Below are 57671 nucleotides of genomic sequence, written 5' to 3' on the forward strand. Positions count from 1 at the left end.
GACTAAATCAATTTTTAGTGTTCCACCTTCTGGCCCCATAAATGATGGGTCTATCACTTTTCTTGTACTATAAAACCAATGTTGACGGTTTGTAGGGTAAAGAGTATACCAATCTTGCATCCCATTTTTAAAATCATCTACTTTATTTTGTCTGTACTCTGTTGCTTTCACTTTTGCTTCTGCCAACATTTCAGGGTATGCTGCTTGGTATTCAGAAGTTACAGTAATAGAATTTGTTGCATTTCTTCCTGGTCGTGAAGGAATTTCATATCCCACATTGTAAGTGATATTTGCAAAAGCAAACAAAGGCTCTTTTGCGTCGAATACAGGACATTCTGCTTCATAAGAATTTCCTTTTTTAGTAACAATTGCACTTCTGAAGAAACGTACTCTTGGATCTCTAGAATAGCCATAGTATACCTCCACTTTTTCAATAGGCAAACCTGATGTTTCATCGGGTTTAACCTTGAAAACAGGAATTCCGCTTTTAGTCTTTAGCTTTAATTCAGTAGCAGATGTTTTAGGGAATTTTACTTTACCTTGTAAATGAGACTGCATCCATACAAAGCGAGCGGCATCAGTATTGTCGGTAAATCTATGATTTAAATGTGGTGCCAAAACCAAAATATTCTCTGTTTTTTTCGGTAGTGTACTCATTCCTTTGATCACTAATTCAAGAGGAGAATTAAAATCATCTGTTGACCCTAAAAATAAAATTGGCGTATTGATTTCTGGCCAATACGACTGACAGTCGACAACTTGTTTGTAATATTCTAAGTCCTTCTGCATTCCTCTCTTACTATGAGGCAAACCCCATAAATCTTCATGTAAATAACCAGTACCACCTACTGAAGGAGCAGCAGCTTTTACACGAGAATCAATAGCAACTTGAACTGTTAACTTACCTCCCATTGAATGCCCTTCAACACCTAATTTTGTTGCATCCACTTCCGGTCTTTCTTCCAAAAATGTCAATGCACGACGCCCTGCCATTGCAACTAAAGTCCAGCTACTGTTCATTGGATGAGGTTCACTATATAAAGTGTTAGGTCCTGCAGTAACATCATTCCAATGCATTAAACCTTCTTCTCTACCCAAGAATCCAGCTGCGATACCATCCCAATCTGTATTTGGCAAACCTTCTTCCACTTCTTTTTCTCCCCAATTGATACTGATACATGCAAAACCTAATTTCACCCAAAATTCCACTCTTGACTTTTCGGCTCTTTGCCCACCACCATGAAGGTGTAGTACTGCAGGAACGTTTTCAGCCTCTTTTGGATAACCATAGTAAGCACTAATTTTAGGAGAAGCTGATTTATTCGTTCCTTCCAATTGACCAAGATCAAAGCGAATATATTCAAAGTTTCCATTTTCCTTTTCCCATTTCTTCAACACTTCTACATTTAAAGGTTCTGATTTAGGGTTATAGTTTCTCCAGAGTTCTTCCACTGATTGTGGTGCTTTGTTCTGAGCATAGGTCAATTGAATACAGCCAAAGATCAAGGTTGTCCATAATAATTTTAAAGTAATCTTCATCGTTCTTTTCAATACTTTAATTCAAAAAAATAAGTACACATCTAACTTTGTTATAGGAGGTACATTTCACTTTCATAGCAAATATAGAATAGCATGTAATAGGTTTTGTGGGTTAATATATCAATTCTTTGTGCAAATCTAACAAGTAATAAAACTATCATTCCTAGTCAAGAAAACAAAAAAGAGGTAATGTTTTACTACCTCTTTTCATTTTATGGTTTACTACTAACCTTTCATCCCTTGTTTCTTGTTTTTGGGTTTATCCTTCTTCCAAATCCCTTCAAAAATTTTCTTATCCTCTTTATCGAAAATTACGCCAAAACCTTCTCTTAGATTATCACTCCAAAAACCTTCATACCTTTCTCCCGAATTAAAATAATAAACACCAAAACCTTCCCTCGTTCCGTTCTTGAAATTTCCTTCAAAACGATCTCCATTTTCCCAAGTATAGAGGCCATGACCATTTCGTCTGTTGTTTTCCCAATACCCTTCGTAGAAACCTGTTTTTTCAAAAACAGCATAACCAAATCCATTGGCTTTACCGTCTAACACTTCACCGATATACTTTATTTCAGCACCATCATGATTGACAATTTCCAAACGGTTAATCTCCTTATCCTTGAGTACTAATTCTTTTTTAAGACTCTTGATTTCTTTTTGATTATGCTCAATATTTTCCTCAAGAGCACCTTTACGCTTGGCGAGTACTTGGTTATTCTTTTTATAGAATTTAATACTATCGTATAAGTGCCTCTGGTTTCTCTTTAAATTTTTAATATAGATTTCCTTATGATAATACCTCTTTTCTAATTCATTGATTTTATCAAATGGCAGTTTTTGTTCATTAATATACGACCATGCTTTTTCGGTATAATCAGTGGTATTACTGATACTATCCATTATGCTGTAATAATGTAAAGCTGTATCATAATGATGCAACAAAAGTAGCGAATCGGCCTTACTCTTGATTGACAAGATTTCTAGCTCAACCTCTTTCTGTTCTAACGATTGAATCTTCTTCGATAAATCTCGGATATGTGTACTGTAATAATAAATAGTACCGCACAATAACGAGAATATAATAAGTATTAGTACTTTTTTCATGTTAATAGCCAAGGTTTATTTTTGGAATAGAATTTCCTTTTTTACGTGTATCTAAACCGATAAATACATTGAATCGGAAGATGTGACTGGTTTTATATTGATATCCACTTGATTTCTGTCCTAAAGTCCACATGTGACCTGCGAAAAGTGTAATATTATTATTCACGACATAACCAAAACCATTGTACGTTCTGAAATCCTCGAAAGGGTTGAAGCCAACTGATCCACCAGAATGCATAAAAATTTCCATACTGGGTGAAAAATAGAGTGTGTTCTTTTCAATTTTCCTCTTATTGATTGGAATGTACATGAACATTTTGTAGCGGTATCTGTTGGTATAATCATACTCGGCACCTATATCATTGTCTTTTTTCCATCTATGTTCAAAACGGAATTGATGGTACATTTTCACCCTACCCATAGTAGGCATTCTGAAAAGCCATTGGTGCCAAATACGATGTTCTAATGTATAACTTTCATATAAATCACTTCCTGGGTCTGGAGAGAAGTTGACCACCATTGTGGGACCCACTACAAACTCGAAATAATCATTGATGTAAACATTTAACCCCGCACGGTTATAAACTTGTCTTGGTCGGCCTACAAATGAAGTTACATCATCTATAGCGTTTCTTGATCTATAATGATGTTCTCCATAATAGCCGAATCGATCTGAAAAACGGACTTTTAAGTACACTCCGTTCCAGATACCTGTTTCTTCTAAATTTACTTCAGGACCTTCCTGAGCATTAATTTGAGTACAAAAAGCGAGCAAAATAATTGCAAGCGTAGTAATGATTGGTAGTTTTAGCATATATCAATTAAGTGAAGTTAGACCTTTTCAAAATGCGATCTGAGTGTTGTGAAGAGTGTTGGTTTTAGTGAAAGTTATGGACTTTTCTTAGTAGAAATCCACAAAACAGTACTAAACAAATGTAGGAGGGTAAAGGGTCTTTTCTTAATTTATTAAAGTCTATTATTATTTTTTTAGATATTTTTCACCTAAAAAGCTAAGTTGGTTAATATTTGTAATTCAATTTTTATAACATACCAGATAAGTTTCAACAAAATATTCCATTTTTCTATTACTTGTTTATAAAATAAAATTTGGATCGTATTCACAATTAACCGAAGCAAATCAAACGTAATAGTAAATCTTCATTTTTTTTAATAAATGTATTGTCAAAACGTCTTAAGAGCATCATTATTGAAGCTAATAGATAGAAATATGGGAAATTGATAATAAACAACTACACCATAAACTAAATTTTCGTTATTTATATTGTTTAGAAATCAGGAGATTTCTGATGATCTTAAGGACACGAATGATGCTAACGCTTAACATTCGCGCCATTGAGTTTTCTACCATTTTAGTTGGGTAGTACTCCTCCTGGCATTGAAGTATAAGTTATACGAAAACTTAGCTTACAATGTGATAACACTTCAATATGAAGCTCCAAACATAAAAAATCTACCCTGCTGTATTTTCAACAACAGGGTAGAATTAGGTCAGTCTCTTAAATCAATTTTATTGTTTGATCACTTTTATCTTTTTATAAGATTGAGTGCCTTCAATTTCTAGAACATAAACACCTGACTGAAGTTGTCCTAAATTCATTTTATATACTCTTTGACTCGTAGACTCTTCAATTAATAATCTACCATTCAAATCATAAAGCTTCACAACCTGTTTGGTTTCTAGAAATTCTAAAGTAAGAACATCCTTAACAGGGTTTGGATAATGAAGAATTGAAATTGATTCATCCTCAATTGATGTCACATTACCTTCCACGATTTCTACTTCTAAAACTTCTGAAGTCACTGAAGCAGATTCATTGTCAGTGGCAATAGCAGTGATAGCGAAAGTGCCAAGACTTACTGGTCTCCAATCCAATGTATACGGAGCTTCAGTGACAACACCTAAAGAAGTCGTTCCTTCAAAGAACTCCACTTGTGTTACTGATCCGTCTGTATCCGCTGCATTTGCGGTCAATGTAATCGTGGTATTTAATTCATACTCTACAAGGTCATCTGATGTTCCTACCGTAACCGTTGGTGGCACATTTTCTACCACTGTATTAATCATGATTGAAATGGCAGCAGAAGTAGCAGACGCTCCTTTATCGTCTGTCGCTACAGCTGTAATACTGTAAGAATTAGCAGTTGAAGGTTTCCAGTCCAATGTATACGGAGCTGTAGATACAACACCTAAAGAAGTTGTTCCTTCAAAAAACTCTACCTGAGCAATTGTTCCATCTGTATCATCGGCTGTTGCATTGAAAGTAATGGTAGCCCCTAAATCGTAGTCAGTATTACCATCTGCTGTTACTAAACTAATTGTTGGTAATTCATTTTTCGATTCTAGTGTAAAGTTCATCTTACCAAGGTTAAACTCACCACCAACAAAATTCACTTTCAACACATGCTTACCTTCTGAAAGTTGAACTCCAGAAACAGAAGCCGTTACCCAATCACCCCAACCTTGAGTAGCATCTACATCAATATTCGTTGAAACTTTCTGTCCATCCAATTCAAAGAAGAATGGTCCTCTACTTTCATTATTTCCTGAAGCGTATCTAAAATCACATTTATAAAGGCCAGAATCTCCTATTTGAACAGTATAAGTCAACCATTCACCAGCTTGCACCCATCCAACAGTATTTCCTTCTTCACCTTCAGCAACAACGTCTACCAATTCCTCTGGTCTAGTGCCACCTTGGTTGATGTTAGAATGATCTAAATATGTAATCCCTTGACCTGAACCGAACTCAAATTTATCAAAATTACCCGCTTCAATTGTACCCGGAATTACATATGGCGTATCACCAAATGGTAGAATTTGACCAACAGCCACCATTTCTTCTGATGACATTAATGTACTTTGGTCATCAAAAGTAACTACCGCTTTTAATTTTAATTCACCACTAACATTAGATGTCCAGTTATAAGAATAAGGTGCTGTAGTACTTGAACCTAATGCTGTTTCACCTGCAAAATATTCTACATTTGTAATCGCTTTTGTTGCATTTAGAACCTCTACTTCTAATAAAATTGAAGATCCTAATACGTATTTACTATTTGGAGTAATTCCTTTTAGTTTTACAATTGGCTCAGTTGGAGAATTTGTATCACAATCTCCTACTACAAAAGTTTGACGATCGTCTGCTGTATTACGTTCTCCACCTTCAGGGTGGTTATAAGTATAATAGAATTCGATTGTACTTCCTGCTGATGCATTGATTGGGAAAGGTTCATTGGGCTTAGCATTGTGTCCTCCGATTCCTCCACCATCTACAGAGTAATAGAAAATTAAGACGGTGTTGCCAACGCCCTCAACAATAGGAATAAAAGTAACTGATGATTGATCACTTCCTTCAGTGATTTCATAAGAGAAGTGTCCGTTTGCTGCTGTACCTTGGCCACAAACATCTCCAGATTTACCAGTGATTTTTACAAGATCTGAGATTTTTGTTTTTCCGTCATTGTCGGTCGCTACCGCTTTGATATTATTTTGGTTTAATGCAACTGTATAATCTGTTTCAAATGGAGCTTGAGTATCTGTTTCAATCAATTGATCATTGGCATAAAACGCTACACTTACTACCGTACCATCTGAATCCGATGCATCAGCAGTCAACTTAATCGTAGTTCCTTCTTTAAATGAATCTCCATCCATTGGAGATGTAATTGAAACCATTGGTAAAGTTTCATCTACAGGAGCTGAAACACAAGTTCCGATTACATAAAAATGTGGATTGTCTAATGTATTTCTTTCACCACCATCTGGATGAGAATACGTATAATAGAACTCTATTGGTGTACCTTCAGGAGCATTAATAGTGTAAGGCTCATTTGGCTTAACATTATAACCTGCAAGACCTCCTCCATTGATATTTAAGAATAAAATACAAACTGAAGAACCCATTCCTACTTCATTAGGAACAAAAGTTACGGTAGGATTATTTTTATCGTCAGAAAGTACATAATCATAATGACCATTTTCAGCTGTACCAGAACAAGATGGCGGTGCTTTAGTAGTGATTGAAACAGGGGTTGTAGAGGTTACATTGCCATCATTATCTGTCGCAGATGCATAAACACTATATGTATTTAACATCTCCGTACTCCAATCAAAAGTATAAGGAGCTTCGGTCAGCATTGCCACACTTTCATTATTGACAAAGAATTCTACTTTTTGAACTGTACCGTCTAAATCAGAAGCTTCTGCTGCTAATGGAATGGTTGCTCCAGTAAAGAACGATCCTCCTTCTTTTGGAGATGTTAACGTCACGATAGGTGCTAAAATACCATTTGATGAAGCAAAAATCTTCACTAAATCAGAATTTGTATAAGAACCATTTGATACCGTAAGTTTGATTAGGTATTCACCAGCAATCATTTCCGACAATTGTGGAGCTACAGCTTTATCATCAGAGAAAACTAATACGCTAGGACCATACACTTGCTCCCATTGATAAGTTAAGCTAGCATTACCTGGATCAGAACTACCTGAAGCATCTAAACTTGGAGCTGTACCTGATAAATCAACTACTAAATCTTCTCCAGCATCTGCTGATGGTAAATCATATCCTAAATCGCCAGTTCTCTCAAAAGTTAATTTTCCTAAGTTAAACTCTCCTCCATTAAATGAAACTCTTAAAATATGAGATCCTTTTGGCAACTCTAAATTGCTCACCGTGTTACTATTCCAATTCGACCAGCCGCCTGTACCAGATACACTGATATCACTTGAGATTTTTGTATCATTTAATGATAAATAGAAAGGTCCACCACCTGCTCCATTTCCACTTGCATAGCGGAAAGTCATATCATAAACACCTGAAGTAGTCACATCTACAGTATATTCTAACCACTCACCAGCTGCGGTCCAACCAACAGTTGCACCTTCATCATTTTCTAATACGTTATCAACTCCTTCTTCTTTTCTATAATTCCCATTATTTGATGGATCTTGATCATTATAAGTAATTCCTTGACCAAGTCCTCCTTGGAATTCATCAAAATTTCCCGCTTCAATTGTACCAGGTATCACATTTGCATTACCACCAAAAGGCACTTGGAAGCCTGCAGTCACACTAACAATATTAGTTACTGTAAAGTTTTCGCCATCATATACTTTTGCGTAGAATTGGTGTAAACCTGCTTGTAAACCTGTCGCTTTCACAGCATACGGTGCAGAAGTTACAGTTCCTACTACCTCACTTCCACTGAAAATCTCCACTTTAGAAGGTGTTACTCCACTAACATCAACCATCAAATCAACTGCTCCATTAACAGCTGCTTGTTCAAAACTACTTGTAATTGTGCCTGAGAAATTAACATCTTTATTTGTCACTAATTGTCCAGCAGGAACTTCCAATTGATATCCATCAGAGAACGTCACCGTTTTATCTGTAGTACCGTAGTTTTGAGCAACATACGTGATATTACCATCTTTGTTGAAAGCCACTGCCATTGGTGAGTCCGCCGTTTTAGACATATCCAATTGACCTAGTGCATTCATAGCATGAAGCCAATGGTAAGTATGAGCATCAGAAACACCAAACTTCATCGTACGATCAGGGTGATCATTGTACAATTCAATTGCTTTTGCTGGATCTGAGAACGATAAGTATTTCCACATTACATCATACCAAAGGTTTGGATTATCTACTTTATCCAAAACTTGAGTATTTTGAGTCATTTCAGCCCAAAGTTTATCTACATATGCGGTATTATGCCCTAAGTATAATGATCCACCATGAATAGGATATAACTCAATATTGTAGGATGCTGCGATATCTGCAGTCCAAAACGTACCATTATCATAACTATTACCCCAAACTCTTGAAACCAAGCTATAAGGTTGGTCATCTTTGAAATTTCTTTCATTCATATCGAACCAATATTCTTCTACAGCCGCTTGTTCTGTAGTATAAAGATAGATCCCCAAATCTCTGATTTCTTTGTTACCTGTCACCTCTCCCCAATGGATCAATGAAGTGTTGAATTGCATACTTTCAGAAGTTGATTCTTGATCATTTCCTTGAGGGAAAGAAGCAAATCCATTGGCCCAACAATGACCAGCATAAGGGCTAAAGTTTCTTAAGTAAGGGAATGTATCATCATTTCTGTTTGAAGAAGCTGCATCTCTTACTAAAAGGTTGATCATGTCTCCATATTGAGCCGCCCAACCTGGCTGATACTGCTCTAAAAAGGCTGCTGCATGAATGAAATATCCCCAATGAAAATGATGGTCATTTAAGTTGGAGTCTTGACCATGACCTGCTGGGTAACCAATCATTGCAGACCAACTTGTATTGTAGTAGAATAAGAAAGCTACTTCACCTAACTCTGCTGTCAGCCAATCTTCCAATCTTTCCTGTACAGTGGCTAACATTTTATCTCTTGCTATATCATTACCCGTTAAATCTGCTATTCTTGCAGTTTGGATCAAACGGTTCATTACTTGTCCTTCGTTATACGAATCTGTCCAAGTCGATAAGCTTTCGTTTTGTAGTGCTTCTACCTTTTGGTTCAATGTTGAAACATCAAACCCATTACTATAATTATTGACATAAGGTAAAGTTGGTAATACACCATAGAAAGTATTTTCAGTCGTAAACGTGTTACCATCTAACATTTTTAATTCACCTCTTACTGACGAATAAGACAATTCAATCGGTTGTGGAGAATTAGATGATAAATTTGACCATTGGTGAGGTAAAAGTCCCATTAATACATTAGAGTTACTTCCCTCTTTTACATCTACTTCTACATTATACACAGTTGCTAAAGTTGAAGTTGCTTCATCATAAGTCCAATCAGCTGTTGTATTGGTTGGAAAAACATAGGCATATTTTTGAAGGTTTAAAGCTTCTTGAGCAACATCTGTTGTATTTAGAGAAAGTTTAGCAAGTGACCAATAGTTTTTACCATTTAAAGTCGAAGTATAAACTTCTCCATTTTGTTCCCATGTACTACCTGTTGGAGCATAAATCACAAAACTTGCACCATGACGGGCATTCTCCACCGTTATCATTTCATTTGATACCGTTACAGTACCTTGGCTAATTGTTACACTTGCTACATCTGCATCCATTTTGTTGAAATAGACGAATGGCATACCGATACCAGATGTTGCTTGGAAATGTTGTGATCCATCATTCCAATCCATCGTTACAGTCCAGTCAGAATGATCTGCAATCGTAGTCTTTGATGCATTTAAATTTTGTACACCAACTAAAATAGGTGAAATATCATCCAATACTCCCCATGGAATATAAGTCACAACTAAACCCTCGTTCGTGGTCTTCATGGCTAATGGATAGTTGAATAAGTTGTCAGCATGATCACTTTGAATAAGTGTTGACCACCAATCATTTGTGGGTACTGGTTTGTTGATAGCCGCCTCACTTAATTGAGGACTTCCAGCCGGTTCTCCGTTACGACCTGCTTGATCTACTCCAGGGTGCTGTGTGGTATAACTACCACTCCCCACTGGTGTTATTTGAGCAATGCAGTTGAGTTGAAGAGTAAAAGACATTATCGCCCAAAAAAGGACCGAGAATGTCAGCGTAAACTTTCTCATAAATAAAATAAGTAATAATTTTTTCAGTTGTAAAAATTTTAAATTGAAGGTCGAATTTGGTCAGTTTACATACAATTGTTTGTGCACAGATGATAGATTGTAAGCATTCTTTTCTAATTCATAAATAGACGATAGGTACAGATAAAATTCTTTGGTAAGAACTTTACCCAAATCAAACTTAGGAGAACTTTTAGAAAGTAAAAAATTGATAGTTTGGGGAATTATCACTTAAATAAAAAACCATAATCAATTGTATACGTGTATTTTAAATCATTTACATTTATTAAACGTATCAATTACATTTCACTTAAAAAATATATTTTTAACACTCAAAATCATGTAATGTAAGAGAATAAAAATAGAAAACAGCTAAAAAATTGCCTTACACCAACGAATTAAACCCATGTCAAACTTCTCAAAACCACACTCATTTTTAATTTAAGATAAGCCAATATTAGATAATAGTTTAGTCTTAGTACTTCTATATTTCAAAATATAGAATCTGAAAGCGGGAAATACCCTTAATAAATAACTAGTCTTATATATAATTCACGTTAATCTATTCTCAATCACCTTATATATAGTGTCCCAATTTTTCAATTAAGAGTCTAACGGCTGAGGAAATAGGATTTAAAAAGGATTTGTTACAATAAAAAGAATTTTGATGATATGAAAGTGTCTTTCTTATTTATATAAAATTCTTCATTACTAGTGTTCTACATTATTATCATTTACCAATGATGACAATGACACTATAATACCCTAAATTCAACTTAAAAAACCCTTATTCTTAACAAGTTTGAATTTTGTATTATCAAATATTAATATTTTCTTTCTTTTTTCTTGCATAATATAAATCAATTTCCAATATTTGGGTATGAATCGTTAAGCAGTGCACCCCCTGAGGGGGGTGTTCTATTAGAATTTCACAATTTTTTTGTGAAATTCTTTTTTTTTGTACTTACTTTAAAATGATCCTATTACTAAACGCAATAAAATGAAAAACTCAATTGCTCTTAAAACAATCTATTTTAAAGCTTTTATACTCTGCTTTATCTTTATCCAAAACAATGCATATGGTCAGAAACTTCAAAAAATTGAGAAAGAATTAAAGAAAAATGAAGACATGCCCAACGCTTATGAACAGCCAAATAAAGGAAGTGACAAAAGTACAGGCAATGTTTTATCTGAAATTGTAGGGACAATCTTGTTCAATTTCCCCAAAGAATCCGATTTGCAACAACTCTATGGCAGTCCAATAAAATTATCAAAGTATACCTATTCAGGTCAATCAGATGCTCGTTATACAAGAGTTACTGAAGAACAAAAAATGCTCAATTTTGATCTACAAGCAAATTACTTTATCGAGAATAAAGAATTGCAAGGTGTACAAATCTTCTCAAGGTTTCAATTTATGCCCAAAGTAAGTATTGATCTACAATATTCCGGATTGAAAGAAGAAATAGAGAATGAAAGTCCTTCTTACCTTGACTTTTTACATGTCAATGTTAGCTATCACCGTCTTGCACTTACTCGTTTTGATTTATGGGTGGGTATGGGTTATACCAGTTTATGGCTAGAAGATAATTATACAGGATTAAACTTAAATCTTGGTACTGAGATCTATTTTGTAAAACCTTTTAGTATTTCTACTAACTGGTACTTTGGTAGCTTAGAAGATATAAATTTTACAGAGGGTAGTACTGATTTTAAAGTATACCTCCAAAGGTTTCAACTATTTGCAGGTTATCAATATTATCAATTAGGTGAAACTAAAATACAAGGACCAAGAGGTGGGGTCGGTTTTTCATTATAAAGCATTCTATCTTAAAAACTAAATAATAACTACACTAATAATAAGATAGCTTTTCTTAGAATATTATAATATTTTTGTGTGAAGATGTGCAAGTACTTTTAATATTAAGAGGCAACTATTCAACATTCTAAAACTTCACATTCATCATAACATACTGGAATTCAATATCAACTTTACAAATCATGTTATGAATGAATTGCTTTCAATCTTATAGTATTTTAATTTATGAAACTTATTCGAAGCATATTATTGGTCGTATTTACTACAATTTGTTCAACAGCTTTTGCCCAATCTCCCGTTAAGGCTGGACTTTCTATTGGTCCACAATTTATGAGTTTTTCTAATGATGTAAGTTCAACAGGTTTCGGTTTTACCGCTTTTGGAGATTATATCTTAAATGACATTATGAGTGTTGGTTTAGAAGTAGGTTATGGAGCAGTCTCCATTGAAGGATCTAAACTTTCGTTTATTCCAGTGATGGGTAGCTTTAAATATCATTTTAAGTTAAACAATAAACAATTACATCCTTATGCTAAAGGTAATTTTGGATTTATATCTGTGCAGTATGATGAAGGAATACATGATGGTACAAGTGTACAAAATTCGGTAACCCGCATAGGTATTGGTCTAGGTGGAGGTATCATCTATGATATTGATGAGCGTTTAGGCTTATTCAGTGAACTAAGTTATAAGACTGTCTCTGGCTTTAATGATTTTGGAGTCAACTTTGGTATCATCTACTCTTTTGAATAAAAATTCTCTTATTAGGATTTAATCTAATAAGGTTAGATGAGTTTTCCATTTATCTCTATTTTGAGTAGTTATTGTAATGATTGATATTCGGTTAGAAATTTATCTATAAAAATAAGAGTCATCCACTTTGAAACTGGATGACTCTTATTTTATTTGTTAAATCTAAAGCGATCGAATGATAAATGTAATCCTACCGGTAGTAATACTTTGAATGTTCGTATCGGCATCAGTAGGTTCAAAAGTTAATTCAGATACGGCCTCTCTATATTGATCAACGACCTGTTTAGTCACCGACCTGTAGATCGTTTTTACAGAAATGACTTCACCGAAATCATCAATCTGAATTTCAAAAATAATCTTTCCTGTCTCCCTTGAACTGTCTTCTACTTCAGGAGGATCAATCCAGTTCCACCCTGGCATATCAAGTGCTGTTCCTCCAGCACCTCCGGCAGATTCAAGTAGAGCATCGGCATTTAAGGTTCCTTTTTTACTACCTTGATCACCTTTGGCGCCCTCAACATCTCCGTTGTTATTTTGTTTAGGTGTTGAAGAATTACCTTCACCTCCTTCTGGTTTCTTCAATAAAGTACCTGTTACGGGTGTATTTATTTTTGGAACGGTGGTTTTCTCTGGTGTTACCTTCTTTTCCTCTTCTGGCGCTTTTTCTTCAACTTTCTCTTCTTTCGGTTGTATCGTTTCTTTCGTTGTTTCTACGCTCTCTTCAACAGGTGCATCCGTCACTGCTGCCGGCATGGGATCAACTTCTTCTACGGGAGTGGGTTCCGGAGTAGTTTCCGAAGGAGTTGGTTCTTCAATTACCTCCTCTACCACTTCTTCTGTTGGTTGTTCTACCGTTTCAGTTTCAGGAGTTGGCTTTGGTTCTTCTACAGATTCTGATTCTTCCGTTGATGGTGCTTTTGACTGTACATCACCACTTCCTGCATCATCTAAACCAAAATTCACCTCGATACCATATTGTGGTATTGGCGGATCAGGTGGAGACCATACGACTGTAAACCAAGCAAAAACACCTAGAATTACTACGGATAAAAATGTAATTAATATCGATAGATTTCTATTTTTTCGTTCTTGCTTTTTTTCTTGTTCCGTTTTCTTCATCGTCAAATTATTTTCCTACCGAAGAGGTTGGTGTTGTTGCGATTGAAACTTTTGCTTTTAAAGCTGTGGCAATTCCTGCCACATTTACAAGGTGTTGTACTGGAACATCCTTATCAACAGTCAATACAACCACACCTTCTTGTTTTGCAGGTAAAACTGCTTTCAGTTCATCTTCTAGAAATGACAAAGGAACTTCTACTTCATTGACATAATAATGAAGATCTTTCGTGATACTCACATAGACCTTGGGCATTACTTTTTTTGAAGCTTTACTACTAGGAACGGCAATTGGCAATCCTGAAGGTGTCACAAAATTTGATGTCAACATAAAGAAAACCAACAATAAGAAAATCATGTCGGTCATTGAAGACATATTGAACGTTGGATCGATTTTATTTTCAGGTTTTAATCCCATAATTTTCTAGTTCGGTGATTGTAAAAGCTCAATAAAATCAATAGTCACTACTTCCATTTTGTGAACGACATCTTCAATTTGACGAACTAAATAGTTGTAAGAAATGTAGGCAAAAATACCAACGGCTAATCCTCCTGCCGTTGTAATCATAGCTTCGTAAATACCTGATGAAAGAAGTTTAGGACTTACTGACCCTTCCTCTTGAGAGATAGCAATAAAAGCGTTGATCATACCGATTACGGTACCAAAGAAACCGATCATTGGTGCCGCCCCAGATATCATACCCACAGTACCTACATTCTTTTCTAATTTATAAAGTTCAATCTTCGCTACATTTTCAATACTTTTCTCGATGGTATTCAAATTCGAAGAAATATGTTTCAGACCTGTTTCTAGCATTTTGCCCATTGGAGTTGTATCTCTAGCACAATATTTTTTTGCTGTCTCAATATCGCCTTTCAACACTTGTGCTTTTACTTTATCTAAAAGAACGGATGGGTCTTTTTTAGCCTTACGAATAGTAAGTACTCTGTTCGCTAAGATGTACATGGCAATGATAAACAAAACGCCTAGAATAGCCATCGTGATTCCTCCTTTCTCTAAAAGTTGAATTAATGATACGCTTTCTTCAAACGTTCCTTGCATGCCTTGTTCTGGCATCTCAGTGCCTTGTAAAATGGATAATAAATTCATGATTTATTGTTAGTGTTTTATTTCTTTTTAATGTATTGATCACCAAGTAAAAGAAGTTATTTTAGCTATTTGATATGATTACTAATGAAAAAATGAAGTAGAACTCTACTACTGGAATATTAAAGTAAATCACATCGTTTAAATGAAGTCTTTTGCTTGACACTGTAATGAAAAATGAATTTGGAGATTAGTTTCTCCAAATCCATGCACCTTTAAATTTAGATTGTGCTGTAGGTAATGCTTCTTTTGCTTCTTGATGAGAGTTATAACCTTTCAAAGCCACTCTATATTTACCTTTCGAAACAATAATCCCTACATGGTCAAAACCTTTCTTTTCGGCTTGTTTCACTGCTACTTCAGCTTTTCCTTCATCACCAAATGAAGAAATTACAATGTGATAATTACCATTGCGTGGTGCGTCAGGTGTTGTTTCTTCAGTAACTACTACTTCCGCTTCTTCCACTTTTGTTTCTTCAATTGTGGTAGGTGTCTCTTCTACTGTTTCTTGAGTAATTGTTGTTTCTTCAACTTCTTCCACTTGCTCTTCTTCCTCTGCCTCAATTACGTTTTCTTGTGTAATTACTTCTTCGGGGTTTTCATCTGTAGAAGGTTTCAAAAGATAATATCCCACTATTGTCAAGAGAATAATGACAGGGATCGATACCATCAACCAAACAGGTCTTTTAGAAGGAGCTTCCTCTTCATACTCTCCATATTCCTCTTCCTCTTCTTCAATCTCGTCATGTAAAAGCGGAGTGGCTGTTATTTTTGGAAGGCCAAAACTTTCTGGTGAAATGTTGCTTTCATTCCTCTGACGGAAGATAATCTCTTCATCATCATCTTGAATAAAATAACCTAAATCGCCAATGGGAGCCGTTTCACCGTCTTCTAACCTTTGTTGAAGATTGGCTACAAACATACTCACTTGTATGGCCACCTCATCTTCGTCTAAATCTTCAGTTTTTGAGATATAAACGACCAAGGAATACATCTCAACATCATCCTCAGATTTTGAGAAGGAGATGGTAACATGTGGTGGTTTTATGATATTTCCTGAAGGGGAAACTTCCGCACCACTTTCCTCAGACCAAAAAGTACCTAGATCTGGAATAACTACAACACCCCAATCAAGGAGAGCATTTTTTATAGCATCTGCAATCATGCAACAATTCTCTTTACAACGCTATTACTCAGGTAAAAGGATCACTTATAAGCGTAAGTAATAGTGTTTATTGTATTAATTTTGTAATTCGATTGATAATTTAGCCATTTAGGGAATAAAAACCATAAAAAATGGCTGAAACCTTTATATGGCTAAAAACGATAGCCTACGCCAGCCATCAATTGGAAACCTTTTACATTGTATCGGTAATAATTTTCATAGGTTTGAGCAAAAAGATTATTCACCAAAATAAAGGCATCCAAATTCTCATTTATTTTATATTGAGCGGATAGATTTAAATCAAAAATCATTGGTAAATCCTCCGTTTCTTGTGCCGCAGTTTCTGCATCTACCCTCAATGCTTTTAAACCAATTTTGTTGTAAATATTCGCATTAAAAGTCCAATTTGACAAGTATTTATAGGTCACGGCCACATTGTTAACAGCCAATGGTTTGTGGTAAGGTTCTGCAATTCTATCATCACCAACGGAATAAAAATCCCAATTTGTTGAGGCCGTTACCATCCATTCTCTTTGAGTCCATGAACCTGCAACGTTCAAATTAAAAACACCCGTATTTCCTTCTGTAGCATAAGCCATCAAAAAACGAGAAACATCAGTGGGGTCATTTACAAAGAAGCCCATATTTTGGACAATAGCATAACCTAAACTTCCTCTTATCCCAATATTATCACCTACAATGGCATCAGCTCCCAAACGGATATCTACTAATTTACTTTCATGTAATAAAGAAATATCATTACTCACCCACGGATTCTCCCCTGTCAAGGCCTTATAATCTACGATGTTGAGATCTCCTTTAATCTCTAAAAAGGCCGCCAGTTCGTCTTCTGCAATTGTATATTCTACAAAAACATCTGGATAGAAATAAAAGTTATTATCAAAAGAAGAAGAATCAGCACTGTAGGCAATTTTAGCTCCTGCCTTAATGTACCATTCATCAAACGTTGCTTCGTAAGCACCGCCCAACTTCATCCAACTTCTATTAAGGTCTAAGTCCAACCCTTCAGTAGTGGTATTCTTGTACTGATTAAAAGCCCCAATAAGATTGACATGGACTTTTGCATCATTCAATAATTCATAAACGCCATGCAAGTCTACACCAATTTCCACCTCACTTGCATTATATCTATCTCCTGTATAATCAAAAAATAAATCTCCTTTTAAAGAATAATCATTACCTGTTAAATAAGATGGCATTTCATGACCAACTTTAAGGCTGAAATTATTGATGATTTGCTTTATGCTATCTTGACTGATTTGTGTTTCATCACCTTCGCCTCCATAAAAATGAGTTCCGATACGATCATATCCTAATGAAAAGGAAGATGTACCGTACTCCGAGAAGTATTTTCCAAAACCATCAATGGCGTTATGACTTCCTGCAGACAATTTTCTTGATACACTACCTTCTTGTGATGATCTATGCAAGAAATTAATTCCATAATCAAAATCAGGGTTGACATTACTGTTTAGTCCACCTTCAATGTAAGGAGTAATAAAATTACCATACCCTACTCTAATGTATTTGCTATAATATTTTTTCTCCTCATGATCATCAATGACAGCTGCCAATTGTTTTGGAAGAGAATCGTTTAGTTCCATTCCAATCAACTCCAATTCATAGTTTTGAGGTGAAGGCTTTACTTTTTTCTCTATTCTTTGAATTTTATCATACTCTCGCCCCATCGTTTGTAACTCATAACTAGAGTTTTTTTCGATGACAACCTCAGCATTATCCAAATTAGAGTTATCATTAGTTTGAGCCATCAATGGAGAAACAATGACAAGGCCAAAAACTAGAAGTATATATCGTTTAAAGTGCTTCATTTTCTTAGTTGGTAGGTTGTTGGTTACTTGCATTCTCTTTTAATTCTTCTAAATCAGCAATTCTCTTTTTGGCAATTGCTTTGTCCTGAGGGGAAGATGTAAAATTATAAACAGATTCTAAGGTCGCTTTTGCCTGATAGAAATCTTCAACGCTGATATAATTTTCTGCAATCAATAAATAAGCCTTACTTGTCCAATCAGTATAACTTGCATATCGTTTTTGAACATCAATTAATGCCGTAGTACTTTGATCAAGTCCTTTTTTCAAAACTTCCTTACTTGGCTCATTCTTTATGGCCATTGCTCTGAGTGTATACCCTACAAAATATTGTGCTTCTGCCCCAATTTTTGAGCTTGCTTTCTGTGCCACCTCATCAAATAGTGTCAGGGCCTCGCTCAATTTATCTTCTTGTAAATGTACTTTTGCAATGTAAAGTTCTGCTTCTAAAAGGCTTCGCTTTACATTATTCTCAATGATTTTATTTGCATAAGCCATTGTTGCACCGTAATCTTTCACTTCATAGTTCGCTTTCATTAAACCAACATATACAGCCCATGAAGTCGATTTTCTTGTGGCAATTTTTTCCAATTCAACAAATGAAATAATGGCGTCTTCAAACTTCTCCGTTTGCAATTGTAATTCACCGATATATCGTAATGCTTTTTCTTTGGTAGGCATTTTCTGAACAATCTGAAAAGCAGCAATCGCCTTTTCTTTATCATTCTTAAATTTATAAGCTACCCCTAAAGCAAAGGCTGCATCATCAGTATACTGAGAATAAGGAGAATTGTCGATAAATTGTTGTAGAGTAACGATCGCTTTATCGTATTCTTTATTTTGATAAGGTTGAATGGCCAACTCATAATCACCTCTTAAGGTTGCTGTACTTTCAGGATTGGCCTCTTTGAATTTTGTCTGATAGTTACTGATTTCACTTACTGCATATCCACTAGAATTGATATCCTGTAATGCCGTAATCGAAGCTTCTGCATTCTGAGATGTAGGGTCAGTATCAATAACTTCTTTATAATCTCTTTCCGACAATGACATTTCCCCTTCCAATTGATAACACAATGCTCTTTTGGCTAAACTCGGAATATAAACTTCTGTATTTTTATATCGATTTATAATCTGAGTAAAACTCTTTATCGCTTCAGCATTTCGATCTTCTTCGGCATAGATCAATCCAATTTGATAATACGCTAAAGGTGCAAAAGTAGAGCTCTTATAGTCATTCCCAACTTTTTGATACAGACGAATAGCGTTATCCAACTGCCCCAAAGCTTTATAATTTTGAGCCATTTGGTAATTCACATAATCTAATTCTTTTACACCAGAAGAAATGGCCATATTGTAGGAACGAATTGCCACTTTATAGTTCTGCAAACCAAAATAACAATCAGCTCTTCTTAACATCGCTTCACCAATTTTATCTCTTGATTCAATCGTTCTGCCTTTATTGATATAGTTGGACAAGTCTTCAATAGCCAACTCAAATTCCTCATCTGCATAATTAGCGTATCCTTTTCCAAATAAACTAGGAACGTAGAATTGAGAACTTTCAGGTACTTTATTATAGGACATCACTGCTGAGTCATAAACTTCCAAGAAAGAATAAGCCTCACCCAACCAATAGTTTGATGCATCTAAAAGATCTTCATTGATTGGAAAACGCTGTGATTTTATCAGATAATTAATAGCTCCTCTCCAATCATCATCATTGGCATTTTCTACAGATTTATTAAATGCTGCTTCTTGATAGGCTCTTCTTGTATCCACATTTACAGTAGATAATCTATCAAACATTTCTAATGCCTTAGTGTAATCGCCAGAGTTAACATAAGCCACTTGAAGTAAATGATCTATTTCTCCTTTTTTATCTGAATTTGGAAAATAAGCCACAAAGAAATCACAAGCATCCGGCACTTGTGTATAAAGACCAACATCAAACAACACCTTAATATAATTGTAAGCCGCCAATTCTTGTAGCTCTCTATTAAAAGTTAAATGTCTTGATTGTTCGAATGCTAATAATGCTTTATCCTTTTCGCCAATCGATAAAGATGTTACTCCTAAATCATAAGATGCGACTTGGGCAAGTTCATCCTTCTCGTCTGCTGCAATAGACAAAGGTTGGATTGCCTCGTGATAAAGCTTCACTTTAAATTTTGAAAAACCTATTTGATAAGCCGTTACTCTATCAATGGCTTGTAAAGGCACTTCCGCCATATAAGCATCAAAATAGAATAAAGCTTTTTCATAATCATGTTTTTTATAATATACTTTACCAGTGAATAAAAAGGCGTCTGGAGGTAAATGAATTCCTGTTTCCTTGGCTTCATTTACCATTTCAAGCATTTTATTCTCCTGTCCTGTTTTATAGTAAGCGATAGGTAAAAGAGCATAAGCATGCGATCTGATTTGAGGATCAGTAGTTGATTTTTCGAGATCGGTAATTGCTTCTTCAAACTCACCTTGATCAAACTCAATATACCCCGCATAATAACTCGCTTTTAAAGCATAAGCATGTGTCCCTTTTTTGAGTATTTGGAAAAGCTTACTCGCCTCTTCCATTTTTCCTTGATCAAAATTTGCATAAGCCGCCTGATAAGCAACTCTCACGTCATCATCGTCAAAAAAATCAAACAAAGGATCTCTGTTAAAAGCCTCCAATGCTTTAGCATATTCCCCTTTATCAAAATAATAGCCTCCCAACACTTTATAGGCTTTACTTGAAAAAGGATGAACAGGATACCTATTGACAAAATCTATGATTTGGCGTTCAGCGTCTGGATGCTGTAACTCAAGATTACAAACTGCTATATAATACTCCGTTTCAATACACTTTTCATCCTCTCCACAATGCTTCTGTTGAAATCGGGACAAATATCTTCTGGCAGCAGAAAAATTATGCTCGTTATATAAAACAATTCCTTTATTAAACAGTTTAACCTCATCAGAAAAATATAATGACTCTTGTGCCATGGAAGGTACAAAAGGAAGGGTTGACAGTAATAAAATTAGAATGTTGAAGCTCTTTTTTAGACAATTGATCATTGCTTTAAAAAATATATTTTTAGGGTTTATCTTTTTTTGTAATTCAATTCAATAGACACAAAACAGATTTTGAACTTAATTTAAACAAAAATGAATATTATAATAATTTATTAAAAGTTTTGAAGGAATTGATTTAGGTTGAAGTCTATTTAAATGATAAAAAGAAGCGAAAAACCTGCTTTTTAAAGCATTTCTGAAAAGTATTCTACTTCTCGTTAATCCGTTATTAACTTTCAATAAGGAAATATTAATTTCTATTAAGAATTCACACAAGTACTTATAATCAATCATTTAAATCAACAATTGTCAAACTATAGATTAATTTTTTATAAATATGTCGATTAATCCATTTTTTTGATACGATTCTGTAAAAAAATAAGTAGCTTTGATGTGAAATTTAATATTAGAGTGAAGTAGCAAAATATCTACTTCATTGTAAAACTAGATGAACAATTTAACACTTCAAGTGTAAACACTAAAAGTGTAAGACACAATTTAAAAGATTATGCAAAAACTTAAGATTGCAATCCAAAAGTCAGGAAGGTTGAGTGATGGTTCACTTAACTTAATCCGTCAATGCGGAATCAAAATTCCTAGAATGAAGGGAGCTTTAAAAGCAGAAGCTAGTAATTTCCCTCTAGAATTTTTATTCTTAAGAGACGATGACATTCCAGGATACGTCCAAGATGGCGTAGCTGACCTTGGCATTGTCGGTGCCAACGAGGCTGTTGAAAAAGACAAAAACGTTGACACTATCCATCATCTTGGGTTTTCTAAATGTCGACTCTCAATCGCTATCCCTAAGGAACAAGAATACAATGGTATTCAAGATTTAGACGGTAAAAGCATTGCTACTTCTTACCCTAAAATCTTGGGAGACTTCTTAACTGAAAAAGGCGTAAAATGTGATATTCATGAGATCTCTGGATCAGTGGAAATCGCTCCTAATATTGGTTTGGCTGATGCTATTTGTGACTTAGTAAGTACAGGTAGTACTCTAATGCAAAACAACTTGAAAGAAGTAGAAAGCATCTTCAAGTCAGAGGCATTATTGATCGCCACTCCTGGTCTTTCTGAAGAGAAAAAAGAAATCATTGATCAGTTAATGTTTAGAATTAACGCTTTACAGACTGCTGATAACAATAAATATATTCTTTTGAATGCTCCAAAAGAAAACTTGGACACTATTCTCAACTTATTACCAGGTATGCGTAGCCCTTCTATTCTTCCGTTGGCTGATGAAAGCTTCGTTTCTGTACATACTGTAATTGCAGAAGATGATTTCTGGTCAAAAATCGAAGAACTGAAAGCTGCTGGTGCTGAAGGTATTCTTGTTGTTCCAATCGAGAAGATGATTTTATAAAAATTACCATTGAAGTTATGATGGGTAAAAGCTCATCATAACTTCTTTTTATTCTATCATACTTCTCTTCTAAATGAAGACGAAATATGAAATTATATAAAAACCCCTCAAAAGATAATTGGTCAGAGCTATTACTTAGACCTGCCATGAGTATTGAGGAAATAGAGAAACAAGTACAGCCCATCCTAAAAGCTGTACAAAATGAAGGTGACGCTGCTTTAAGAGCTTTTTCTTTACAGTTTGATAGAGCGGATATTGATTCTTTTTTAGTTTCAAAAGAAGAATTTGACGAAGCTGAAACACTCGTCGCTCCTGAATTGAAAGAATCTATTTCAATTGCTATTGAAAACATCACAAAGTTTCATGCTGCCCAAAAAACTGAAACTTTGAAAGTGGAGACTATGAAGGGAATCCAATGCTGGAGAAAAAGCGTTCCTATTCAAAAAGTAGGTCTCTATATCCCAGGTGGAACTGCTCCTTTATTCTCTACTGTAATAATGATTGGTGCTCCGGCATTGATCGCAGGTTGTGAGGAAGTATTTTTGTGTACTCCTCCAAACTCTGAAGGAAAGGTACATCCCGCTATTTTGTATGCAGCAAATAAAATTGGTTTAAAGAAAGTATTTAAAGTTGGTGGAGCTCAAGCAATTGCCGCTATGACTTACGGTACTGAAACTATACCAAAAGTTTCAAAGATTTTTGGACCAGGTAACCAGTATGTGACAGCTGCCAAACAACTTGCCACTAAAGAAGGTATTGCTATCGATATGCCTGCCGGACCGTCTGAGGTATTGGTTTGGGCAGATGATACTGCTAACCCATCTTTTATCGCAGCCGATTTATTGTCTCAAGCTGAACACGGTACAGATAGCCAAGTAATTTTAGTTTCTACTTCTGAAGATACTATCCGTAAAACGGAAGAAGAATTAGAGAAACAATTGACTGTATTACCTCGTAGAGAGATTGCTAAAAAGGCATTAGACAACAGTAGAAGCTTCTTGATTGAAGATGAAGCAACAGCTTTAGAATTGGTCAACGAATATGCAGCAGAACACTTAATCTTATCATTGAGTAATGCTGAAGAAATTGCTGAGAAGATTGTCAATGCAGGGTCTGTATTTGTAGGTCATTATACACCTGAATCTGCAGGTGATTATGCTTCAGGTACAAATCATACGCTACCAACATACGGTTATGCCAAAAACTATTCTGGTGTTTCTTTAGATAGTTATTACAGAAAAATCACTTTCCAAAAAATCGACAAAGAAGGTTTAAAAGCGTTAGGACCGCACGTTGAAAGAATGGCAGCAGCAGAAGAGTTAGATGCTCATAAAAATGCCATTACAGTACGATTAAATGAATGCTAAGGCATTATTGTAAATACATAAAAAAACCTTCTCATTTTACTTGAGAAGGTTTTTTTGTTTTTAATATCTTCTAGAAAGTTGATTTAACCTGAGGCCTTAATTTTTCCAATAGAATAATGACTTCAGCTTTATCTTGTAAAAAATTATCAACTCTACTGTGTACCAATTTCATTCTTGTATCAATGTCTAAACTATCAAGATCCTCATCATCTCCAATTACATTTTCACCGTCTACATATTCCTCATAAAGTAAAATGCCATCATAACGAACTATTTTAAAATGGAGAATTGAAGAGTTTAGATCGTCACCACTTAATTCTGCACTAAAAGTGTCTAGCTTTAGAGGTTTAGAATATGTCAATTCATATTGTTTCATATACAGCAGATCCTCGGCAAGCGATTCTTCAATCGCATCCTCTTCACAACTCATGCAGAGCAGTAAAACTAATCCATATATGATTTTTTTTATTGACATCTAATATTTATTCATTCAACACTTAACAAAGATAGGACTTTTTTACGTTTAAATTTAACTATTTTTCATATTTTGTTAAAGACCTCTAAATATCAATGTTAATTAATGTAAATACTACCATTAAAAGATTAATAAAACGAACTTTTTCAAAAAACCTCACAATAACAGACAGTGGAATGTTTAAAAATGTACGAAAGGAATGAAAAAAATGTCGTACATAGTTTAAAGTTTTTTAATATTCATTTTATTACTTTCCGAAAATTGTTTTTTTTCATCACCATAAAAAGTATCAAAAATAGGTGCTTTTATGCCTTTTCAAACTATTTTTCACGGGTAAAGTTCGATAAGTCCTATCGTTTATTTGAAATTCAATACTTGCATTATACACTTCAAGAAGTGTGCTGTTAACTATCAAAAATTAGCTCATAGTATACCAATTGTACCTATATCCTAACCATTAAAGAATTATATTATTAATTGACAGTTATGAGTAGAATGTAATATTACTGTAAAAATTACATTTGTTATACAACGTTTTAACTTGATTTTTTAAACTGTGATATCAACATAGTACAAAAGTGACAACTTCATTTTCATCAAGTTTAAATTATAATTTACATTCGATATAATCTGTATAATAAGAAGTATGAAGAGCTTAATTTTTAATTCATTATTTTTTCTTAGTCTTTTACTCTTCAGTATCAACGTAGAAGCTAAAAAAAAACCTAAACCCAATGTAATTTTTATTTTGGTGGATGACTTAGGGTATATGGACCTAGGTTGTTATGGAAGTTCATTTTATGAAACACCAAATCTAGATGCCCTTGCTAAAAAATCCGTTAAGTTTACCAATGCTTATGCGGCAAGCCCTGTTTGTTCTCCAACAAGATCGAGCATTATGACTGGTAAATATCCTAGTCGCATTAAAATGACAAACCATAGCGGGATTATTGGCCCTAAAGGCCCTGGCTATAAATTATTAGCTCCTAAGCCAAACGGAAGTTTGCCGTTAGAAGAGTATACGCTAGCTGAAGCATTAAGAGACAATGGATACTTTACGGCACACGTTGGAAAATGGCACCTTCAAAGTCATCATGAAAAAGGAACTGAGCACTATCCAGAGGCACATGGTTTTGATGTCAATGTAGCAGGTCATAATGCAGGTCAACCGGGATCTTATTTTTTCCCCTATCAACATCCAGAACACAAATGGAGTAATGTACCTGGTTTAGAGGATGGAATACCTGAAGAATACTTGACAGATCGATTAACTACAGAAGCTATAAGTATTATAAAAGAGAAAAGAGAAAAGCCCTTCTTTTTAAACTTATGGTTCTATACCGTACATACACCACTGGAAGGTAAAAAAGAGAAAATTGAAAAATATAGAGCTAAAGCTGAAAAGATGGGGATCAATGGTCTTCATCAAGGAATTCCTGAGCATAATCACTATCATAAAAAAAATCAGAATAACTTAAATTATGCTGCGATGGTAGAAAGTATGGACGAGAACATTGGAAGAATTATCGATGCTCTCAAGAAGGAAGGCTTGTATGATAATACTATTATTATTGTCACTTCTGATAATGGAGGGCTTTCTACGGGAAAAGGTAAATATTCTGCGACTTCAAACTTACCTCTAAGAGCCGGAAAGGGATGGGCTTATGAAGGGGGAATACGTGAACCTCTTTTAGTATATTGGCCCAATCAAACACAAGAAGGGGTATCATGTGATGAGCCCGTAGTTTCAACGGACTTCTACCCTACCATTCTAGATATGATTGGTGCCAAAGCCGTTAAAAATCAATATATTGATGGAATTAGCTTTTTACCTTCATTGAAAAATACCAATGCATCACTAAAAAGAGAGGCCATCTACTTCCATTATCCTCACTACCATGGTTTGAATAGTATGGGCCCTTCAGGTGCTATTAGAATGGGAGACTATAAACTAGTGGAACGTTTTGATGACATGAGCGTTGAACTTTATAATCTTAAAACTGACGTTGGAGAAACTAAAGATATTAGTAATGATTTCCCTAAAATCACAACTAAGCTAAAAGCAAAATTACACCAATGGAGAGAAGAATCAGGAGCAGTTATGCCTACTACTAATAATAATTATGACGCTTCCAAAGACCCTAATATGATCAAAAAAACGGTGGAGGAATTTTTTGAAAATCAAACTAAATCAAAATAACATAGCATATCATTTTGTATAGTCATCATTTTCAATAGTTATTTCATAAAATAGAACATAAAAAACAGTCTAACTACATCATAGTCAGACTGTTTACTCTCTTTGTACTTATCTATATATTTATGTCTAAATCTCAATTACATAACACGCTCCGTCCTTCTTAAGTTCCATAAATTCAAAAATGAGATTATTTTAAGACAATTCTATTATCAACAAAAGATCTATTCCTAGCTTTATTGCATTCAAAAAAGGCTCTCAATAGCATAAACCATTGAAAGCCTTCCTTAGTACCTACAATCTTTTTCCTAAAAATCAATTGCGGCTGAATCTCTTAAATATAATAAATGAGTTTGAGCTAATGAGGTATCACTGATTTGGAACTCAAAAATGAATTGAGGTGAACTTGACATCGCACTGTCCGAATCTCTATAATCTCGTTTACGTAAAGAATAAATCACATTGTTCACTTGACAATAATAAGCATCTCTCATACCACTAAACTTTAACTTGATATCATAATGGTTTTCAATGTTCTTTTTCAAGTCATAAAATTCACTTGATTTTATATATAATTTACTGGTGAAAATGGCTGAATAAATAATATCATTCTGATTTTTAAAGACTGTAATTTCACCACGATGTCCACCTAAACTTGTAATTGTTTCGACTGAATGACTATAGCGTTCTCCTAGTGAAATACCTTTGATAGATTGTGCATTAATTGTAAAACTTGTTACCAAAAAGGTAAACAACAGCATAATTTGTAGTTTTAGTTTTCTCATCTTTCAGTTGGTTTATATCTCTATTTCTCTGGTATTGACAAACAGAATAACGTTTCATTATCCTTCATGTTTGCTCCTTTGTGATTTCATATTGATGAATAAATCATATCAAACATACAGTCTGTCGTGTTTGATATATTGTAGCTACACCTAAATCACAAGAATAGAAAGATTGATAATTGGTTTAAATTATATTGTTTGCAAACTAACAAAAAGAAGGGATTGATGCTCTTAACAATTCATAAACAGTTATAATAAGCATTTATAACATGATCTTTCTATTTACAAAATAGGCTTGAGGTTAAGGCAAGGTAATAGTTGATGTTATTAGAAATAAAGTAATAGGCAAACTGATTGTCAATGTATTGTCTAAAACCATAATAAAAAACGAAAAAGAAAAACCCCACCTAAATCATAGGCAGGGTATCTACAATCAAAACAGTAAATAATCAAATCTTGAAGCAAGGTTAGTTATTTCATAAACTTAATAATACATCATTTACAACGATCTTGTACATCAATTTCTTGGCACGGATAAATCATCCGCACCTTATTTAGACAGTAGTTGGGTTATAGTAAATACTGTTTAAATTGGTTTTGTACTTATCTAACTTACACATTACTTAACGCACTCTCAATGCATTACGATTACCTTTAAAAGACCAAATAATACCCCAATAGTGTATTTTGATTCGAAATAAGTATTTATTGTACTTTTCCAAGTATCTAAAAAATGAATAAGTACTTCTTTATAAAAAGTTTTATATTTAATTAGTTCTCTGTCAGATCTATTGAATGGAATTATGTTTTGACTTAGAATATACAATAATCAAATATTACCAATTAAAAAGAATGGAATACGAGCTAGTGTATAAGAGTGAGTATATCACTAATTTTTGGAATGCACCCAATAAAATTCTTAGGACTATCTGGACTACGCCAATCAGTATGCCAGAGGAAGAATACAGACAGGAGGTTTTATCTCACATGGAAGTTACCGAAAAATTGGCCCCACAAGGGATGTTAGTTGACACTAAAAATGCCTATTACAATGTAATGCCTGAAACTCAAGATTGGATTAACCAAAAATTTGTTGGTTTGGTTGCAGAAATTGGTCTTCAGAAAATGGCTTGGATTGTATCGGAAGATTTTTTCGCACAAATTTCTTTTGATCAATTTATAGATGACGCCACCGATCAACAAGCTTTAAAAATTCAATATTTCACAACAGAAGATGAAGCCTTAGAATGGCTGATAAAATAATTATTCGACCATATCAATAAAAAATCTTAATATAGAGGAGTTCTTCTCCTCTTTTTTTATGTGTACAAAAAACTCTTTCTATCTTTGACCTTTATATAGTAAAGCACAATACCTCCATGCTACTGAAAAAATATTTTTTTGCTCAAAAAATTGATAGAGAGGTATTGATAAGAATGAAAGAAATGAAATTTAAAGAAGTTCAAAAAAGTGACTATATCTCAAACTTTTGGGATGAGGAAAGTCGGGTATTAAAAACAATATGGAATACCCCTATCGATATGTCTGAGAAGGTTTATAGAGAAGTGATTGTATCCCAAATAGCACTTACCATAAAATATGCTCCTAATAATGTTTTAGTCAATACAGAAAATGCTCATTACCATATTCTCCCTGAAACTCAAAAATGGATCAATGAAAAATTTGAAGTAATGATGACCCAAGTCAAGCTGGAAAAGATGGCATGGATTGTATCGGAAGACTTCTTTGCTCAAATTTCTTTTGATCAATTTATTGATGATGCTAACCATAATGATTCATTTTTAATTCAATACTTCACTTCAGAAAAAGATGCTTTTGAATGGCTATTACAGAAGAGCTGATTCACTACTACCTATATAAACAATGCATTCCCCCAATCAACCTCACTAATAACGGGTGAACAAAGTCATTTAAAACAACACTTAACTCAATAAAAAAGGTATTAATAGTATATATTATTGTATTATTTCAACACTCACTTACATTTATTTGGTGTTAGTTCAACGCTTTTAATGTAAACAGTGACAACGATCACCAAAAAAATAAATATAAATATCAATAATTGCAGTAATACGAATTTTTTTAATTTTCATACTTCTATTTATGACTAAATTCAATTACACTCTATTCTTTGTTTTAATATCAATAAATGTATTCTCTCAAGAGCAGACCTACGATGTATCCTTTTTTAAAAATGTAAAATTTCCTAATGTAATTAATGTTGAGAACGAAAGTCTAAAACTAAATGGTCATGGAATGCATTCAGAAGGTGTTTTTAAGCTTTTTGTATGTGGTTTGTATGTCTATGAAAGAACCGATGATCCTAATAAAATTATTTATGATGATCATGCTAAAATGATCGAAATGGTTATCACTTCAAATCAATTTCAATCTGATAAAACGATTGAAGAAGTGGACAGAACACATGATGAAAATATGGAATTAATGAAATCTGGAGAATTGAGTGATATGGTCAATAATATTAAAAAATATGATGGAATTATCCCTCACAAAATGATTTCTGTAGATCAAAGTTTCAGAACCTTAATCGTGGAAGCCAACAAGGGTGAAGTTGATGATATTGGTAATGAAATTGACACATTTTTAAGTATCTTCCAAGATGAAATAAAAATGGGTGATCACTTTAGAATTACTTTTCATCATGATGAATTATACTTATCTAAAAACAATGATGATAAAATAACCATTCAAAGTAAAAAATTTCAAAAATGCCTTATGAATATCTTTATCGGGAATATGGCATTTAATAAATCTCTAAAAGAAGACCTACTTTCCAAAGGCCTATAAAAATATTTCATTAGTAGTTTAAGCCGTTGCATTTCTAGGAATCAACGGCTTTTTAATTTTTATAAATACTTAGTTGTTAACTAAGTTATCGTCAACTTCTAATCGATCATTCTACAGATATTTATAGCGTCTACTTTCAAGCTTCCTTCTTCTTCATTTTTGTCTTAACACAAAAACGAAGCAAAAAAGTCAAGGCTTTGAACACAATAGCTAAATTCCATTCCTCTCGCTTAAATGATTTTAAACTCGCTAAAGCTCAAACAAAAAAATCATTTTTAACGGCTCTATTCATGAAATTCTTAACGCTATTCCCTTCAAGACCGAGGGAATTACTAATAAATGACTATCTGATTACTACACTTCAAAAGAATAGTTTATTTTATATAATCTTCTAAAGTGCAGTACTATAGAGACGCTTTGGTAAAACGTCTTCACGATCATAATGCGTAACAACTCACTTACTTATATAGAAATTTATAATTAAAGAAACTTAGTATACAATGTATTACTAAGAAAATAGTATCCACAAACTCAAAAAAATAATAATTTCTAGATGTTATTAGACAAAAAGACCGTATTTGAAGCTTTAAGTTTATATTGAAACAAAAGACTATTATTTCAGTTTTTCAATGTGTATATTCTAATTGATTAGGGATCTATTCTCTGATTCAGGTTACGAAGCAATTATTCCAAAAACGTATTAACTCCAAAAACAACTCTATCTTTTAACCATGACTTACAAGACGCTATTCTTAATAACGATAGGTGTATTCATTTTTTTTCAATGTGAGAAAAAAATAGAGGAAAAACCTACTAAAATTTACACTGTCAATGTCAAAAAAATTCAAGCACAAAAAATACAACCTTCTCTTGAACTTTTTGGTGAGATAAAATCTGAAGGTAAACATGAGCACTCATTCTTGATTGATGGAAAACTAGCAGTAATTAGAGTAAAGGAAGGACAAAATGTAAAAAAAGGGACCGTCTTAGCTCAATTGGATAGAGTGGATTATCAAGAAGCTCTGAAAATTGCGAAAGCAAAACTAGATGAAGCCAATGATCAGTTAGAACGTCTCACTAAAATGTACAAAGCCGGTAGTCTTGCAGAGGCAGATTATAACAAAATTGTTTTTCTACAACAACAGGCCCAATCCAATTACACTTTATATCAAAATAAGTTAGATTATACGACCCTTAGGGCTGCGGTAAGTGGAACGGTCAGTAAAATCTGGGTGAAGAATGGTGGAGGAATTTCAAAAGGTGAACCCATTATAAGAGTGATTAATAATAACTCCGTTTTTGCTACAGTGGGTATTCCAGAAAATAAAGTCAACGGAATTGATTACAACAAAGACTGCAACATCATTATCAATGCTACACGTGATACTATCTCTGGTCAAATTACTACACTACACCCTACAGCCTCTAAACTCTCTAGAACATTCCGATTAGATATTCTCATCGATAACAAAGAGAATAAATACAAAGAAGGAATGCTTTGTAACGTAGAAGTTTTCGAAAATGGTAGTGAAGAAAAAATTAGTATTCCAATTCAGTTAGTTACAAAAGATATTGATGGACTGAATTATGTTTTTGTAAAGCGAAAAGGGTTAGCTCATAAACAAAGAGTCTTAACAGGGAAAATCAGCGGTAATAATATCATTATCGATAAAGGACTGTATGCCAATGATGAATTAATCCTAAATCCGCCAGTCAATTTAATGGATGGAAGTGCTGTAAAACTTTAAATACCAACGATTATGTCTATTGTAAAACAAGCACTTGATCATAAGCAGATTATTTTGACCATTACTTTTCTGATTGTGATGTATGGAATTTTTTCTTTGGAAACCATGCCTCGAAGAGAAGATCCGAAGTTTAATATTAGAGAAGGATTGGTTGTTGCATTTTTCCCTGGTGCAAGTAGCACCGATGTAGAGAAAAAAGTAACCGCAAAAATTGAAGATGTTCTTTTTAGTTTTGAAGAAGTGAATAAAGAAAAAACCTACTCAAATTCTAGAGAAGGGGTATTATATGTGGTGGTTGAACTTCAAGATTATGTAACTCAGGCAGATATTTTCTGGTCAAAATTACAAAACCGTCTAAATCTTCTTAAACTTACAGAACTGCCTTCAGGAGTAATTGGCCCTATTGTCCAATCTGACTTTGGTGATACTGTGGCTTTATTAGTTTCTTTTCAAAGTCAAAACAGAAGCAGTCGAGAAATTCAAGGTTATGTCGATGAGTTATGCGATCGTTTGAGAGAGATTTCTTCACTTTCAAAGATCAAAAAAATGGGCTCCAAAAAGGAGTGTTATTACATTAATGTAGATTATAGAAAACTCAGCCAATATAAGATCTATACACCCCAAATATTAGCATCTCTTGCAGGAGAAAACCTTATTGTTCCGTCGGGAAATATCGAAGTAAATGGTATACACACACAATTTATCAGTACCCATCAGTTTTCGACCAAATCGGATATTGAAAATCAAATCATAGCTGTTGGAGCACAAGGTGAAGCGATACGCATCAAAGATATTGCAGAGGTTGAAAGAGGCTTTAAAGAAGATGAACAACATATTAGAGTCAACGGCACTTCTTCAATACTTATCTCTATGGAAATGCAAAACGGTTTCAATATCGTTGATTTTGGAGAAGAAGTTGAAGAAATGATTGAAGGGTATCTGGAATTAATTCCTTCGGATGTCAAGATTGATTTTGTGGTCAATCAACCTGAGAATGTAAAGGAAAGTATTAATGATTTTATTAGAGAATTCTTTATCGCAATTGTTTCTGTAATCATTGTAATTCTTCTTTTATTACCATTTAGAGTCGCTTTGATTGCTACCTTGGCCATTCCGGTGACAGTGGCTTTTACATTTGGAATTTTAGATGGATTGGGTATTCAATTACAACAGGTTTCACTCGCCTCACTTATTGTTGTATTAGGAATGTTAGTTGACGATGCCATTGTTATTGCAGACAACTATGTAGAAAAACTAGAAGAAGATCATGATCCTTATGAAGCTGCCTGGCAATCTGCCGATGAGCTAAAGATTCCGGTTTTTACTGCTGGATTAACTATTGCCGGGGCCTTTTTCCCACTAATTACACTTTCAGGTGCAGTGGGTGAATTTATCCATTCCTTACCATTGACTGTAGCAATTGCCATCAATGCATCTTATCTGATAGCAATGCTTCTCACTCCTTATTTATGTTATACTTTCATCAAAAAGAAATTCGAGAAAAAGGAAAATGGGAAAAAGAGTATGCTTGATTATCTACAACTTTTCTTTGATCATGCTATTGACCTTTCTTTTAAATATCCAAAAACACTTTTTGTATTTTCAACACTTTCATTCTTGGTGGGAGGAAGTTTGTATTTTCTATTGAAACAAAAGCTATTTCCTGCTGCTGAGCGCAATCAGTTTGTGATTGAAATCAGAACTAAAGAGGGAACAGCCTTATCAGTAACGGACAGTATCACATTGGAAATTGAAAAACAAATTCATGGAAATGAAAAGTTAGTAAGCTATGCTAGTTTTGTAGGTACCTCTTCTCCGAGGTTTTATTACAACTATGCGCCCAAATTTCCACAAAGTAATCTTTCCCAATTATTGATCAATACTATATCCAATGAAGCCACCGAGGAATGGGTTGCAGAACTGGAAAACAAATTACCTGATCTATTTCCTCAAGCGGTTGTTGACGTCAGAAAGATGCAGCAAGGCACTCCTTATGAGGCTCCGATCGAATTGAGAATTAAAGGAAAAGATTACACCACGATCCAAACCATTGGAAAAGACATTCGAGACATTTTAGAACGGTCTCCCTATTCTTTTAATGTTAGAAATGATCATTATGAGAATCAATTGAGCATAGAAGTCAATACCATCAAAAATGTTGCTCAACAATTAGGAATCAGTGAAGCCACCATAATGCGACAACTGACAGTTGCCTATACTGGTATGTCGGTGGGGACATTGTGGGAAGGAAATACAGCCTTACCTATTATCATTCAAGATCAATCGGTAAAAGATAAAGATATTGAAGGGCTTAAAAATTTCTATGTCACTAGTATGATTACAGGGGCAAGTTTTCCTTTAATGCAAGTTGCTGAAATCACCCCTGCTTGGATGCCTTCCAATATCAAACATAGAAATGGGGTAAATACGTTAACCATAGAATCTCAAACTAAAGTAGATGTACTCCCTTCACAAGTGATTAATTCTATCAAAGAAGAACTCGAAAACTACCCAATGCCTCATGGTTACACACTAGAAATAGGGGGTGAAGATGAAAGTCAAAGAGAAACTTTTGAAGAAATGAACAATGTGATTCTCTATTGTGTATTTATCATTTTCTTAGTGATTTTAATGCAATTTAAAACGCTCAATCAAGTGGGCATCGTTTTGGCTGCCATCCCACTTAGTGTTTTTGGAGCTTTCTTTGGATTGCTCTTATCGGGATACCCTTTTGGATTCACTGCATTTGTTGGATTAGCCTCACTGATTGGTGTCTCAGTGAGGAATTCTATTATCTTAGTTGATTTCGCCAATGAATTAGTTGTAAAAGAAAATCACACCATCAAAGAAGCTGCTATTGGTGCAGGAAAACGTAGAATCAGACCTATTTTCCTTACAACTATGGCCGCAGCTATTGGTGTCACCCCAATGATCATTTCGGGATCTCCAATGTGGGCCCCTTTAGCCACTGTATTGGCTGTTGGTCTTGTGTTCTCCATGTTTATGACTTTATTAACGATTCCGGTGCTTTATTGGAAATTTGGGATGACCGATGAACTCAAGAAACATATTACTAAAGGTGCTTCTGTCGTCTTAATATTTTTCTTGCTACAACCTCATACATCAAAAGCACAAGAAATAATACAACTAGATCAATGTGTAGCAATAGCCAAAGAAAATAATCAACAGCTACAATTGATTCAGCTCGAAATTCAGAAAAAACAGAAAGAGGTCAACAAAGTCACGGCAAACTATTTACCTACAGTGATGCTTGATGGAGGCCTATTTTGGTACTATCATACGGAAAGAAAATCAGATGTAAGCCTCAAAGTAAATGAACTACCCGTTTTGGGTGCTGTACCACCTATTCCTTTCGGTGCAGAATTCACGCTAGCGGAAAATAATACTTTCTTAGGGGTTGCCAACCTTGGTGTTTACCAACCCATCTCACAAATTTTTAAAATCAAAGCAGGTTCTGAAGTCAAGGAGATTGATTATAAAATAGTCCAGAATAAATATTATGAAGCTGCACAAGAAATCCGCTCCGGAGTATCAAAACTGTATGTAGGTATCGCAATTGAAGAGGCAAAGGTTTCAACCTATCAAGAACAGATTGAATTGATTGAGAAGAAATTAATAGACGTAGAAGTAGGTGTAGAAGCCGGTGAATTATTAGATGTATATGCCATTGGGTTACAAGCTGATTTGTTGGATCATCAATCTAAATTTCAACAATCTAAAATTGATGCATCAAAATATAGATTGCAATTAAACACTATCCTTGATTTTCCTCAAGACTCATTATGGAAGGTTGCTGAAGTGACTTTTGATTCCATTGGTGTAATGGAATTATTGAGTACCGTCAACACCAACTCTGCCATCATTCATGATAATTATAGTGTCAGAGAGTCAAGTTTAATGATCGAAAAAGCGGAGGCAGGGTTAACCTATCATAAAAATCAACATATTCCTGATATCACTTTAACTGCTCAAGGCTTTTACTTTGGTAATATTCCACTTATACCTCAGGCCAATGTATTGGTAGGTGCAACGTTAAGCTGGCCAATATTACAATGGGGTAAAAAGTCTAGAGATGTTGAAATTTCTAAAATTCAGTTGCAACAAGCCAAACTTCAATTGAATGAAAATAAAAAGGAAGTGAGAAGAGACATCATTGTGGTTTCAGAAGAACTTAGGAACGCAATGGTTATACTTCAAACAGCTCAAAAAGCATTAAAATTCAGAAACAGAGAGCTGAAAATTAAAAAGGATGCATTTGATAATGGTCTCTTAAATTATCAAGATTACTCTGATTGTCAAGAGAAAAATCTGGAGAGTAGAACACTAGTTTTAAAAGCAAAAGCGAATGTAATTGTAAAGGAATATGAATTAAGAGGTTTGATCAATAGTCAATAAGAAAGCTCTAAAATTGAAGGATTATAACAATGTTTAGTAGATCAAAGGTGAAATAATCGGAATATTTTACATTTCGCATTTCACCTTGTATCTTATTATGAACCAGTATGATTACCTAATTTTGTTATAAATCGTTTCGCTCCATTGAAAAAATCTAGATTCAAAAAAACATTATCCCTACTTCAAAATATTGGAGTTCATGAGAGATTAGATAATATGATGATCAAAAAAGTTCATCTAGCTAATAACCTTTCATTTATGTGCATGGGTGCTGCAACGATACTATTTCTTATCTCATCAACTTATAACATCCCTCTTGAAGCAAAACTATTTCTTGGTTGTATTGGGCCAGTTCTGTTGACAATACCTACTTTAAATTATTTTAGAAAATACCGTATTGCTCAACTTACCTTTTGTCTATTAGCTCTAGCAATCATATTCTCAATGTGTGTTACCTTAGGACAATCTTTTCATTTTCAATATGTGCTACTCCCTTATCTGGGTCTACCATTTGTCATGTTTGAAGATGAAATTGGTCTTAAAAAGATCATTCTCTCTCTCTTGGGCATACTACTTTTTATTTATCTAGATTGGCATTTTTGTAATTTTGCACCTTTAATAGAAATGACAGAAGGTACTCCCAGAGGTAACCGTTTTCTAACCGACATTCTTATATTCGGTATTGTATTTTTATTATTCTTTTTCTTTATCAATGAGAACAAAAGCTACATCAAAAAACTACAAAAAAAGCAAGATCAACTCGTTGATAAAAATTATGAGTTAGAGCATTTTACCTATATTTGTTCACATAACCTTAGTGAACCTTTACGAACTACTAGTAGTTTTTTAGAGTTTGTAAAAAGGGAAATTAAAGATTCAAATAAGAAATTAGATATCTATTTTAACTATATCAAAGACGAGGTAGAAAAAATGGATAAAATGATAGTAAGCCTCTTAGCCTATTCCAAATTAAGTAGAACCTATGAATTCGAATATGTTAATTTAAATACTACACTATCCTCCATAAAAGTAGAATTGAAAGATGCAATAGCAGCTCAAAATGTTGTGATAGATCATGATACCTTCCCTGAAATCATTGCAATTCCCTCTCTGATTAAAAAGCTTTTCAAACATCTGATTTCTAACTCCATCAAATATCATCGAGAAAATACAATTCCTAAAATTACAATTACCTGTAAAGAAAAGCCTCATTATTGGAAGTTTAGTATAAAAGATAATGGCATAGGTATTAGCGATGATAATCAACATAAAATTTTCAATATGTTTACCCGACTTCATTTGGATACTGAATATGAGGGTATTGGGGTTGGATTGACTTTTTGTAAAAAAATCATTGAAATGCATGAGGGTAAAATACAGGTAGATTCAAAGTTAGACAAAGGAAGTGAATTTTATTTCACTATTAAAAAAGTACAATACCCAAAGGCCTTAAATTATTGAAAATTGCATGATTATAACATTGTATAGTAAAAGAGAAATGAAATCAAATTAATCTTTTATATTCTTTAAATCTCATTGTATATTAAGGTACAACCAGAAAAAACCTAATACTCATTATTAATCCCTTATTTTATTGAAAAATTTAAGATTCAAAGAATTTGTACTCACACTTCAAAATATTGGAGCGCATGAGGGATTGGACGCTGATACGGTCAAAAAAATTCATTTAACCAACTCCATTGCCTTTTTAGGATGTGCATCAGCCTTAGGAATGCTTTTCTATGCGTTTGCTGTAAATACTCCATTTTATGCAAAACTAGTCACTGGATTAGTAATTCCTGTAATCATGGTGATGCCACTTCTCAATTATTGTGGTAGATACTATGCGGCAAGAGTAGTACATTGTATTATTTCATTATTTATACTAATAACTGTCGCCATTGTATCTGGCCCTGCCTTACATTCTCAGTTCTTACTTGTACCTTATTTAGGTCTGCCTTTTATTCTATTCGACGAAAAATTGAATAGAGTAAAAGTATTACTATCATCTGCAGGTATTATTGGTTTCATTTATTTAGAGTGGCATTTCAAACATTTTGAACCCTTAATTGTACTGGATAAAAGTATTGTATGTGAGACCCGATTACTCAACGAAATTATCCTTTTTTGTTTCATTATTGGCCTTTTTTACTTTTTCACATCAGAAAGTAATAAGTATTTAGAAAAACTAAAAAAGAAGAATGAAGAGGTAGAAGAAAAAAACAAAGAATTAGAACATTTTGCTTATATCTGCTCTCATGATTTGAGTGAACCGCTACGAACTGTTGATGGTTTTATTGGTATCATAAAAGAAGAGTCAGATCCCAAAAATGAAAAATTAAACACCTATTTCCATTATGTGCAAGAAGCCAACAAAAGAATGAATACAATGATATTAAGTCTTTTAGCTTTTTCGAAACTACAAAACAAAAATTCCTACCAAATCACAAATAGCCAAGATATTATTCATGAAATTGAAGTGGATTTAAATCAATTGATACTAGAAAAGGAAGCCATGATTGAATATTCTTTTTTGCCTACAATCCACGGCCTACCAACACAACTCAAGCAAGTTTTTCAAAATCTGATCATTAATGGAATTAAATATCAGCCACCAAATGCAAAACCGATCATTAATATTACTTGTGAAGAAACACCCGACTATTGGGAATTTTGTGTTGCAGATAATGGCATAGGAATAAAAGTGAAAAACCTAAAGAAAATCTTTCATATGTTTACTCGCCTTCACTTAGATGATGAATTTAAAGGTCAGGGTATTGGTTTGTCATTTTGTAAAAAGATTGTAGAAATACACAAAGGAAAAATTTGGGTAGAATCTGAATATAAAAAAGGCAGTCAATTTTATTTTACTATTAAAAAAGATTTACCCATTGAGATCAATAAAATACCTACTAAAACACTACACTATAAACCCAAAAGCTATAAAAATGTAGATTAAGACGTGCATCATGACTGAAATCATGGGCTTGTGATACGAACTCCGACAACACTCAAGTGTTACCTACGTTATCAACCTTCAAGACTAAAGTATTGATGAGGTTGTTTTACCACCTGTCTATAGTTTTAACTAGAAAGCAAGAAACAGCCAATTACTTTTATCCTTGTAATTATAATTGGGATTCAAAAGAAACAATCCCTCATCTCACTTTTCCGACAATTCTATATATGATAATTCACCATTAAAAGTTAATGTAATCACAGCTTGCTTAATACCTTAATAGTACTCACTCAACTTTTTTATGAAAATAAATCTTAGATGTAAGACTAAAATAAGGAGATTTTTTTCTTACATTTATTATTCGATTTCAACTACCAATTTCCTTATTTTCTCTTAATGATTGATAACAATATACTTTTGTTCCATTTTAAATATTGTTATTTGCAACATTGTTACCTTTAAAGATACTTATGATACATCTATTGTCTATACTAACATTAATAGGTGCCGCCAATGGCTTATTTTTGTCGGCCTATCTCTATATGCATAAGAAGCTTTCATTACTTGGAAGATTATTGGTCCATACCACTTCTATCTGGTCTTTTATTGCCTTAATTTTCTCATTAATGCATATCAACCCCTTCCAGAACTATATTATTTTATCTTCCATAGGTTCTTCAGCCACCACTTTTCTCTACCCTTTATTGTACCTGTTTTTAAAATATGGGTGGAGTGAGGAAATAAAATTCAACATCAAAGATGTCAGACATTTTATAACACCTGTAGTCTTTTTCTGTTTATCCCTCCCGATTATTTATTGGGATAGTGTGTTTAGGGTAACAGGGCAACATATAGAATTGATCGAATATGTAATGCTCGTCAATCAGAGTCAAGATATTATTAATGTTCTTTTAGGGTACGGCTATTTAATTTACTTCTTAATACAAATGAAAGAAAAAGATGAATTAAATACTCTTGCTTTACCTCCTACCCATAGACAAATCTTTTATAAGTTAACATACGCCTATTTAGGGGTCCATACCATTGGAGTAATTGGTATTGTAGGTAATTATGCAGGCTTTGGCAAGTTTGTGATCTATGCTTTTGATATTTATTATATCGCCTTTATTATCACGCTTTATTATATTTTCCATTGGGTTATTTCTAATAAACTAACGGTACTTAACCCCTCTTCTAAAGCCATGATCTTGAAGAAACAAAAAGATACCACCGCTCAAGTACAGGAGGATATTGATTTGATCATTCAATATGTAGAATCAAGCAAAGCCTATTTAAGAAATGATTTTACTTTGGTAGCGCTAGCCAAGGAAACATACTTGAATAGGTCTAGAGTTTCTATCGCCATCAATGAAGGATTAGATATGAACTTCAATGAGTTTATCAGTGATTATAGAATCAAAGAAGCTCAACGTATCATGAAGACGGAAGAAGGTGCTCAAATCAAACTTGAAGTCCTTGCTAAAGAAGCAGGTTTTAATTCAAAGACTACTTTTAATAGAAGTTTTAAGGAGAAGACGGGGGTTACACCTAGTCAGTATAAGGAGAATATCTTTCAATGATAAAGAACTAATAATAAGACCCTTATACAATTTGAAACACGTACCATATTTTCTGAAACCTCATTTTTTTTATCTGATACACGATTCATTTACAACATTTACAAACATTTATTTCCGCCGTTTTACTTTGCGTTCATCAATTGAATTAAGAGACAAAAGAATAGATCCGTTTTATCCTTTTGAATTTAATTAGGAAATCGACCAGTTCAAGTATTTAACATTATTCGATCAATCTGACGCATGAACAAACTAAAGTTAAACGGTGTTTTGACTTGGATTTTGATGTGCATTACTTTCGTAGCTAGTGCTCAGGATTTTCAAGTGAAAGGAACCGTTAAAGAAGCGACAACCGGTGATCCTCTTCCCGGAGTAAGCATATGGATTGATGGCACCAGTATAGGGACAACTTCTAACATTAATGGAGAGTTTTCTTTAATGGTAAAATCCATCGAAGACAAATTACATTTCTCTTTCATCGGCATGGAAGAACAAATCATTACAGTAGGAAACCAAGTGGGTTGGAACATTGTAATGTCTGCTGATCATGAACAATTAGAAGAAGTTTTGGTAGTAGCCTATGGTGTCTCTGATAAGAAATCTTTTACAGGTGCTGCTGAAACTGTTGATGGAGAAACCTTAAAAACTAGGCCTGTTGCCTCTGCTGCTAGTGCATTACAAGGCAGTACATCAGGTGTGCAAGTGACTTCCTCTTCTGGAACTCCCGGTGCTAGTCCGACTGTAAGTATTAGAGGTGTTGGTTCAATGAGTGCTAGTTCTTCTCCTCTTTATATTATTGATGGCGTTCCTTATGATGGAATCGGCACTATCAATCCCAACGATATTGAATCCATGACTGTACTAAAAGATGCTGTTTCTGCTTCATTGTATGGATCCAGGGCCGCTAATGGCGTCATTATGGTCACTACAAAAGGTGGTAAAGCACAAGAACATAGTAGACTGACGGTAGATACTCAAGTGGGTGTTACTTCATTGATTTCCAATGGCTACAAACTCATGGAGTCCGATGATTATTATAAAATGACTTGGAAAGGTCTTTATAACAATCAGATTTATCTTCATGACAAAACACAAAATGAAGCGGTGCAATACGCTCATGATAATGTAAAAGAAATTGCGGGCTGGAACCCTTACAGCATTGATCAGCCTTTCAACTCTGATGGTAGTATCAGAAGCGATGCCATTTTAACAACCAATACGGATTGGAGAGATGCAATGTACCAAACAGGGTTAATTCAGAACTATAACTTAGGCTTCTCTCACTCCACCGAAAAAACTAGGTACTACCTTTCGTTAGGTTATTTTGATCAAAAAGGACATGTAAAGGGAACTGACTTTAATAGGGTTTCTGGTAGACTGAATTTAGAGCATCAAATTTTACCTTTCGTAAAAGTAGGAACTAATAACACGATTGCTTTTTACACTCAAAACAATCAACCCAATGGTACGCAAGGTGCTAACCCTGTAAGGTCCGTGGAAATCATCAACTCCACTACCCCAATTTACAACAAGGACGGCTCTTATAACTGGTACAACACTGCTGTACTGGATTTTAATCCATTGGGTTTGATTGAAAAAGACATTTATAATTCCAAGGGCAATAATATTTCATCAAGCCTGTTTTTACAGTTCGATATTACCAAAAACCTGAATTTCAGGTCTACGGGAAGTATCAATTACAATCATGGTACTGGTGTGGTTTATTATAACCCTGAACATGGAAACGGTGCTGGTGTAAATGGTCGTGGTTCTAAAACAAGCGATCAAAGCACTGCGTTAAACTGGTCCAATGTTTTGACATGGGATAACACTTATGGTAAAAATCACGTCAATGCAATGGTTGGGCAGGAAGCTTACCAAGTGAAAACAGAAGGTGTATATGCAGAATCTACGGATTTTGCGATTGGTGGCAACCCTCATTTGGGTATCGGGGCAAAGCCTGAAGCCGCTTATTCTTATACTGGTAATCGATCATTACTATCGTTATTTTCTCAAATCTCCTATGACTTTGATTCGAGATACTACCTCAATGCTAGTGTTAGGACTGATGGTAGTTCTCGTTTTGGAGAAAATAATAAATATGGTGTTTTCCCTTCCCTTGGAGCAAGCTGGAGAGTAACGCAGGAAAGTTTTATGAACCTCAGTTGGCTGAATGAATTAAAACTTCGTGGTAGTTATGGTTTAACGGGTAATGACAAGATTGGTGATGGTAATTATTTAGCCTTATATGCCCTTGGCAATAACTATGGCGACAACCCTGGCATGACTCCTATTCAATTGGCGAATCCAGATCTTCAATGGGAAAAAATGACTTTGATGAACGTGGGTGTAGATATGCGATTTATCAATAGAATTAACCTCTCAGCTGAATATTTTATCAAAGATTCTGATGGACTTTTATATGCTAAACCGATCTCTTACAGTAAAGGATTTGGTACGGTTTTGACCAACATTGGAGCGATGCAAAACAAGGGTATTGAAATCACGCTTCATACGGAAAATATCATCAAAAACAACTTCCAATGGAGCACTGATTTGAACTTGACAAGTATTAAAAGTCAAATCCAAAACATCGGTACCGATCAATTAGTCAGTGGTAATTATTTATTGAAAGAAGGCGAATCTTGGTACAGCTTTTATTTGAGAGAATGGGCAGGTGTGAACCCTGAAACAGGACAACCGATGTGGTTTGTGAATGTAAATGATACGCATGAAGAAAATGCTGAAATGCCAGAAAGTGCTTTTGATGATCCACACGGTTCAGGTCGTAAAGTGACATCAGAATACAATGATGCCTACAGAGTGGTCAACGGTTCTGCCCTGCCTACATTGTACGGTGGTTTGACGAACACTTTCAAGTACAAACAATTTGACTTTTCTTTCTTAATGTATTTCTCGGTTGGAGGAAAAATTTACAATTCAGATTACGCCAAAAACATGCACGATGGGGCTAACCCAGGTTATAATTTAGCCGATGACGCTAACAATGCCTGGACTCCTAACAACAAATACACAGACGTTCCAAGGTACATTACAAATAACGAAGACAATGGCAATCAGTCTTCCACAAGGTATCTTGAAAATGGTGACTATTTAAGATTAAAGAACATCAACTTCGGTTATAACCTTTCAGCGGAAGCTTGTAAAAAAATCCACATCCAAAGTTTAAGAGTGTATTTCTCTGGTGAAAACCTATGGACACTTTCCGACTTCAAAGGATTTGACCCAGAACAATCATTATCTGGTGCTACCAACGATAATGTGCCGGGTGTAGCTACTTATTCTATTGGTTTCAACTTTGGACTTTAAAAATAAAATCAATGAAGACGCATTTATATATACTCATCTTCGGTATGATGATATCCTTAACATCATGCCAAGACTTTCTAGAATATCAACCTTCCACAGAGGTCTCTCCTGATGTCGCTTTTGAATCATTAGAAAATGCACAAGCCACATTATTAGGTGCTTATGACCAATTGGGTTCACCCTATTTTGATGGTCTTTATGTTCCTATGCTCAATGATATGATGGGAGAAGATTTACTGATCAATTCTGACAATAACTGGGGATGGTTTGTAAAGGTGTATCAAATGGAAATGTTACCCAATTACCAATGGGTAGAAAATCCGTGGGCTGTAGGTTATAAAGTAATCTATGATGCCAATATGATAATTGCAAATGCTTCTAACATCAAAGGAGCAAGTGCATTAGAAAAGAACGAATTGATAGCACAAGCTAGAGCATTGAGAGCCTACTGTTATTTGAACTTGATTCAGATGTATGCAGAAAGCTATAAAGAGAATCCTGAAGGGTTGGGTGTTATCCTTAGAACGGAACCTGCTTCGGCTGAAAGTGAGGATTTAGGAAGAGAAAAAACATCTACAATTTATAACCAAATAATAGAAGACCTTTTGTGGGCTGTAGACAATATGTCTGAATCAGAGTACAAAGGTTTCTTAGATCAAAGAGGTGCAAATGCCTTACTTGCCAGAACGTATTTAGTGATGGAAGATTGGGAAAATGCAAGTGCCCACGCCAAAAAAGCTTATGATGGATTGGTACTGATGAGTTTTGAAGAAATGTGGGGAGGATTTATGTTGTTTGATAATAATCCTGAAACAATATTCTACTTAGACTACACTCGAACAGACAACAATATTTATCTCTCCCTGCCTTCTTTTTACTGGCCAGAATACGGTTACAGCAGTGTAAGAGCAGATGATGTCTTTTATGAGCAATTCGAAAATCAAGATATCCGAAAAGGCTTTTTTGATTTGTATGAACCCATCGATGCCGACAATTATTTAGTATTGAAATTTGGACATAATGAAGCACTGGGAAATGCACATATGATCAAAATCAGAGCTTCAGAAATGTACTTGATTGATGCAGAAGCACAGGCAGAATTAGGAAATACAGAAGAAGCGATTGAGGCCGTTTATAAAATCATGCAACGCTCTAATGGAGGAGCGATAAAACCAACTGAAACGGGTGATGCTTTAATTGATGTCATTTTGAACGAAAGAAGAAAAGAGTTGTTTGGTGAAGGACATCGCTGGTTTGATATCAAAAGAAGAAGTCTGCCTTTTGTGAGAGAAGGAAAGCATTGGTCAAAATGGAATTTCTCTTCTTCTGACAATGATTATTATCGTTTGACCTTCCCGATTCCTCAGGGAGAAATTGATGCAAATGAGAACTTAAACAACGACCAACAAAATAAAGGATACTAATGAAAAACCTAATTCGATCAACATTCATCGGCTCCTTACTTGCTTGTAGTTTATCCAACTGTACTACCCAAGAAGAAACACCCGCTTTACCAACTCCCAACGCAGGTGGTGATCAATTGGAATTGGCCAACTATGGGTATGAAACAAATATTGGAGCCAATGAATTAAAAGAAAATCAATCTGGAAGATGGAGAATAGTAAGAGGTGAAAATGGGGAAGTGACGGAGGAAAATGCTCCTAATACCATCTTCAAGGGAGAACCGGGAGAGCTTTACACTTTGGAATGGGAACTTTCATCGGGTGAGCAATACAAGACCGACTGGATGGACATCAGTTTCAAGGCTTTGGAAAATCAGATCTACTCCACATTTGAAGATACCATTAGAAATAACTTCAAAATCCAACTCCATGGTGACAGCACTAAATATGGAGAAGTAGGAACATGGAGTATTGTGAGCGAAGATACATCAGGTTATTTTGAAAATATTCATGACCCTAAAACCGCATTCGTAGGCCAACCAAACAAAACCTATACTTTGGAATGGAAGCATGTTTACGGTTCAAAAGAGGCCAAAGATGAGATGACAGTGCACTTTGATTCTTTGAAGGCTTTTGCTGGTGAAGATCAAATTGGTATTGTCACAAAAGAGGCCCCTCACTATTTCACTTTACAAGCTCATTTGCCAGGAGGTGCATCGGGTTCTTGGAAATTATTGAGTGGTGAGCAAGGCACGATCGTCTCTCCAACTGTTCCAAACTCTTTGTTCAATGGTATTTTAAATGAAGAATATACGTTAGAATGGACTGTTGAAAAGGGAGAGCATATAGACAAAGATACTGTCACTTTATCATTTGGTGGATTGTATACCACATGGACTGATACTAGAGATAATAAAACCTACAAAGTGATTCGAATTGGTGACCAGGAATGGTTTGCTGAAAACTTTGATTTTGAATTCTACACAGGGCAAGCTTCATGGTATTATGGCCAAGCCGCTGAAGCTAGAATTAATACGGGGGCTCCATTGACCACTGATGAAGAAAGAAAAAGATACGGAAGATTATACACTTATGTAGGAGCTTCCTTGGCTACTCCCGAAGGATGGAGGTTACCTACTTACGAAGATTACTGGACTCTGGTAGAACGGTTTAATGGACAAAGTTACGCTGGTGATTCTTTCAGAGAAGGTGGAGACAGTGGATTGAACTTAATCATGGGTGGATTTTTTGAACCTCAAAACTTAAGATATGATCCTCACTTTGGTCAAATCGATCAATTTGCCCGCTATTGGGTAGCATTGGAAGAAGGCGAATCACCAGAAACAAGTTTAGGAAGCGTAATGCAAATGAATGAAACCCCTATTGTGGGTATTGCTCCTATCAATACTGGCTATGCAGTTTCGGTAAGATATGTAAGAGACGTCCAAAAATAGACCAATTCAAAAAGAAGAAAATCAACTTATGAAAAATAGTATCATACTACTATCCATCCTCTTATGGGGATGGACCTCCCTACTCTATGCTCAAACTTCAGAGGTTGAGGTAGAAGAAGGAGTAATTCGAATGAAATTTACATCAGAAATTGCACAGACTTTCAGGACTATTGAGTTGCCAAGTACAGACTCAAGAGTCAACCTGACCGGAGTTACTGCAATTGATAATTTCAACAATAATCAGAACATAAAGAGCTTTAAAAGGGTGTTCCCATTTTCATTACAACATGAAGAAAAACACCGTAAACATAACCTGCATTTATGGTATGAAGTCACTTTCGACAAAAATATCAGCCCTATGCAGATGGTTCAAAACTATAAACAATTAGGTGGTACTCAAATCGTCAAGCCCGTTTATAAGAAAAGCTATATTGAACCCAATCAAAAGTTCATTCCGGCAGAAATGAACAGCAATCAAAGAACACAATCTTTCACTTTCAATGATCCTTTGATCGATCAGCAGTGGCATTATGAAAACGATGGTACGAGAGTGGGTGAAGAAGATGCAGATATTGATTTGGCGGAAGCTTGGAAAACCACAACAGGAACGCCAAATGTGGTAGTTGCAATTGTAGACGGTGGTATTGATACCAATCACGATGATATTAAAGGAGCATTATGGGTCAATGAAGCAGAGTTAAATGGAGAACCGGGAGTTGATGACGACCAAAATGGCTATGTTGATGACATCAACGGTTATAATTTCGTGGCAGGGGGCAATGTATCAGCGACTGATCATGGAACACACGTTGGTGGTACCGTTGGCGCTAGAAGTAATAATGGTATTGGCGTAGCGGGTGTTGCAGGTGGTGATGGTACTGCAGAATCAGGTGCACGTTTAATGTCATGTCAAATTTTCTTGCAAGCCGGAGCTTCTTCGGGTGCAGAAAATGCTTATGTCTATGCCGCTGATAACGGTGCTGTCATTGCACAAAGCAGTTGGTCGTACAACTCTGTCGGGTTCTATGAAGAAGAAGTCATGGACGCTATTGATTATTTCGTAGCGGAAGCTGGTCATTATGAGGGTTCTCCAATGAAAGGTGGGATTGTTTTCTTCTCCGCAGGCAATACGGGAGCACATCAATTAATTTACCCAAGTGCCCACGAAAACGTAACAGCCGTTGCTGCTTCTGACCCTTTCCATATGCCTACTCAATATACTACACATGGTGAATGGGTCGACATTTTGGCTCCTGGTGGAGCAACGTATGAGCAAGAAATTGAAGGTGTATTGAGTACTGTACCAGGCAACAATTATGCTTATTTTCAAGGTACCTCAATGGCCTGCCCACATGTATCAGGTGTAGCCGCTTTAGTACTTTCTGAGTTTGGTCATAAAGACTTCACACCAGAAGAATTAAGACAAAGAATTGTAGATTTCTCCGCTCCTTTTCATCCAGACATGCACGAGTATTGGAATGGTTTAGTGGGTAAAGGTATTTTAAATGCCGTTAATTCTCTTTCTGTCAATAATGGTGATGCCCCTGAAGAAGTAATCCTTCAAGCTGAAAATGTCTTACACAATGAGTTTGATGTCACTTGGAATGTTCCTAGAGACCCCGATGATGGTGAACCTGCTTACTTCTATGTATGGTTTAGTGATCTTCCACTAACGGAGGATAATTATCAAAATCTACAGCCTTACGTTTTTGAAAACAACCTAAAAGAAGGTGATCAATTTACGCTTTCCATTGGAAATACCAGAGAGGGATTAGATTTCTATTTTGCCGCCGTTGCTCAAGATAAATGGGGGAATACATCTGAACTCTCCAACATTTTAAAAGTAACAACTGCGGAAGCTCCTCGATTAGTTTTAGCACAAGACAGTATTTTCTTAACAGTTGATGTTTCTAAACAAACTTCTTTGGAGACTTCCTTATTTATAGAAAATACCAAAGGAGGAACATTAAAGTGGGATGCTTTTGCAAAAAACTACGGTTATATTCCTGAAGAAGATCTTGAAGAGCCTACACAAGATGGATCAAACGGTTTGGCTTCAATTTCTTATGATGAAAAAGGATTACCAACACTCAATTTACACCTTCCTACAAAAGAAAAACAAATTGGTTATGCTTCTCCAAACAGTAATTTGACAACCAATATTGCTGTTCAAAATATTCAACGTGAAGATCATTTCTATAATTACCCTCAAATCACAGATTACAGAGCAGGTTTATTTTATGATAGAGATGAATGGCCTACGGAGGCATTAGGACCAGAGACGGCAAAAACAGTCAATTTTGTCCATGCCACACGTTTTGAAATTACTTCTGATTACTCTTTTAACTTAACGCACGTTGGAGCATTCTCTTATATCACCAATACAACGGAACCTATTATCGTTGAAATTAGAAAAGGTGAACCGGATGCTCCAACTAATGCGACTACAATTCACACTCAAGAATTTACACCTACAGAAGAAGGCTTAGGTTGGATCGAAATTCCATTGACAAAAAACTTCCGTTTTGAAGACAGTGAAGTATTTTGGGTAGTCATGCATCACCCACTTGGAGAAGAATTCCCGATTACGTCTAACAGAGATTACACCGGAAACCCTGGCCGTATGTTCTGGATCAGTAAAAATGGTGGACGTACTTTCGAAGATGTACAAAACCTATCCGGTGGCATCTGGTATTATCTCTTAAAAGTAAGAGCATTGAGTACAGGAAATGACGGAGCTTGGGCGTATGTTGATCCAGTTAGTGGTGAAGTAGGTCCTTATCAGTCTAGTACTCCAGCATTAAAATTAGACCCAAGTTCATTAGTCAACGGTTCTCATAAAACAGCGGTTGGTTTTTACACCAATGACCCCAACTACCCTGCCGCTACCATCTTTGTAGATTTGACTGTAACGGGGCAACAACCTGAATTGGACTATCCATCGATCAATGCCCTTCAAAATACATTTACAAATGTGTTGGGAAGACATAGTATTGATATTAAAAATACAGGGTTTGGAGATTTAGTGATTTATGATGGATCAACAGAAATAGAAGGTCTTGAAGTCAATATTTCAGATACAGTAAGAGTGGATTATAACGAAACTTATTCTCTTCCCCTTCACTACACTCCTGCTTCATTGGGTATGCAACAAGGGTACGTAACATTGAATACAAACATCGGTGAACTACAATTACTAATCACTGCCAATGTTGCTGACCCAGCAGTTCTCACCGTTTCAGAAGAAAAAATAGTATTAGAACAAGAGTTTGATGAGGCCCCTTTCTCTACTACTTTCACCATTAAAAATGATGGCGACTATCCATTGGAATACAGGATTCCAACGGATCTTTTTGAAAAGTACACGGCCAATCATAATGAATTAAGAGAGCTGTTTGAAAACGGCTGGTATCCTTCAGGTAACAGAGATGGAAAGCCTCGAAATGTGGAATCTATTTATACTTATATCACAAGTGATGAAGAAGATGGACCAATTGCGGGCACATTCACCGATATCTCAAAAACAGGTACAAGCATTAGACACTTGACTATAGGTTTCTTGAATGCAGATAATATTCCAGTTGGTTTCAAATTCCCGTTCTTTGATGGCACTTACGATCATATCAATATCAACCCTGATGGTGTAGTAGGTTTCGGTAAAATATGGACAGGTGGTATGAGTAAAGATTTATCATTCCCATATACTAATACTTCGGAAGCATCTATTGCATTGCTCTGGAAAAACTTCGACCCAATGTACGATTACAGAAATCAGGAATGGGGCGGTGATATTTTCTATGAAACAAAAGGGGATCAATTTATTATCCAATATGATAATATAAAATCATTGTCGCAAGAAGGTAGAATGACGCTTCAAGTCGTATTATTTAAGAATGGTGATTTTGAATTAAGATACAAAGACATTGAAAAAGCGGATTGGTACAATCAAGCGTTGGTTGGTATTCAAAATATGGAAGAAGACTATGGTATCACAATTCAATCCAGTTCTGCCAACAAGAGAGAATATGATTTTGTATCTCCTTTGAAAGATGAATTAATCATCCGTTTCCAACGTCATGAAGATGCTCCATTTATTGTTGAAGCAACACCAAAAGCTGGTTTATTATTACCAGGAGAAGAGCAAGAAATCACTTTAGAGATTGATGCCCAAGCATTCAGGTTATACGATGGTCTTCATCTAAATAAGCTCTTTATTTTCAATAATGGAGTAGATGAAATTGCCGAATTGGATATTGAATTAACAATCGCCGGTGAATTAAATCTTGAATTAGAGAAAAGTGAGATCACTTTTGATCCTCTGATCGAAAACCAAACTGCAAGCGATTCCATTGTATTTGAGAATACAGGTAGCAAAGCGGTGGAGATAGTTGCAATTAGTGACTTGGAACATTTTGAATTCACTACACAATTGCCTTACCCGATCAACCCTGAAAGCAGAAATGTATTGGAGATCAATTACACTCCTTTAACTTCTGGAAGTCATACAGAGGAATTCATCATCACATTATCAAATGGGGAGGAATACACAATCCAATTAAAAGGAAATGCCTATGAAAATCCTTCTCCATTATTATCACAAGCAAGCTTTGAAGTTGAATTAGAGGCAAAATCAAGCAGTACAAAATCATTCACTTTAACCAATCAAAGTAGTGATCATGAGCTATGGTATACTCTTCAACCGAAAGGTCAAGTACAATCATTGGATTTAGATTATACTTCAGTAAGCCTCTTCGATACCCTTTCTTTCTTATATGGCGTAACGGATACACAAGAGGACGCTCAACCGATGTTGAATTACACTTGGGAGAATATTGTAAGTCCAGAAAATAAAATTGAAGTTCAAACAGACGCTTATTATGAAATCGAATTACCATTTGCATTTATGTTCTATGGAGAAGAATATGAAAAAGTTTGGATGAACGAACACGGTTTCTTAACGGTAGTTGAGCCTGAGGTTTCTACTTCAAATACCTATTCAATTTTCGAAAAAGACGATAGTCAAAAAGGCATGATTGCTCCACTTTGGGCATTATTTGAACCTAATCCTTCTATCCCAACAGCTGGTCTTTATTATAAAACCTATGAAGATTACGCAGTTTTTGAATGGTATGATATGACGTCTCAGTTTGGTTTTGCTATGCCAGGTTCAGCCACTTTCCAAGCGGTATTATTCAAGACAGGACAATTTGAATTCAGATATAATAAAGTGGACAACTTTGATGGTGAATTTAACTTTGGTATCGAAAGTCCTGACGAAAAATATGTGCAAGACCTTGGTAGAGCAGGTGTAGACTGGGAACAAATATTTGGTGAAGATTTTAATGATGATAGAAGCATTTTATTCACTCCGCCGTCAAAAGGAACTTTACAGCCAAATGCCTCTAAAGAGTTCACTTTACTTTTCGATGCTCAAAACCTTTATGATGGCACGTACATCGATACAGTTTATGTATTAAGTAATAGTGCAAAGGCAGATTCAATAATTAGGGTTCCCGTAACTTTTAAAGTAAATGGTGCCCCTGCCCCACAAATTGATGAAACTTTAGCATTGGGAACCATCTATTATGTTGAAAATGTGGTTACCACTGATACATTATTCATCAACAATACTGGAACAAAGCATTTTGAAATTGATTCATTAATGTATGATTCGGAAGCTGATTTTGAAATTACAACCATTTCAGGTGGAACCATTCAAAGGAACAAAGACGGAAGAGTATACACAAAGTTAGAAATCCCTGCTAAGGGCCAACTTCCTTTATTAATTCATTATACTCCTCAAGGTTTAGAAACTCTTTCTGAAAATATCACGGTAGTCGCTGACAATGGTTACAGACAAACCACACAACTTACTGCTGAAGTAGTAAAAGCTCCAAGCATCAGTGTTTCTACTACAGATACCACTTTCCAAAGTAATCTAATTGATTTGATTACAGCTCAGTTCTCTGTTTTCAATAAAGGCGTTTCTGATTTGGAGTACGAAGCAGAGGTCATTTATAAACTAAAAGAAGGACAAGAGCTTCCTGAATTAAAAGAAGATGAAACACTTACTTTTGCGGATTCAGTGGTTTCAGAACACATCAATAATACGGTGGCCGCTGGCTACTGGGCAAGTTTAGGCGGTGCTCCTACAAGTGTGGCTTCAAAAATGAAATCTCCAAAAGGTGGATTTATGATGACGCACGTAAAATCCAATGTGAACTATATTCATGAAGCAATGTATTCGGTTAGAGTAGAAGTTTATATTGGTGGAGATGAACCATTGGAAAGTAATCTTTTACATTCGGAAGACATCGAATTCCAATCGATTTATGGTCACACTTGGATGCTTTGGGAATTGGGACAGAGTGTATTTATTCCTGAAAATACCGACTTCTGGTTAGTGATTCACCACCCTCCTCTTTATTTCCAAGTGGGTTTTGAATTTGACTATTCTGATGATTATAAGTTTGAAGACAACCTAGTAAGTTTTAATCAAGGAGAAGAATGGGGATTTGATCCATTAAACCCTCGTTTATGGAAATCTAGAGCATTGTCACAAACTGCCAATGAAGGTTGGTTGTCATTAGATCAGCATCAAGGTACAGTAAAGCAAAATCAAAGTTTAGCATTCAATGCCTCTGTCAATAATGAGTTTTTGGGTAATGGTGATCAATGGGCCATCATTCGATTAAAAAGCAACGATCCTATTGAGCCAGAAACTGACATCAACTTCTATGTCAACACCAACAAAGCACCAAACTTTGAATATGTCCCGGTATCAGAAGACGAAAGCATTACGCTTTATGAAGGAAGTGACAGCACATTCAACTTTATCATTACCGATCCAGAAGGAGATGCGTTGACTTACACATTAGATTCAACTATTGATTTTGGTGTAATTCACCCAATCGATGAAAAAGTAGTTCAATTGACTTTCTCTCCTGACTATGAAGATGAAGGTCAATATGAAGTTCGATTTACAGCTACGGATGAATTTGGCGCTGAAAAGTCAGTTCAGATACCGGTAGAAGTCATGAACAGCAACAGAGTGCCAGAAGTAATTCAAATTGATGACATCTTCTTAAATGCTTATAGAGAGGAATTAGAATTAATCAATATCACTGACATCGTTTATGATTTAGATGAAGATCAATTGGGTGTATTTGTTCAAAACTTCAATCCTGACTTAATCGAGTTGGCTTATGGTGATGATGAAGTGATTATCATTCCTAAAGAAGAAGGCATTGCATTAATTGCTTATGGGGCCGATGATTTTAATGGTGGTTTCTCTTACAAATTCGCTTATGTAGTTGTAGAAGGATCAGTTACAGGAACGGAAGGTGAATTAGAATACACCATCAAAACCTTCCCGAACCCCGCCAATAATGTATCCAACATACAGATGGATTTGATGAAATCATCACAAGTAGAAATCCAGCTTTTCAACCTTCAAGGTCAGAAAGTAAAAGAAATATATCGTGATACTTTACCTACCGGCACACATCTCATTTCAACGGATGTGAATCAACTCAACTCCGGTATATACCTCTACAGATTAATGATTGATGCACAACAAAAAGAAAGCATCAAGTTGATTGTAGAATAATCAGAATTATCTGGGGGAGAACGTCTCTCTCCCCCACTTAAAAAACAAATTTCTATTCATTTAAACTTTATCAAACATGAAAAAGCAAATCATTTTGTCCGCTTTAGTAGCGTCTTCATTTTTATCATCTTGTGACACTGCCGATCTTGATTCATTAACAGAAAGAGTAGAAGCCGTTGAAAAACGCTTAGATTCAATTGGTGGTGAAGATGCTGCATCTTTAGAAGCTACAATAGAAGATTTAATGGCTTTAGTGGCTCAATTACAAACTGAAAGTACATCACACCAAGGAGATATTTCTTCGGTGGTAACAGATTTAGAGGCTTTACAATTACTATTGGATGCTTATAAAACAGAAAGCGACAGTCTACTCACTGACAACGGCGAAGCTGACAAATTACTTCAAGAACAACTTGATGGTGTTTTAACAGAGTTAGAAACTTTAAAAGGTGATGTTGCTGACAACAGTGCTTTAATTGAAGAATTAGAAAATGTAGTCAACGGTCAATCTGAAATCTGGTGGGGTCCTCTGATCACTGATGAGGATTATACAAAATTCTTGACTTCAAATTATACGATCGTTTCAGGTAACGTTCAAGTCAATAATGATGATCAAACTGATGCATTGAAAGATGTAGTATTTATAGGTGGCCACGTTTCTTTTGTAGATGTTGCTGACGTAGAATGGGCCGTTGAAAACATTGCGGGTAATCTTTCTATTGAAAACCAAATGAACTTGGAAAATGTAGAGATGCCAAATCTGAAATCAATTGGTGAGGATTTGAAAGTTGAAAACAACTATGTCTTAGCTACTTTAAGCTTCCCTTCACTTTCTATTGTAGGTGGTGAAATCGAAGTAGATGGTGCTTCTCCTTCAAATGATGCATCTACCTACCTAACAACTGTAGATTTATCGGCGTTATCTGTTGTTTCGGGTGATATGGAAATTGTAGCAACTGCAGTTGAAACGTTAGACTTAAGCAGTTTAGAATATGCTGGCGGTGATTTTGAAATGGATCAGAACATCGTGATGACTGGATTATACGCTCCGGAATTAACTACTGTTGAAGGGGAATTTGTAATCAGCTCTAATGAGAAACTAGAAACAATAGATTTTGATGCTTTAAAAGCTGTAGGTGGCTCATTCAGTATTTTATACAACTCAGGAAGCGATGTAGGGGTTGGTTTTATTGGTTTCCCTCCTATTGGTGGAGAAGATCCGGTTTACACAGGTTTAACTTCTATTTTCACATTCGGAATGTTAGAAACAGTTGGTGCTGATTTCACTATAGAAGGAAATGCGAATCTTACTACAGTTGATGGATTCAATGCTTTAACAGAACTAGGTCGTTACAATACTTTAGCTTTTGATGGAAATGAGAATTTAGAAGCGGTTTATGGATTCAATATGATTGAACGAATTGAAAACGTAAGAATAAACTTGTATAGCTCAAGTAGTGCTACAAAACCATTCAATATCAATGCTTTCAATGGTTTAACTGCAACAAAAGCATTTAGCTTAATGGTAGGTTCTACAAACTATGAAGTACAAGAAATCAATGTTTTAAATGCTGTAACGAACATCAATTATGGTGGCGTAGTGAAAATTGGTGGTGATGGCACTGCAATCAACTTCGCTGAAGGTGCTGAATTGACTTTACTGACTACTGTTCAAGTCATTGAAGGAGCTACTATTAATGTAGTCGCTACTCCAGGTTCATTCAATAATTGGTGTGTATTTGCTGGTTTGATTGAAAATATTGCTGGAGATGATTGGAGATTCAATGGTACATTAAACCTCGTTGAGTTTGACCCAATGACTTGGTCGGAAACAGTAATTGACAATTCTACAATTACGCCATGTGCGGAGTAATTCATTAACCAAAACTTCATCAACCTTCATTACATCATGAACGGTTGGTGAAGTCCTTCATTGATGAAAACCTTAATCAACTTATTTAAGAACTAAGCAAACTGAAAAAGAAATTTGAATTGGGATTAGTTTAAATAATTCAATTGGTTAGAAAAAGTAAATCCCACCCTCGATGAAGGTGGGATTTTTATATTGATCAAGTAGGTATAAATAACCTTTATTACTTAATAAAAATATACCTAGTTAAGAAAATACCTGTTGCATCATCCTCACCTGCATTAGATTCAACAGCACTATTAACAAATTTTAAATCCCAACCTTCTATTAATAAACCTGTTATCTTAGAGGTTAAAATGGCATCATTTGTAGCTATATTCTGAAAATTAATCCCCCCAACATTAAAAAGGTTTAGTAGTTTGGTTTCCTTTTGACTTGGTGCCTTATTTTGACGTCTTGAAACAGAACCTTGCTTTGTATCCGTTCCATCTGTTCTTGAGGTTGTTAATTGTTCAGCATCAATTAAAGTAGTAGATTCGATAATTCGTGACCTACCTATACCAGAGGGAACAATTGATTCAACTACTGTTAATATTTTCACTCTAGTACCAGGAATATCTTCCATAGAGACTATTCCCATTTGTTTGTCAGTAATTTGATCTACAATTGCCGATCCCAAAAAGCGTTTAATGACAGTATTTGGAAATAATACAGCTAAGGAATCTCTTGAGGTTGTTAAGGTATGATCACCGTATAAATTACGATCTGATTCACTTATCATTTTGTAAAATACAGTATAACGATTTGAATCATTCCTTTTGATACTATCAACTAAGACATCTTGCCCTTTTACAGTAGTTAAAATTGATTTTTGAGCAAATGATAAAAATGAAATAGAAGTTAAAAGTAGAGTTAAACAAAGATATTTCATGGAAGTCTGTTTAATAATGAATAATTGAATTTAGTTTATAAAGAAACCTCACTGTTAAATAAGTGAGGTTTTAAAATTAGTAAATGGTTTTTTTTTTAGGAAATTAATATCCCTCAATTTCTTCTAAATAAGGAACTCTAGCTTGAACACCTTTCATTGAATTCATCCAATTCATGATTTTATCAGTTTCAGAAGAGTATTCTCCTAATAGGCTCTTTTTCAAACGAGCTTGAGTCTCTATTTCCAAGTTTTTCAACA

At 35.0% G+C, this 57671-nt stretch carries 32 protein-coding genes (2 of these 32 running past the window's edge); 18 read left to right on the forward strand and 14 right to left on the reverse strand.

Features of this window, described 5'->3' with window-relative positions; translation table 11 throughout:
• The 4 genes from IC221_RS05205 to IC221_RS05220 form a co-directional block, all read right to left on the reverse strand.
• A protein-coding gene (locus IC221_RS05205; protein ID WP_188167953.1) for a S9 family peptidase crosses the window boundary here: on the reverse strand, positions 1-1539 show its 5' portion. The gene continues 438 nt to the left of window position 1, outside the view; only the first 1539 of its 1977 coding nucleotides appear in the window; its start codon is at positions 1537-1539; its stop codon lies off the left edge, out of view.
• A 225-nt stretch (positions 1540-1764) separates the two neighbouring features.
• Positions 1765-2643 (reverse strand): MORN repeat-containing protein, encoded by an 879-nt coding sequence (locus tag IC221_RS05210; RefSeq protein ID WP_188167954.1) that lies wholly within the window; start codon positions 2641-2643, stop codon positions 1765-1767.
• Position 2644: 1 nt separating this feature from the next.
• Positions 2645-3457 carry a DUF2490 domain-containing protein gene (locus IC221_RS05215; protein ID WP_188167955.1) on the reverse strand — a complete coding sequence of 271 codons (813 nt, stop codon included), beginning with the start codon at positions 3455-3457 and terminating at the stop codon, positions 2645-2647.
• Positions 3458-4171: 714 nt separating this feature from the next.
• Positions 4172-10234: an Ig-like domain-containing protein gene (locus IC221_RS05220; protein ID WP_188167956.1), complete on the reverse strand. Its 6063-nt coding sequence runs from the start codon at positions 10232-10234 to the stop codon at positions 4172-4174.
• Between the two features lie 997 nt (positions 10235-11231).
• Here IC221_RS05220 and IC221_RS05225 point away from each other — a divergent pair.
• Complete coding sequence (locus IC221_RS05225; RefSeq protein ID WP_188167957.1) at positions 11232-12050, forward strand: hypothetical protein; 819 nt, start codon at positions 11232-11234, stop codon at positions 12048-12050.
• Positions 12051-12275: 225 nt separating this feature from the next.
• The gene (locus IC221_RS05230) at positions 12276-12803 is read left to right on the forward strand and encodes an outer membrane beta-barrel protein (RefSeq protein WP_188167958.1); all 528 of its coding nucleotides are present in this window, start codon (positions 12276-12278) and stop codon (positions 12801-12803) included.
• A 162-nt stretch (positions 12804-12965) separates the two neighbouring features.
• On the opposite strand, the gene IC221_RS05235 is transcribed toward IC221_RS05230, so the two are convergent.
• The 6 genes from IC221_RS05235 to IC221_RS05260 form a co-directional block, all read right to left on the reverse strand.
• On the reverse strand, positions 12966-13922 hold the full coding sequence (locus tag IC221_RS05235) for a hypothetical protein (protein WP_188167959.1): 957 nt from the start codon (positions 13920-13922) through the stop codon (positions 12966-12968).
• A gap of 7 nt (positions 13923-13929) precedes the next feature.
• On the reverse strand, positions 13930-14337 hold the full coding sequence (locus IC221_RS05240) for a biopolymer transporter ExbD (protein WP_044211903.1): 408 nt from the start codon (positions 14335-14337) through the stop codon (positions 13930-13932).
• A gap of 6 nt (positions 14338-14343) precedes the next feature.
• Positions 14344-15030: a MotA/TolQ/ExbB proton channel family protein gene (locus tag IC221_RS05245; RefSeq protein WP_052444753.1), complete on the reverse strand. Its 687-nt coding sequence runs from the start codon at positions 15028-15030 to the stop codon at positions 14344-14346.
• Positions 15031-15217: 187 nt separating this feature from the next.
• Positions 15218-16192: an SPOR domain-containing protein gene (locus tag IC221_RS05250; RefSeq protein WP_188167960.1), complete on the reverse strand. Its 975-nt coding sequence runs from the start codon at positions 16190-16192 to the stop codon at positions 15218-15220.
• Between the two features lie 152 nt (positions 16193-16344).
• Positions 16345-18042, reverse strand: coding sequence for a TonB-dependent receptor (locus tag IC221_RS05255; protein WP_188167961.1), 1698 nt, complete (start codon positions 18040-18042; stop codon positions 16345-16347).
• 4 nt (positions 18043-18046) lie between these two features.
• Positions 18047-21100 carry a tetratricopeptide repeat protein gene (locus IC221_RS05260; RefSeq protein WP_188167962.1) on the reverse strand — a complete coding sequence of 1018 codons (3054 nt, stop codon included), beginning with the start codon at positions 21098-21100 and terminating at the stop codon, positions 18047-18049.
• Between the two features lie 502 nt (positions 21101-21602).
• On the opposite strand from IC221_RS05260, the gene hisG reads away from it, so the two are divergent.
• Complete coding sequence (hisG, locus tag IC221_RS05265) at positions 21603-22463, forward strand: ATP phosphoribosyltransferase (RefSeq protein ID WP_156152554.1); 861 nt, start codon at positions 21603-21605, stop codon at positions 22461-22463.
• An 86-nt stretch (positions 22464-22549) separates the two neighbouring features.
• Positions 22550-23830: a histidinol dehydrogenase gene (hisD, locus tag IC221_RS05270; RefSeq protein ID WP_188167963.1), complete on the forward strand. Its 1281-nt coding sequence runs from the start codon at positions 22550-22552 to the stop codon at positions 23828-23830.
• Between the two features lie 70 nt (positions 23831-23900).
• Here the strand turns inward: hisD and IC221_RS05275 are convergent, their stop codons facing one another.
• Complete coding sequence (locus IC221_RS05275; protein WP_188167964.1) at positions 23901-24260, reverse strand: hypothetical protein; 360 nt, start codon at positions 24258-24260, stop codon at positions 23901-23903.
• Between the two features lie 691 nt (positions 24261-24951).
• Between IC221_RS05275 and IC221_RS05280 the strand changes: the two genes are divergently transcribed.
• Entirely contained in the window at positions 24952-26505 is a 1554-nt protein-coding gene (locus IC221_RS05280; RefSeq protein WP_188167965.1) for a sulfatase, read from the forward strand.
• A gap of 305 nt (positions 26506-26810) precedes the next feature.
• On the opposite strand, the gene IC221_RS05285 is transcribed toward IC221_RS05280, so the two are convergent.
• Positions 26811-27287, reverse strand: coding sequence for a hypothetical protein (locus IC221_RS05285; protein WP_188167966.1), 477 nt, complete (start codon positions 27285-27287; stop codon positions 26811-26813).
• 852 nt (positions 27288-28139) lie between these two features.
• Between IC221_RS05285 and IC221_RS05290 the strand changes: the two genes are divergently transcribed.
• The 13 genes from IC221_RS05290 to IC221_RS05350 all read left to right on the forward strand — a co-directional run bounded on the left by IC221_RS05290 (position 28140) and on the right by IC221_RS05350 (position 56485).
• Positions 28140-28550 carry a hypothetical protein gene (locus IC221_RS05290; RefSeq protein ID WP_188167967.1) on the forward strand — a complete coding sequence of 137 codons (411 nt, stop codon included), beginning with the start codon at positions 28140-28142 and terminating at the stop codon, positions 28548-28550.
• A gap of 116 nt (positions 28551-28666) precedes the next feature.
• Entirely contained in the window at positions 28667-29149 is a 483-nt protein-coding gene (locus IC221_RS05295; RefSeq protein ID WP_188167968.1) for a hypothetical protein, read from the forward strand.
• 262 nt (positions 29150-29411) lie between these two features.
• Positions 29412-30116 carry a chalcone isomerase family protein gene (locus IC221_RS05300; RefSeq protein ID WP_188167969.1) on the forward strand — a complete coding sequence of 235 codons (705 nt, stop codon included), beginning with the start codon at positions 29412-29414 and terminating at the stop codon, positions 30114-30116.
• A gap of 731 nt (positions 30117-30847) precedes the next feature.
• Entirely contained in the window at positions 30848-31864 is a 1017-nt protein-coding gene (locus IC221_RS05305) for an efflux RND transporter periplasmic adaptor subunit (protein ID WP_188167970.1), read from the forward strand.
• Positions 31865-31876: 12 nt separating this feature from the next.
• A complete protein-coding gene (locus IC221_RS05310; RefSeq protein ID WP_188167971.1) occupies positions 31877-36280 on the forward strand; it encodes an efflux RND transporter permease subunit in 4404 nt (1467 codons plus the stop codon).
• A 144-nt stretch (positions 36281-36424) separates the two neighbouring features.
• Positions 36425-37741: an ATP-binding protein gene (locus IC221_RS05315; protein ID WP_188167972.1), complete on the forward strand. Its 1317-nt coding sequence runs from the start codon at positions 36425-36427 to the stop codon at positions 37739-37741.
• 133 nt (positions 37742-37874) lie between these two features.
• Complete coding sequence (locus IC221_RS05320; RefSeq protein ID WP_188167973.1) at positions 37875-39239, forward strand: ATP-binding protein; 1365 nt, start codon at positions 37875-37877, stop codon at positions 39237-39239.
• 470 nt (positions 39240-39709) lie between these two features.
• A complete protein-coding gene (locus IC221_RS05325; RefSeq protein ID WP_188167974.1) occupies positions 39710-40819 on the forward strand; it encodes an AraC family transcriptional regulator in 1110 nt (369 codons plus the stop codon).
• Between the two features lie 240 nt (positions 40820-41059).
• The gene (locus tag IC221_RS05330; protein ID WP_188167975.1) at positions 41060-44146 is read left to right on the forward strand and encodes a TonB-dependent receptor; all 3087 of its coding nucleotides are present in this window, start codon (positions 41060-41062) and stop codon (positions 44144-44146) included.
• An 11-nt stretch (positions 44147-44157) separates the two neighbouring features.
• Positions 44158-45570, forward strand: a complete 1413-nt coding sequence (locus IC221_RS05335; RefSeq protein ID WP_188167976.1) for a RagB/SusD family nutrient uptake outer membrane protein — start codon at positions 44158-44160, stop codon at positions 45568-45570.
• The gene (locus tag IC221_RS05340) at positions 45570-47003 is read left to right on the forward strand and encodes an FISUMP domain-containing protein (protein WP_188167977.1); all 1434 of its coding nucleotides are present in this window, start codon (positions 45570-45572) and stop codon (positions 47001-47003) included. The genes IC221_RS05335 and IC221_RS05340 overlap by 1 nt, the downstream gene beginning before the upstream one ends.
• 28 nt (positions 47004-47031) lie before the next feature.
• Positions 47032-54612 carry a S8 family serine peptidase gene (locus IC221_RS05345; RefSeq protein ID WP_188167978.1) on the forward strand — a complete coding sequence of 2527 codons (7581 nt, stop codon included), beginning with the start codon at positions 47032-47034 and terminating at the stop codon, positions 54610-54612.
• A gap of 76 nt (positions 54613-54688) precedes the next feature.
• On the forward strand, positions 54689-56485 hold the full coding sequence (locus IC221_RS05350) for a hypothetical protein (protein ID WP_188167979.1): 1797 nt from the start codon (positions 54689-54691) through the stop codon (positions 56483-56485).
• Between the two features lie 220 nt (positions 56486-56705).
• On the opposite strand, the gene IC221_RS29495 is transcribed toward IC221_RS05350, so the two are convergent.
• Together IC221_RS29495 and sppA are read right to left on the reverse strand one after the other, a co-directional pair.
• Positions 56706-57413 carry a hypothetical protein gene (locus tag IC221_RS29495; RefSeq protein WP_223241302.1) on the reverse strand — a complete coding sequence of 236 codons (708 nt, stop codon included), beginning with the start codon at positions 57411-57413 and terminating at the stop codon, positions 56706-56708.
• Between the two features lie 103 nt (positions 57414-57516).
• Positions 57517-57671, reverse strand: partial view of a signal peptide peptidase SppA gene (gene sppA / locus IC221_RS05360; protein WP_188167980.1) — the 3' end only. Its footprint extends 1648 nt past the window's final position; 155 of the gene's 1803 nt are visible here — the last part of the coding sequence; its start codon lies beyond the right edge, outside the window; its stop codon occupies positions 57517-57519.

It is taken from the genome of Flammeovirga sp. EKP202 (genome assembly GCF_014534745.1).
GTDB lineage: Bacteria > Bacteroidota > Bacteroidia > Cytophagales > Flammeovirgaceae > Flammeovirga.

Coding starts and splice junctions, on each gene's coding strand:
- IC221_RS05260 (WP_188167962.1), bottom strand. CDS start 21,100: ATGATCAATTGTCTAAAAAAGAGCTTCAACATTCTAATTTTATTACTG.
- IC221_RS29495 (WP_223241302.1), bottom strand. CDS start 57,413: ATGAAATATCTTTGTTTAACTCTACTTTTAACTTCTATTTCATTTTTA.
- IC221_RS05295 (WP_188167968.1), top strand. CDS start 28,667: ATGCTACTGAAAAAATATTTTTTTGCTCAAAAAATTGATAGAGAGGTA.
- IC221_RS05350 (WP_188167979.1), top strand. CDS start 54,689: ATGAAAAAGCAAATCATTTTGTCCGCTTTAGTAGCGTCTTCATTTTTA.
- IC221_RS05215 (WP_188167955.1), bottom strand. CDS start 3,457: ATGCTAAAACTACCAATCATTACTACGCTTGCAATTATTTTGCTCGCT.
- IC221_RS05310 (WP_188167971.1), top strand. CDS start 31,877: ATGTCTATTGTAAAACAAGCACTTGATCATAAGCAGATTATTTTGACC.
- IC221_RS05290 (WP_188167967.1), top strand. CDS start 28,140: ATGGAATACGAGCTAGTGTATAAGAGTGAGTATATCACTAATTTTTGG.
- IC221_RS05235 (WP_188167959.1), bottom strand. CDS start 13,922: ATGAAGAAAACGGAACAAGAAAAAAAGCAAGAACGAAAAAATAGAAAT.
- IC221_RS05240 (WP_044211903.1), bottom strand. CDS start 14,337: ATGGGATTAAAACCTGAAAATAAAATCGATCCAACGTTCAATATGTCT.
- IC221_RS05325 (WP_188167974.1), top strand. CDS start 39,710: ATGATACATCTATTGTCTATACTAACATTAATAGGTGCCGCCAATGGC.
- IC221_RS05330 (WP_188167975.1), top strand. CDS start 41,060: ATGAACAAACTAAAGTTAAACGGTGTTTTGACTTGGATTTTGATGTGC.
- IC221_RS05280 (WP_188167965.1), top strand. CDS start 24,952: ATGAAGAGCTTAATTTTTAATTCATTATTTTTTCTTAGTCTTTTACTC.
- IC221_RS05225 (WP_188167957.1), top strand. CDS start 11,232: ATGAAAAACTCAATTGCTCTTAAAACAATCTATTTTAAAGCTTTTATA.
- IC221_RS05245 (WP_052444753.1), bottom strand. CDS start 15,030: ATGAATTTATTATCCATTTTACAAGGCACTGAGATGCCAGAACAAGGC.
- IC221_RS05255 (WP_188167961.1), bottom strand. CDS start 18,042: ATGAAGCACTTTAAACGATATATACTTCTAGTTTTTGGCCTTGTCATT.
- IC221_RS05230 (WP_188167958.1), top strand. CDS start 12,276: ATGAAACTTATTCGAAGCATATTATTGGTCGTATTTACTACAATTTGT.
- IC221_RS05345 (WP_188167978.1), top strand. CDS start 47,032: ATGAAAAATAGTATCATACTACTATCCATCCTCTTATGGGGATGGACC.
- IC221_RS05250 (WP_188167960.1), bottom strand. CDS start 16,192: ATGATTGCAGATGCTATAAAAAATGCTCTCCTTGATTGGGGTGTTGTA.
- hisD (WP_188167963.1), top strand. CDS start 22,550: ATGAAATTATATAAAAACCCCTCAAAAGATAATTGGTCAGAGCTATTA.
- IC221_RS05300 (WP_188167969.1), top strand. CDS start 29,412: ATGACTAAATTCAATTACACTCTATTCTTTGTTTTAATATCAATAAAT.
- IC221_RS05210 (WP_188167954.1), bottom strand. CDS start 2,643: ATGAAAAAAGTACTAATACTTATTATATTCTCGTTATTGTGCGGTACT.
- IC221_RS05220 (WP_188167956.1), bottom strand. CDS start 10,234: ATGAGAAAGTTTACGCTGACATTCTCGGTCCTTTTTTGGGCGATAATG.
- IC221_RS05285 (WP_188167966.1), bottom strand. CDS start 27,287: ATGAGAAAACTAAAACTACAAATTATGCTGTTGTTTACCTTTTTGGTA.
- IC221_RS05340 (WP_188167977.1), top strand. CDS start 45,570: ATGAAAAACCTAATTCGATCAACATTCATCGGCTCCTTACTTGCTTGT.
- IC221_RS05305 (WP_188167970.1), top strand. CDS start 30,848: ATGACTTACAAGACGCTATTCTTAATAACGATAGGTGTATTCATTTTT.
- IC221_RS05275 (WP_188167964.1), bottom strand. CDS start 24,260: ATGAGTTGTGAAGAGGATGCGATTGAAGAATCGCTTGCCGAGGATCTG.
- IC221_RS05335 (WP_188167976.1), top strand. CDS start 44,158: ATGAAGACGCATTTATATATACTCATCTTCGGTATGATGATATCCTTA.